We start from the raw sequence: 54859 nt of genomic DNA, 5'->3' as shown, positions 1-54859 counted from the left end.
CGGTCGACCAAGTAGGCCGAGTTGAGGATGTTGACGCCCGACGCGCGCGCGAGAGCGGGGTTCTGCGGCGGATGCGGCCTCGTCGCGACGGCGTGCCGGGAGAGGTCCTCGTGCAGCCGCTCGGCGAAGCGCTCGGCGCGTTGCCGGGTGTCGTCCAGGGCGTCGCGCTGCGCACGTCGGCTGCGCAGGTACGCGCGGCCCGACCTCGGTCCCGTCCCCGGCCCCGCGCTCGTGCCTGCCACAGAACGTGGCTCGGGCGGCGGGGGTGTCGGTGCCGCGTCCGCGTACACCTTCACACCCCATTCGACGCGTCCCGCGAGACGGCCGAGGGCCGAGTGGAAGCGGGCTCGCTCCTCCTGCATCATCGAGCGGACCCCACTATCGTCGCGGAACACGGTGGCGAGCCGTAGCGGGAGGGGGCTGGTGACCGTGGTGAGGGCGGCGACCACGGCCTCGTGGGCGCGAGCCGTGGCCGTGAGCCAGTCCAGGTCCTCCAGGTGCGCGCGCAGGGGCTCCTCCGCGAAGTCGGCCTCCGGGGCGGCGCCGACCACCGCGATCAGATCCTCGTGCCGCAGCAGCCGGGGCGGTCGGCCCTCGACGCCGACGAGTTCCGCCTGGAGCGGAGCGTCGAAGGGGTGGCAGACGGCGTAGACGTAACACAGGTCGGTACTCATGGCGGGGTGTCGCCTCCGCTCTCCACCGGGGACTCCCCGGGGGCTTCAAGGACCTGGATGCGTTCTCTCAACTCGGCGTTCTCACGGGCGAGTTCCTTGCCTCGGGCGCCGGACGACAGGGCCGGGTCGTCCTCCCACCAGTCGATGCCCATCTCCTTTGCTTTGTCGACGGAGGCGACGACGAGGCGCAGTTTGATGGTGAGCAGCTCGATGTCGAGGAGGTTGATCCGGATGTCGCCGGCGATGACGATGCCCTTGTCCAGGACGCGTTCCAGGATGTCGGCGAGGTTGGCTCCACCGTCACCGCCGCGGTAGGACTCGGGCAGCCTGCTCGCCGTGGTCATCGGCGGGTCCGGGTGGTTTCGGCTGTGTCGTCGGGCTCGTCGTAGTCGTCCAGTTCTTCGTCCAGTTCTTCATCGCGTCCTTCGTGGGCTTCTTCGTCCGGCTCCTCGTCGGCGGCTTCGTACTCGTCCTCGTCTCGCTCTTCGACGGCAGCTTCGTAGTCGTCCTCGTCCCGCTCTTCACCGGCAGCTTCGTAGTCGTCCGGTGGGTCCGCGAGCTCGTCGTCGTAGCCGTCGTCGTCCTGGTCCTCGACGGCGTCCTCATGGCTGCGGACCACCTCGCCGTCCCGGATCTCGCCGCGCCATCCGTTGCTCACCTCGCCCCGCAGGGTGACGAACCGTGCGAAGTTCTTGAGGTCGAGGCGGGTCCGGCGGCCCTGGGCCCGCCAGATGTTGCCCGTCCTCTCGAACAGGCCCTTGGGGTGGTACTCGACGAGCAGGAGGACCCGGGTCAGCCGGTCGTCGAGACGGTGGAACGAGACGACACCCTTCGTGGTGCCCTTGGCCCCCTCAGACGTCCACGCGATCCGGTCGTCCGGCACCTGATCGGTCGTATGCGCCTTCCAACTCCGCGTGGACCAGAACACCTTGAGCTGCCAGTTGGAGGTGACGTCGTCGGCACGGCTCGCCCCCTTGACGCCCTTCGCGAACGTGCTGAAGTCCTGGTAGCGGGTCCACTGGTCGTACGCCGTGCGCAGATCCACGCCGATGTCGACGTACTCGATGATCACGGTGGGCTGCCGGCTCGCGCCGCCTCCGCGCCCGCCCCGTCCGCCACCGCCGAGGTTCTTGAGGGGCTCGAGGACGTTTTCCTTGAAAGTGTGCTTGACGTTGTCCTTGAGGCGTGCGGCGCCGATCTCCACGGCTCCGCGCACGGGTCCCTTCCCCTCGGCGAGCTTGCGGCCGCCGTCCAGTGCGAGCTGGGCGAAGCCGGGGCTTCGGCCCTCGGCGATGTCGTCCAGCTTGAGTGTCGTCTCGCCCAGCTTGCGGCCCACTCCGATCAGCAGCCGCTGGGCCTGGGCGGTGAGGTATTCCTGTGCCTCCGCCTTGAGGTGGTCCGCCGCCTCGCTCCCGGCGAGTCCGCTCAGGGGCGTGGCCCCGGTCGCGGACCGGGCGGTCCGTGTCGGGTCAGTCATCGTCCCGGCCTCCCTTCGACCGTGTGCGCGGTACGCGCCGGCTCGCGGTGCGCGGGGCCGCGGTGGACTTCGACGCGCTTTTCGGGGCCGCCTTCTTCCCGGCGGGCTTCTTCGCGGAGGGCTTCTTGGCCGCCGACTGTTTTGTCGCGGACCGCTTCCCCGCTGACCGCCCGGGCCCCGACCGCTGCGCGGGCGCCCGGTCCCGGTCACCCCGGTCATCACCGTCGTCCCGGTCACGGTCGGCGTCGCCCGAGTCGTCGTCACCGGCCGCGTGGCCGCCGACCGGCGCCGTCACCCCGTCGATCCGGTCCCGTACCCCTTCCGTACGGTCGTGCAACGCGCCCGCCAGCCCCTCCATCCGGCGCTCGACGAGCGCCCCGGTGGCCGCCTTGCCGACCCCGGCGAGGTCCTCGCGCAACTGGTCGCCGATCTCCTTGAACTGCGGTGAGTCCAGGATGCCCAGCGCGTCCTTGAGTCGCAGCCGTTTGCCGGCCACCAGCGTGCCGACGGCGAACGCCAGCTTCATCTTCTTCGTACGCCCGAGGACGTACCCGGCCCCTACCGCGAGGCCGATCGCTGCTCGGTTCATCGGGTCCTTCTCTCATATTCGGTGGCTTCGGCCGGCCTCCAGCCGGTCCAGGAGTTCGTCCTCCAGGCGGTCGAACGTCGCGTCGTCGATCTCGCCCGCTTCGAGCCGTTCCTCGAGGCGGGCAAGGGCCGCCCGGACAGCCGCGGGGTCGTAGTACTGCCGTTCGGCCTCGGCGACCACCTGCTCCATGACCCAGCGCGAGCCGCGGACCGGTGCGAGAGGCAGCAGCAGGATCTCGCCGAGGAGTCCCACGCGGTCACGCCCGCGGTTCGGCCGCGGGCCTCGAAGGCCCCGGCTCGACGAAGCTGTACGGGGGCAGCGGGCCGTTGGCCCTCACCTCGATATGGGAGTGCGTCTCGCGCAGCTTCTCCACGACGGCGAGGAAATGCTCGACCGCGTCGCGCCGTACGAGGAACGAGAGGTTGGCGAGCCAGCCGGTGCCGTCGGGGCCGAGACTCACCGCGTCGGCCGCCGGCTCCAGGAGCCGGCGCACCTCGACGGCATCCACGGCCTCCCTGGCCTGCACGGCCGCGACGACGGACTCCCCGAGCCGCAGTTTCTCCTCGTGGCTGCCGCCGCCCGCCCGCCGGTTGGCCTCGGCAAGGGAGCGGAGCTCTGCATCGTCAGCCATCACCCGGTGCAGCACGCCCTCTTCGTCGTGCTGGGCCTTGACGTTGTACTCGACCCGGCCGTCGAGGGCGCGCAGCCGCTCGTGGTAGTGGTCGGCGCGCTCGCCGAGCACCGCCGCCACGGACGGGTCGTCGGGGGCCAGGCTGCCGAAGCGCATCGGCAGGACGGCCCCGGCGGCGCCGGCCTCGGCCAGGACGCTCTGGTGCGCGAGCAGGTCGTGCCGCTTGGGGCGCAGGTCGTCGGGGGCGTCACTGACGATCGCCGCGAGGTCGCCCTCCCGCACGATCCGGACGTGGCGCGCCGGTTCGCCGATGCCGCCCATGCCGTCCGGCAGCGCGGGGTGTTCGCGGCTGGCGATGCCGTAGATGTACGTGGTCACTCCTGCCCCTCCTGCTCCTTCTTGCGGCTGGACGTGGCGCGGCGCGTGCGCGGCCTCTGCTCGCTGCGGCCCTCGTCGCGTGCCTGGCTGAACGCGTCGGAGATGGTCTCCGCCGCGCCGGACAGAGCGCCCTTCGACTTGCCGCGCGCGCCGGACTCTGTCATTTCGCCGACGAGGTCAGGCAGGCCCGGGTCGCGCTTGGAGCCCGCCTCGAGGTCGAGGCGGTTGCAGGCCTCGGCGAAGCGCAGATAGGTGTCGACGCTGGCGACGACGACCCTGACGTCGATCTTCAGGATCTCGATGCCGACTAGGGAGACCCGGACGAAGGCGTCGATGACGAGTCCTCGGTCGAGGACGAGTTCTATGACGTCGTACAGGCCGCTCGTGCCGCCACCGCCACCGCTCTGCTGTGCGGGGACAACGGTCATGGAGAACGGACCTCCTTGTTGCGGGGCCCGGCGGAAGTCTGGCCCGGGCCAGAAATGGTCATGTCGTGGAATGTGGTGCGGGCATGGCGGTGCCGTCCGCCCTACGAAGGGCTGCCCTGTCGCTCTGCTAGCGGCCGCCGCCCGGCCTGGGATCGGCCCGCCCGCGTTCGTAGCGGCGCACACGTCGGTAGCCGACAAGAGTCCCCTGCGGATCGAGACGCACGTGGTAGGTCGCCAGCAGGCTCATGGTGTCGGGGACGCGGGCCACTTCGACCACCTCGATCTCCAACTCCCAGCCGTCATCCGAGCGTTCGAAGGACGTCACGGACTCGGTCGCCATTCCGGTGAGCGACGAGAGCTGTGCGCTCGCCTCACGCAGGATCTCCGCGGGACCGGTCACGTCCTCCACCTCGCTCAGGTCGTCGGGTGCGTACACGTCGTGGTGACCTCCCCCGCCGAGTAACCCTCCCCGTCCGTCTCAAACTTCAACTGCCCAGAGATGAAGGGCGCTTGGTGTCTGGCCGGGGCCGGGCCGCGCCGCGCAGGACGAGGGCCGCCGCGGCCAGGAGTACGGCCGTGACGAGCGCGGCGCCCCAGCCGGGCAGCCCGAGGGCGAGGACGAGTCCGATCGCGAGCGCGAGGGCCGCGCCGCAGTAGAGGGCTGCGGCGCCCGACGCGGCGTAGAACATGGCGCGGCGCCGCTGCTTCGCGGAGGCTGCGCGCAGTTCGGAGCGCAACTCCTCGCGCAGGGTGGCCCGGACGGCCCGCTCCACTTGTTCCGTCAGATGGTTGTCCAGCGTGTGTGTGCTGTGCGTGCGGTCCATGCGGCCGCGAGTACCCGAGCCGCCGATCGCCTAACAGTGCGGCTCCGGCCCGGCATTGGACACCCCGTCCGGCCGCCGTCACCATCGGCGTGGGTCAGACAAATCCAGTTCATGCCCGCACCCATGTGAGCGGCGGCCGTCGTGCCGGCGCCCAGAGGACCGCAGCTCTGTAGAACGAAGCTGGTCGTTGCGGTGCCTCGTATCCCGGGTGAACCTCGGCATGGGCAGAGCCGTCCACCATGCCATTCCGGCGGCGATTTGGTGCGCACGCATGGTCGGGTCCGGTCAGCGGGCTGCGCCTTTCTGTTCGGCCAGTGCCTGGCGCAGGAGTTGCATCCGATGGCGATGACCAGCCATTCGACGACCTGGTCCTCGGCTGGTAGGAGGTGAGGCCGACGACGCTGGCTCGTGGACACCGCACCCTGCCGGCTCCTCACGAGCGAGGCGAGGGCCGACACGCAGCCTGGGGTCACCATGGGACGTGCACGATGCCTCACCCCTACGGCACCTGGTGCAATCGCGCCGACGGCGGTGTTAGGCGCGCACAGGCTCGGGAAACCGTGAGGTGGACAGCCGGAGACGCTGGCTGCGTAGCGAGAGGCGGCATGCCATGGGGCATGGCGGTGATGTGATCGCGGAACTGACCACCGACCATCGAGAGGTCGATGACCTCTTCAAGCAGTTTTCGGACACTCCTCCCGGGAGCGAGGACCGCAAGCGCTTGGTGGATGCGTTGACGATCGAGCTGGTTCGGCACTCCGTCGCCGAGGAGGAATACCTCTATCCGGCCGTGCGCGAACATCTGAAGGAGGGCGACGCCCTGGCGGACAAAGAGCTCGCCGACCACGCCCGCGTCGAGCAGCTCCTCGACGACCTCCAGCAGCGCGCACCTGACGATCTCGACTTCGACCGGCTGGTGGTGAAGCTACACACCGAAGTCACCGCCCACGTGGAAGACGAGGAAAACAACCTCTTTCCCCAGCTACGCAACGGTGTTCATTCCTACGTCCTTGAAGAGCTGGGCAACAAGGTGCGGCAGGCGAAGAAAACTGCGCCCACCCGCCCGCACCCCAGCGCCCCGAGCACCCCACCGGCTAACAAACTGCTCGCCCCAGGGCTGGGAATGGTCGACCGTGTGCGCGACTACCTTTCCGGCCGCGGGCAGTAGGTGCCGCCTTCGTTGCGTGATACACGACGAAACGCACAAGTGCGCGCCTGTAGCGCGCGGCATAAGCCCCCTTCCGGCGAATCATTGCTATCGCCGGCGACGTCCTCTGTCGGCGCACTGCCGATATGCGGCACCGACGATGGGCTCCAAGGCTTCCTGACCGACTGGGACACCACCGCCGAGGCTCTGCGCAAGGCCGCAATCCGCAGCAGACCGGGGCTGGCCGAGCCGGGCCGGCCCCATGGCGCCAAAGTCAGCGTCGGCGAAATCTTCGCCACGACGGCCCTTCACAAGGTCGCCGGCCTGCCCGTCATCGATAGCCACCGCCGGGTCGGAACGCGGCGTTGGCCGACGACACGCACGCGCTGCACGACGCGCAGGAGGTCCCGCGACTCACTCGAAGCCCTCGCAGCGACTGACGCCACCCGATGACGCCTGACTGGTGGCGCCGACCGATCAGACGTGCACTGGCAGAGCGCCGGCGGCTCCGCCGCGAAAGAGGCCGTGGACCCGGAGCCGTTCGGCTGTGCGCCCGTGGTCTGTCGCCCGTCGACACTCCATCCGGTCTACTTCCGGCGTGGGGACGGCGACGTGGGTGACCCTGTTCCCCAGGAGACGGCACCACCAGCAGTCCGGGGCGTCGCTAGGGCGTCTCTCGCAGGAACAGCGCTCCACAGCTGTGGCAGAACGGCCTGGCCCTCTCAGTACCCCAGGCGTCCGGCGGAAGTTCCGTCTGCTCCATGTCGAGCTCACGGCCGCACATCGCGACCGATTGGTCGGAACGGACCATGTGCCATTCCTTGAGGGTCCCGCCATCGGGCTCAGTCATCTCGGCGATGATGCGGTATTCCATCTACGCTGCTCCTCTACGGTGGCATGGGGTTGTACTCTCGCCCAACGGACCCGGCTACGCGAAGTCACGCACCAGTAGTGCCGTGGCATGCCCCCGAGGTTCTCGGTGGCCAACTGAAGCTAACTTCGCTCCCGCATCGGGACCCTGACCTCGGACGGCTGATGCTTGACGGCCAGTCAGCTTTTCGCGTGTGACCCTCGTGCAGGCACCGACCGAGCTCGCCGACCGGCAGGGCCGGGCTTCGAGGCCGCGGTGTCGTCAGTCAGGGGGAGCGACGCGCTGACCGTGGATATGTGCGCCATGGCGGGTACACGGCTTCGGAGCAGCAGCCGCTGCCTGGGAAGGGCTATCGGCCCAGCTGCTTCTTGCTGAGCAGACAAGCCGCGGGGCCTACGACATGACAGGGATACCGAGGCCGAGAGCGGGAGAACCTCCGCTGACCGGATGGTGCACAGTTTCTGCTGCAGAGGGCAGAGAGGCCTCAGGTGAGCAACAGCTCATGTGCGTGACGTGGCGAGCGTGGCGCAGTCGGCGCTGGGCCAACCGCAGATACTTTGCGCTACATGACGGCGGAACCGGGGACTCGGACCGATGGAATCGACTGACGCCCGCGAGGCTATTGACGAGGACTTGTGCCGTGCCGGCACTCACGAGGAGCTGGCCCGCTGGAAGGACAGCGGTCGCATCGACGACCGAGCGGCGGAGGAAGTCGCGCGTGCGGCTTGGGACGCAGTCAAAAGCGTCACGCCACCCCCGCCCTCGCCCTAGTCGGGTCCAGCGGAGAAGTCAGTCCAGTCGCCGGAACGAGCGGAGCGGTACCGGCGTGCGGTAGCCGTGGCGTGCGGCCTACGCGAGCTCGGAAATCACCTGGACGCGACGCCCTGCCGGGACCGGACATGGCAGCTGGGTAGATCACACCAACAGGCCGCCGGTGAAGATGCAGAGAACAGCGTTGCGTTTGAAGCCGAAGCGATCACGGGGCACCAACGCCTCAATCAGCAGCAACACCGGGAGCTTCGGCGGCGGCAACAGCACGGCTCCGGGCCGCGCACCCGACCTCACCATCGAGAGTTGGCGGTCGGTCGGCCTCTTCTGACGGCGGGTTGCACGGGGTGAACCTGGAACCCGAGGAGTTTTGGACGCTAGGGCTTCGGCAAATCGTGAACCATGGTGCGATTCGGCTACACGATGATGACGGAGCAAGCGGGTCCGAGGACTCTGGTGGACAATGTCGTCGCGGCGGAGCGGGCAGGGTTCGACTTCTCCGTGACGTCGGATCACTACTTCCCCTGGCTCGCCTCGCAGGGGCACGCACCTTACGCCTGGAGTGTCCTCGGTGCTGCGGCTCAGGCCACCACACGCATTCCGCTCATGACGTTCGTGACCTGCCCGACGATTCGCTATCACCCGGCTGTGGTGGCCCAGAAGGCGGCCACGATGCAGTTGCTCTCCGAGGGCCGATTCCGTCTCGGTCTCGGGTCGGGGGAGAACCTCAACGAGCATGTGGTGGGCGGGGGCTGGCCGTCGGCCGGTGTCCGTCTCGACATGCTGGAAGAGGCGGTCGAGATCATCCGCGCTCTCTTCGCCGGCGGTGAGCTGAACCATCAGGGCACTCATTTCGACGTGGAGAACGCGAAGCTGTGGGACCTGCCGGGCCAAGCCCCTCCGATCGGGATCGCGGTCTCCGGGGAACGCTCCTGTTCACTCGCCGGACGGCTGGCCGACCTGGTCATCGCCACCGAGCCGAAGGCCGAACTGCTGGACGCCTTTGACGGGCACGGAGGGGCAGGCAAGCCGAAGATCGGTCAGCTCCCGGTCTGCTACGACACCGACCGGCACGCCGCGGTGCTCCGTGCTCACGACCAGTTCCGCTGGGCTTTGGGCGGCTGGCCGGTCAATGCCGAGTTGCCGGGCCCGTCCGGCTTCGAAGCCGCGACAACCTACGTCACGCCTGACGACGTCGCAGAAACGGTCCCCTGCGGGGACGATGTCGGCGCCTTCGCCGACGCTGTCCGGCCATACATCGAGGCGGGATTCACCGAGATCGCACTCGTCCAGGTGGGAGGCGACCGGCAGCGCCCCTTCATCGACTGGGCGGACAAGCACCTGCTGCCCGCACTGCGAGAGCTTTGAACGGGCCTACCCGTGCCCTCGGCCGTTCGTCCGCCCCGACTGAACCGGTGCACGGTGTTTCACGCCCGTGAACCTCTCTTACCCGTCCCGGAAGGCAACGCTCATGCCACGCGCTGTTCTGTTCGACGTAGACGGCACCCTCACCGACACCAACCACCTTCACGTCATCGCGTGGTGGGAGGCGTTCCGGCAAGCGGGGCACCATGTGGCCATGCGGGACATCCACCGGGCGATCGGCCTCAGCGCAAGCGATCTCATCGCCCGTCTGCTGGGTGACAGCCGTGACAGGGACGAGGACGAGGCCCTCGCGGCCGCCCATGACACGCTGTACGGCACATGGTTCGACCGGCTCCCCGCTCTCGACGGTGCCCAGGACCTGCTGCGCACTCTCGCAGACCGGGGCTGGCTTGTCGTGCTGGCCACCTCTGCCGGGGGAGCCGAACTCAAGGCTCTGCGGCGGGCCGTCGACGCGGATGACGTCATCGCCGGCGTGGCCTCGGCCGATGACGTTGCGGCCGGTAAACCCGCACCGGATCCGGTTCACCAAGCGCTGAAACTCGTTGGAGCGGCCGTCACGGAGGCCGTCTTCGTCGGGGACACGGTATGGGACATGAAGGCAGCCACCGAGGCGGGCGCAAGGGCCGTAGGGCTACTGTCGGGCGGCATCCCTCGCGCGGGTCTCGAAGAAGCCGGAGCAGTCGCTGTCTACCAGGACCCTGCAGACCTTCTCTCGCATCTGGATTGCAGTCTGATCGCGGAGTACGAGCACCGCGCCTGACGCACCGTCTCGATGGAGACGCTGCTACGCGTATGCGGGCGACCGCGGCTTGCAGGGCCGCGATCATGATCTGGCGGCATAGCGGCTCACGCAGAATGCCTACGAGGGACGCTCTGGTGCCGTCTCTTTCGGCAAGCACTGCGACCTGATCCTGTCCAGCCGAGGCCTGTGGATGTCAGTGCTGCGGGCCATACTCGTGCTGCAGCGCCGCCCGGGCGCCGCAGCACGAGGGGAGCGACATGGCTGAGGTGCTGGTCTTCCACCATGGACACGGGCTGACCGCCGGCGTTCGCGAGTTCGCCGAGCAGTTGCGACGGGCCGGACACATCGTCCACACACCAGACCTATACGAGGGGCAGGTCTTCGACAGCCTCGAGGAGGGCGCCGACTACGCCGAGAACGCCGGGTTCGACACGATCACCGCGCGCGGAACCGCCGCCGCCGACGGGCTGCCTTCAGAGCTCTTCTATGTTGGCTTCTCGCTCGGCGTCCTGCCAGCACAGAAGCTGGCTCAGACCCGACCCGGGGCAAAAGGCGCACTGCTGCTCGAGGCATGCGTCCCGATCTCGGAGTTCGGCGGCGCCTGGCCCCAGGCCGTCCCGGTCCAGATCCACGGCATGGACACAGATCCCCTCTTCGCCGGGGAGGGCGATGTGGACGCCGCCCGCGCGCTCGTCGAGACGGCGACGGATGCCGAGCTGTTCCTCTACCCGGGCGACAGCCACCTGTTCACCGACAGCAGCCTGCCGTCCTACGACGAACAGGCCGCAAAGCAGGTCAACCATCGGGTGCTCGGCTTCCTCGACCGCATCAAGTAGGGGCATCAACAACCTGCTTCTGTCCGGCTGACGACCGCGCGGCCTGTCCACCGTCCCGGTGGTCGGGCCGTCCCGCGAGACGACCCTGACGTGCTACAGCAACGATCCCAACTCGCCTTCGTGAACATATAGTCTATGGATCGCCGCAGTTCAGAGCCGGTATTCGAGCTCCTGCGGTCGGTAAACTCAACGAAGCGGCCGACAGCGCCGACCCCCTCAGGCTGATGTGCCTGTTCGGCATCACCGAGTGCGCGACTGCGTATGGTGCGCGGTCACCCTCGGCGCCGATTCAGTCATCGACCTCGGCGAACGCAGGTCAGCCCAGCGCGTCAATGGCCTTCACGATCAGTGCTCGCGCGTCCGCGTCATAGACGGCCGCTCGCGGCCGGGGCGGACCGGGGAGACCCAGATCGGCCAGCCGTCGGGCCGCTTCGGTGAGGCGACGGGGTTAGTAGCTCGGCGCAGCCTATTTGGCATTGCAAGCCCCACGTCACGTGGCTCCCATCGACTCCTTTCGACATGACAGTACTCAAGGAGAAGCGCAAGCTGGGAGTGGTAACGGTGCGATGCCTGACGATCGATTGGCTGCGAGCGCGGAACCGCCGCTACCGCCTCACGCCCAGCTCGGCTGCGTGGCGCGTCGCGGATGCGGGCCTGTGGCTGCCGACGCCGCAGGCAACGGTGCTTGATGACGGCATCTAGTCGAGCACGCCGAGCTCGGTGTCTGGCCGGCAGTGCGGGCAGGAGTCGATGCCCTCGGTCACGGCCCGCAAGGCTTGATCACGGTCGACGCCTCGGCTGCGCTTGCCCGCCATGTGGCAGCCCCCGACGTGGACGTACACGGGGTCGCGGCGGCCGAGCCCCATCTCGATGAGCCAGTCCGGGCCCGGGGGCTGGGCCTGTGCGCCGCGCTGCCGTTCCGTCTCCGAGAAGGCAGGAAGCCGAGACGTGCCTCGCTTCCGTTCGCCGCAGCTCTGAGCAGCCGAAGATCTGCCGTAACCTCTGCGGCGTCCCACCGGAAGGAACTCATGGAACGTCAGTACATGGGCATTGTTGATGCCGCCGCGTATCTCGACATGACCGAGCGATGGATGTATCGAAGAGTCTCGTCGGCATGGAGTCCCGCGGTACTACTTCGGCGGCAAGCTGAAGTTCAAGGTTGACGATTTGGATCGGTGGGCTCGTCAGCAGAAGGTCACCTGATAGGGGGCCGGGCGATCGCCCGGCCCCCTTCGCCTGTGTCAGTGGCGATCAGAGGCCGGATTCCAGCAGGCGGGCGGCGCGGCCGATGGAGGCGGGCATCAGGTGCCGGTAGATGCGGAACGTCATGTTGATGTCCTTGTGCCCCATCCACTCGGCGACGTCAGTGATGGGTATGCCGCGGGACAGGCAGTTGGACGCGAAGAAGTGACGTAGCGAGTAGGGGTTGAGTTTGCGGGTGATGCCCGCTCGCTTCTTCGCGGCGTTCCACTGGTAGTCGAGCGTGGTGTGGGCCCAGTACGGACTGCGCTGCGTGCGCAGCAAGTAGCCCTCCTCGTCCGTGCCGTGCTGTTTCTCGTACCTCAGCAGAGATTCGCGAACGGTGGCCGGCAGCGGGGTCTCCCTGAACTCGCCCGGCCTGCGGTGCTTGAGTCGGGCCCGGACGCGCTTCACGCCGTCGATCTGCTCGGTGACCCGGTAGACGTCGTCCGCCACCATGCGGTTGATGTTGGCGGCGAAGGCCTCACCGTTGCGAAGTCCGCAGCCTCGCATCAGGTCGATGAAGAGTGCGAGGCCGTCCGAGCCTGCCTCCTTGAGAGCGTGAATCTCGTCCGGCGTGGGGATGGTGATCTGCCGCGGGATGTACTCGGGTGGGATGACGCCGGCGAATGGGTCGTCGATGATTCCGCCGCGCCGGTGTGCGTCGAGGAGGATCTTCTTGAGGGTGTCGAAGGCGTTCTGCTGCGTTGCCTGACCGACCCTGCTCTCGTCCATCGACATGATGAAGTCGTCGATCACGGTCGGGGCGAAGGAGTTGATGCGCCGCGATTCGAGGACCGGAAGAATCTGACTGCCCAGCAATTGGCTGATGGTTCGGACGGTGCCCGGCGCGTAGTGGCGCTGGCGTCCCAGCCAGAGTGAGGCGTATTCGCCGAAGTGCTTATTCCCGAGCTCCCTCTTCAGCTCGGCTTGCCTGGCAGGTGTGGTCCGCTTGTCGGTGTACAACTTTGCGAGTTGTTCGAGCGCGTCGTCTTGTGTTGCGTATCCCGCCTCCTCGCGCTGACGCCCCGTGGCGTCGCGATAGCGGATGGCGTACGGGTGGGGGCATCGACTCGGCCGGGTGCAGGGGCAGGTCTTGAAGTAGCTGCCCATCCCACGGATGAGTTTGGTCGCCAACGTGCACGTCTCCTGACTCATGCTGGGAGTTTGCTGACCAAGTGCTCCTCAGCATGGTCCTGACCTGCGGCCGCTCCAAACTAGGGCACGTTGATGAGCATCTTCATGGGTCCTCCAAAGGGGCGTAGCATCTGAGCCTCTGACCAGTGAGATCCCTGGTCGGAGCGGGTTTGGAAGGTTCTCGATCTCGGCGGTCCGTGGCGGCTGGGAGCGGTGTTCGGCGGTCTGCTGCTGACTTGTTCCTGACTTTACTGACGGAGTATCAAATGAGTGTGCGGTTGCGGACCGGCGCTCCCGACCACTCACTCACTCACGGCAGTATCGGCTCTCGCGGAGCCCTGGTCACGTGTACGGCGTGGGTGGCTGGTCGGAGGTGGTCGTCGCGGAGCATCGCGAAGAGGACGTCGGCTCGGTGACGCGCGCGGCAGAGGATCGCCTGGGGTGGTGTCTTCTCCGGGCGATCTTCAAGTCCAAGTACCCGAAAAGATCTTCCAGCACCGGCATGGGGCTGGGCGCTGCCGGACGTGGATGGCCAGGACCGGCCGTCCATGCAGGCCGAACGGGCCGGCTGCCCGCGCTGTGCGCCTACACCTCGATGTGCGCGCCCATGATGACCGTGCGGTCGCGGGGCAGACTGAAGTACTCGGCGGCGTCGGACGTGATGTAGGAGGTGGCGATGAACAGCCGTTTGCGCCACGCTGCCATCGTCGGCGCCTTCCCACGCCGGAGCTCGATCTTCGACAGGAAGTAGGACGCCTGGTCGAGCTGCAACGGCCCTTCGGTCTCGGCCGCGTCGAGCGTGGCCAGCAGACCGGGCACGTCCGGTGTCTCCATGTAGCCGAACCGGCCGGTGACGTGGACGATCCCGTCGTCGGCGTAGCCGAGATCGTCCACGACGACCCGCTGGTCGGCCGGAACACGGGGCACCGGCTCGGTCTGCAGGGCGAGGATCACGACCTGCTCGTGCCGCACATGGTTGTGCACGACGTTGGCCCGCATCGCCAGCGGCGTGGTCTCCTTGCCGCGGTTCAGGAAGACGGCCGTGCCGGGGACCTGGAGCGTGGCAGCCTTGCCGCTGCGGAGGTCGTCGACGAACTCGGGCAACGGCCCCTCGGCGCGGGCTCGTTCCGCGGTGACCAGCTCGCGGCCCCGCTGCCAGGTCGTCATGACGGTGAACGCCGTGAGGCCGATCAGCAGCGGCAGCCACGCGCCGTGGACGAGCTTGGTCATGTTGGCCGCCACGAACAGCAGGTCCACGAAGAGGAGCACGCCCGCGCCGATACCGAGCAGCCACCGGGGCGTGCCCCACTTGGCGCGGGCGACATAGAAGAAGAGCAGCGTGGTGATGGTGATGGTGCCGGTGACCGCCATGCCGAACGCGTAGGCCAGCGCCGCGGAGCTGCGGAAGGCGAAGACCAGGGTGAGGACCGAGACCATCAGGAGCCAGTTGATCCAGGGGACGTAGATCTGACCGATGGTGGATTCGGAGGTGTGCGCGATGCGCAGCCTCGGCAGGTAGCCCAGCTGGGCCGCCTGGGAGGCGACCGAGTACGCGCCGGTGATCACCGCCTGGGAGGCGATCACGGTCGCCGCCGTCGCCAGGAGGACCATCGGCCAGCGTCCCCAGCCGGGCACGAGCAGGAAGAATGGGCTGCTGATGTTGTCCGGATCGTCGAGGATCAGCGCGCCCTGGCCCATGTAGCTCAGGACGCAGGCGGGCAGTACGAGGAGCAGCCAGCCTCGGGTGATCGCCCGGCGGCCGAAGTGACCCATGTCGGCGTAGAGCGCCTCGGCGCCGGTGACCGAGAGCACGATCGCGGCCAGGGCGAAGAAGGCCGTGCCCCAGTGGCCGAACAGGAAGCCCAGCGCGTACGTCGGTGACAGGGCCTTGAGGATGTCCGGGTGGTCGGTGATGCCGGCGACGCCGCACGCACCGATGGTCACGAACCAGGCGATCATGACGGGCCCGAACACCCGGCCCACGGCGGCGGTTCCCCTGCGCTGCACCAGGAAGAGGATGACGATGATCACCGCGGTGATGGGTACGACCGCGTCCCGCAGGGACGGCTCGACGACCTTGAGTCCTTCGACCGCGGACAGCACCGAGATCGCCGGGGTGATCATGCTGTCGCCGAAGAAGAGGGACGCGCCGAAGATGCCGAGCGCGGCCAGGACGACGGCGGCCCGGCGCCCGCGCTGTGAACTCAACCGTCGCAACAGGGTGATGAGCGCCATGATGCCGCCCTCGCCGTCGTTGTCGGCGCGCATCGCGAGCAGCACGTAGGTGACCGTGACAATGATCATCACCGACCAGAACACCAGCGACACCACCCCGTACACATTGTCCGTGCTGACCGGGACGGGGTGCGGGTCGTCGGGGTTGAACACCGTTTGGATCGTGTAGATCGGGCTGGTCCCGATGTCGCCGAAGACCACGCCGAGCGCACCGATGACCACCGCGAGGCGCACCGTGTCGCGCGCGCTCGCCCGACGCGCGTCCAGTGTCCGCGACGGGGACCCGTCGTCCGACGCGGGTTCCTGTCGGCGATCGGCCATGGTGCTCCTCCTCGTGCGGGCCGCTGGGCCGCGGACCGGGGCGTCGGGGCGGACGATACCGATCCGAGGGCGCAATCGTCGGTAGGGGCGCCACTTCGCCCCAGTGACCGTCGCCGGTGCGTATCCGGGGGCGGGCGGGGAGCACGTCGGGGACATGGCCACGTCGTATCCGAGGCGTGGCAGGCCGAAGTCCTGGCCAGAACCGCTCCGGGCCCGGGCAGTGTCCGGCGGATCTCGAGCATGCAGCGCACAGTCGGCAGCGGAGCCGGACGGAGATTGCCTGACCTCGGCATGGTCAGGTGCCTCCGGGGCCAGCGACAATGTGGGCGTCCTTGGGGCCAGGCGCACTCGCGTTCCGGGCCCTTTGCGGTCGGAGCGGAGTGACGCCATGGCGTGGGTAGTGGGAACGAGCGCGTTCATGGGGCTGCTGGTGGTGGCATTGGGAATCGTCACGCTCCGGACAGGGTGGATCCTGCCCATGGCGCGCCGCCACGTCACCAGGCCCCGACTCCACGGTCTCGGTGCCCTGCTCGCGGGCGCTTCCGTCGTTCTGCAGGGCCTCTTCTACTTTCGACTCCTGCCGAGCGTTTCCTGGGAGGCCCGCTTCTTCAGTGGGAACGCCCTCCTGTTTGCTGGGCTGGTCCTGATTGCCCTCAGCCAGTTGCTGCCGCTCCGCCGAGACCCGAATCACGCCGATCCCTCAGGTGCCTGAAGGGGTCGGGACCGCAGCCGGAACCGCAGGCGGATCGCAGCCACGGCTGCCCATCTGATGCCGGACCACCCGGCAGGCCGCAGGACCGAACTGCGCACCCAGGGCAACGGGCACGACCTGGCCGCTTCATGCAGACCACCGGTGTGGTCCCACCCCTTCGCTTCAGGTTCGCCCAGTCGCAGCCACCCGTGTCGATCAGACCGGCGCGGCCCTCGGCGCGGCAGGGCCCGCGCACGAGCTCTGACATTCTCCCGAGGTCACCCTCAAGCGTCGGGCGGTGCCGTCTCCTTGGTGAAGTGCCCGGTGTCCAGGCGCAGTCGCCACACATTGCGGAGGTGCGCTGCCGCGAGGTCGGCCTCCAGTGGGGACGGCGGGACGGCGAGGACCGGGCAGCAGGCGTGGGCGAGGCAGTAGCGGCTCACCGACGGGTGCAGTGCGCGGTGGAGGTGGCCGCGGTGCCCGGCACCGACGACCAGGAGGTCGTCCTCACGGCCGGCGGTCTCCGCCAGTGCCCGGCCGGGGGTGCCGCGGGTCAGGACAGCGCGCAGGGGGACGCCGGGGCCAGCGGGGAACACCTCGCGGATCGTCGTGACCAGCGTGGTGCGGGCGAGGTTCTCCCAGTCACCGTCCGCGAGCGGCGCGGCCGAGGCCCGGCGGGCGTGGAGTGCGCCGCCGGGTGACTGCCACGCCAACACCGCCCAGAGCTCGGCCTGCCGATGGTGGGCTTCGGCCGCGGCGCGGCGCAGGGCCGTGCGGCTTCCCAAAGACCCGCTGACCCCGACCACGACACGGGCGACACGCGTGTCCGGGGCCGTGTCGGAACCGGACATTGCTTCACCGTCCGTCAACTGCCGCCGCAGGAGAGGCCCCGTCGGCGGTGCTCATCAACACCGGCACCATCACACTCCCGAGCCGGGGCCCGTGAACAGCCCCTTCGTCGCTTCTTGGCACAGCTCTGACGGCGCCGTCCCACTGTTGAAGCAGTGCCCATCACCAACGCGTCAGCATTGCCGCTCTCCGCGTCAGCGATCCGTCAGGACGGTTCCGGGGGCCCGGGTGGGTGGGCATAGCGTCCTCGGCGAGCCCCGGTCGCCCGTCCCATGACGGAGCCCGGTGACCTTCGAACTGAAGCGAACGTCCCGAACTCAGGCGAACCGCCTCGGGATATCGCCTACGACCCCGGATCCTCCAGGAGACATCCCATGGCAGAACCTCTTTACGGCGAAGACCCGGAACCTGCTGAACGGTTCCCGGCCGGACCCCTGTACGTGCCCGTCCGGCCGGGCCCGCTCGGGCACACCGCCCGGCTGTTCCGCACGCCGCTCGGTGGCCGTACGGCGGTCGGCTTCACCTCCGAGCGCGCCCTGACCGCCACCCTCGGCACCGACCAGCCGTGGATCCGGCTCGCCGAGCCCGCCCTGCGGGCCATGACCGCGCCGCTCGGCGCCGCCACCGTCACGGTGGACCCGCAGCTCACCGCCCCGGTACCCACCTCCGGCAAGAGGGCGGTGCGTCGCAGCGCCCGGGGCCAGCAGGAGGTCGGCGCGCTCCGGGGCACCGGGACCACCGCGCCCGTCTCGGCGCTGTCGCACCGGATCGGCTGAGGAAGGCGCCACCATGACCACCGTTCACGAACCCGCCGTCCACGCCACGGCCTCTCCCGAAGAGCTGTCGGTGTGGCCGGCCTCCACCGCCGAGCCCCGCCCCGGTGACCTGACCGTCGGCGGCGTGGCCCTCGCCGAGATCGCGGGCCGCTTCGACACCCCGGTGTACGTCCTCGACGAGGGCGAGGTCCGCCGGCGCTGTCAGAATTACCGGGATGCCTTCCCGGAGGCCGAGATCCACTACGCGGCCAAGGCGTTCCTGTGCCGGGCCATGGCCCACTGGGTGGAGGAGGAGGGGCTGGGCCTCGACGTCTGCTCCGCCGGCGAACTGGAACTCGCGGTCGCCGCAGGTTTCCCGCCCGACAAGATCGTCCTGCACGGCAACGTCAAGACGCCGCACGAGCTGAAGAAGGCCCTGTGGTACGGCGTCGGCCGCATCGTCATCGACAGCCCTTCCGAGATCGCCCGGATCGCCGCCGCGGTCGGCCCGGACGGACACCAGAAGGTGATGGTCCGAGTGGTTCCCGGCATCAGCGCGGGCGGCCACGAGAAGATCCGCACCGGCACCGAGGACCAGAAGTTCGGCCTGTCCATCTCCGACGGCTACGCGCAGCACGCCATCGCCCGCATCCTCGACCAGCCGCAGCTCGAACTGACAGGCCTGCACTGCCACTTGGGCTCACAGATCACCGAGGTCAAGCCCTACCTGTCGGCGGTGCGCCGCATGGTGGGCCTGATGGCGCGCCTGCGCGAACAGCATGGCGTGGTCCTGAAGGAGTTGGACCTCGGCGGTGGACACGGCGTCGCCTACCGCCCCGGCGAGCAGACCATGGACCTCACCCGCCTGTCACGGAGGGTACGCGCCGAGCTGACCGAGGCGTGCGCGGCGGCCGGACTCACCGTGCCGCGCCTGATCGTCGAGCCGGGCCGGGCGATCGCCGGACCCGCCGGAATCGCGCTGTACCGCGTCGTGTCCGTCAAGCACACCGCAGGGCACACGTTCGTCGCCGTCGACGGCGGTATGAGTGACAATCCCAGGCCGGCCCTGTACGGGGTGCGCTACGCGCCCCGCGTGGTCGGCCGGCGCGGCAGTACGACGCTCGCGCCGGTGACGGTCGTCGGACGGCACTGCGAGGCCGGCGACGTGGTGGCCGCCGACGTGCAACTCCCCGACGACGTGGTCGCCGGCGACCTGATCGCCGTACCCGTCGCCGGCGCCTACCACCTGTCGATGGCCTCCGGCTACAACCTGGTCGGCCGCCCGCCGGTGGCCGCCGTACGTGACGGCCGCGCCCGGCTCCTCGTGCGCCGCGAGTCGCTGGAGGACATCCGCAGCCGCGACGTGGGTCTGTAGCCCGCGCGCGCCCCGAACCACCTCCGGGCGATACGCGCACCTTTGCCCGGCCGCCTCGCCCGGAGGTGTCCAACCCCCTTGTCCGACAACTCATCTGAAACCCTGTGAGGTCCCCCGCGGGCGGCCGAGAACGGGGGGCGCACACACTGTGGTGGGGCGGCTGCGCCTGGGACGTGAAGGCTGCACAGTTCCTGACGCACCTGGTCGGGGGCGAGTCCGGTGAGTGCGGCACGTTCCGGCACGCTCGGAGCGCGGCCGGTGCGGGCGAATCCGTGGTAGACGGCCAGGCGGACCCTTTCCGTCCCGTCAAGGTCCGTCGGTGCTGCTGAGGCGTTCCCGGTCATTCCTGTGGTTCCTTCGCTGGTCGAGGCGATGGGTCCAGGGTGCGCCTCGAGGAGGCCGGGGGCTTGAACGCTCGTGCGGGACAATCGAGACATGACGTCTCACGGGGAACGCGCCGCCTACTGGCGGGTTCCCGGGCTTGCGCTGGAGGCCATGGGCGCCCGCTTCGAGCAGTACGCGTATCCGATGCACGCCCACGACACGTACTCGTTCGGAGTCACCGACGACGGCGCGCAGTCGTTCCTGTGCAGGGGCGAGCGGCACGTCAGTGCGGCCGGGCTGGTCATCCAGATCTCCGAGGGGAGGCCGGCGGTGCTTTCGTACTGGCGGGCGGGTCTGAGCGACGTGCCGGACGAGGTGTGGGATCACCCCCGCCTCAAGGTTCTCCATGGCGTTCAATCCGGACGATCCCCACGACGGGCAGTCGGCCGTCCACGACGGCTACCGCTATCGGATGCTCCACCTCGGGGAAGATCTTGTCCGGGAGGTCCTCGCCGACGCGGCACCCGGCACTGCCGGGCTGCCCCTCTTCGACACCCCGGTGGTGGACGACCCGGCCCTGGCCCGAGCCGTGGCCCGCCTCCACACCGCGGTCGTCGCGCACGTACCGCACCTTGTCGTCGAGGAGTGCCTCACTGCCGCGGTGCCGGCGCTGTCCCGCGGTGCCGCGACGAGGCCGGCGCTGCTGCCGGACCCGAGGGAACGAGTCGACCTGGCGGCGATGGCGCGGGCCCGCGCTCTGCTGCGGCAGCGGTTCGCCGAGAACATCTCCGCCGACGAGCTGGCACGGGTGGCCGGATGCAGTCGCTTCACGTTGTACCGGGGCTTCCGCGCGGCGTACGGCTTCGCGCCCAGCGACTACCAGCGCGATCTGCGGTTGCGGCGCGCCCGTGCGCTCCTGGCCGAGGGCACAACGCCGTCGACGGCTGCCGCCGAGGCCGGATTCGCGGACCAGGCCCACCTCACCCGGTGGTTCACCCGCACCTACGGAGTCACCCCGGCCGCCTACCGCACGGCGCTACACAAAGATGATCACCGGTCACAGAGCGCGGCGCGGAGGTTCGCGACAGGGCGGACGCCGCCTGACACGGCGCCGGATGCCCGCCGATGACATGGCGCGATGCGGTCTCGGTGCCGCCGGCTCCCGGATTGTGGCGGCCTTCGACGAGAGGCAGGGTGGTGTCGAGACTGTTTGGGCGCGGCAGAAGGCACACGGCCTGTGACGGATGCGGGCCGTGGCTCGTCCTCATCGCGACGCGAGTCGTGTGAGCCGGGAACCGGCGCATTCGGTCACCGCCGAACGAGTGGATCGGTGCACCGGTCCGGAGAGCGGTGCCCGAGGCAAGATCATTCATTCCGGGCAGGTTTACGGAGGTGTGGAACATGTCAGCGAAGAACCCAGAGCAAGAGAGCGCCCACGAGGTCTCCTTGCCGCCCGAAGTCAAGTTGCTGCAGGAAGTCACTCCGCCCTTCTTTCCCGAGGGTGGTTCGGGAATGACCATCCTCGTCGAGTGGCCTCCCGGTCATCCCGGGCTCCCTCCGCATCGCCACTCGGGTCCGGCGTTCGGCTACGTGATGGAGGGCGCGGTCCGGTTCGAGCTCGAGGGGGAGCCGGAGCGGGTGGTCGAGCCCGGTGGGACATTCTGGGAGCCGGGCGGTGACGTGATCCACTACCAGGACGGCAACGCCCTGACGGACGCACCGACCAAGTTCGTGGTGACCATGGTGTGCGCGCCGGGTCAGCCGATGCTCAAGCTGGTCGACGAGGAGGAACTGAAGGAACGGGCGCACCTGCGCGCCCCGCGTCCCTCCGAAGGCTGACCCGCGAACCGACGGTAGAACTCCCGGGAGCAAAGTCCCCGCACCCTGACGCGGCTCTGATGCCCGCCGTGTCCGACCTTGACGCCCGGTCCGGGTGCGGGCCGCAGGGAGGGGAGTGGCCAGGACCCCATCCGTATCTCGTTCGACGCCTCATGCCGATGGCCCGCACCTCACTGGTGCGGGCCATCGGTGTATTCACGCGGATGGAGGGCTGGTTCTGCGTAGGGATGTGCCAACCGTAAGAGTTCCGTCAAAGGCGTACGTGTCTCCGTAAGGGAGGCGTCAACGGCGCTCGAATTCGGCCAGAGAGGCGGTTTCCTCTAACCGTCCGTTCAATCCGAACCTCATCTAGGAGCTCGCGATGGCCGACCTGGCCTTCGTTGTCACCACGATCGCGGTGTTCGCGCTGGTGGCGCTCGTCGCCAAGGGGGTGACGAAGCTGTGACCGCCGAAAACATCGTCGGCCTGATCGTGGCCGTCGCCCTGCTGGGCTATCTCGTCCTCGCCCTGATCTTCCCGGAGAGGTTCTGAGAAGCGATATGAGTCCCGTCCTCGCCGGCGTGCTCCAGCTGCTCGCCCTGATAGCGGCACTGGCACTTGCCTACCGTCCTCTCGGCGATTACATGGCCAGGGTCTACTCCTCCGACAAGCACCTGCGTGTCGAGAAGTGGATCTACAAGGGCATCGGCGCCAATCCGAACACCGAGATGCGCTGGATGGCGTACCTCCGCGGTGTGCTGGCCTTCTCGGCCGCGAGCGTGCTGTTCCTCTATCTGCTCCAGCGCCTTCAGGGCAGCCTGCCGGGTTCGCTCGGTTTCAGGTCCATCGACCCGGACCAGGCGTTCAACACCGCCGCGTCGTTCGTCGCCAACACCAACTGGCAGTCGTACTACGGCGAGCAGGCCATGGGCCACGTCGTGCAGACCGCCGGCCTGGCCGTGCAGAACTTCGTCTCCGCGGCCGTCGGTATCGCGGTGGCCGTCGCCCTCGTCCGGGGCTTCGCGCGCTCCCGCACGGGTGAGCTGGGCAACTTCTGGTCCGACCTGGTGCGCGGCACGATCCGCATCCTGATCCCGATCTCCGTGATCGGCGCGATCGTCCTGGTGGCGTGCGGCGCGATCCAGAACTTCGCAGGGATCCACGAGGTCGGCCAGTTCATGGGCGGCTCGCAGCAGTGGAACGGTGGCGCCGTCGCCTCGCAGGAGGTCATCAAGGAGCTGGGCACCAACGGTGGCGGTTACTTCAACGCCAACAGTGCCCACCCCTTCGAGAACCCCAACGGCTTCACGAACCTCTTCGAGGTCTTCCTGATCCTGGTCATCCCGTTCGCGCTGACCCGGACCTTCGGGCGCATGGTCGGCTCCCTGAAGCAGGGCTACGCGATCCTCGCGACCATGGCCACGATCTGGATCGGGTTCACGGCCCTGATGATGTGGACCGAGTTCCACCACGGCGGCCCGGCGTTCGACATCGCGGGCGGTGCGATGGAGGGCAAGGAGAACCGCTTCGGGGTCGGTGGTTCGTCGATCTTCGCGGTGGCGACCACGTTGACGTCGACCGGAGCGGTGGACTCCTTCCACTCCTCGTTCACCGGGTTCGGCGGCGGCATCACGATGCTCGGTATGCAACTGGGTGAGATCGCGCCCGGTGGTACCGGTTCCGGGCTCTACGGCATGCTGATCATGGCGATCATCGCGGTGTTCATCGCCGGTCTGATGGTCGGCCGTACGCCCGAGTACCTGGGCAAGAAGATCGGCACCCGCGAGATCAAGTTCGCGGCCTGCTACATCCTCATCACCCCCGCACTCGTCCTGGTGTTCACGGCGATCTCGATGGCGCTTCCCACGCCGCCGCACTCGATGCTCAACCCCGGTGCGCACGGCTTCTCCGAGATCCTGTACGCGTACACGTCGGGTGCCAACAACAACGGCTCGGCGTTCGCCGGTCTGAGCGCGGACACGCAGTGGTTCAACACCACGATCGGTCTCGCGATGCTGCTGGGCCGGTTCCTGCCGATGGTGTTCGTCCTCGCCCTGGCGGGCTCGCTCGCCGAACAGAGGCCCGTCCCCGCCACGGCCGGCACCCTGCGCACCGAGAAGCCCCTGTTCACCGGGCTGCTCGTCGGCACGATCCTCATCATCACCGGTCTGACGTACTTCCCCGCCCTGGCCCTCGGCCCGCTCGCGGAAGGCCTGGCGTCATGACCGCTCGTACAGCGAAGACCCGTACAGAAAACGACGAGGACGCGATGTCCACAGCCACTCCGACCCGGGCGCCGCACAGCGACGTGCCGTCAGGTCACAAGGAAGAAGGACGTGTCGGCGCGGGTCTCTTCGACCCGAAGCAACTGCTGAAGTCGCTGCCGGACGCCTGCCGCAAGCTCGACCCGCGTGTCATGGTCAAGTCGCCCGTGATGTTCGTGGTGCTCGTCGGCTCGGTCCTGACGACCGTGTTCTCGTTCAAGGACCCGTCCGACTGGTTCGGCTGGGCGATCAGCGCCTGGCTCTGGCTCACCGTGATCTTCGCGAACCTGGCGGAGGCCGTGGCCGAGGGCCGCGGCAAGGCGCAGGCGGACACGCTGCGCAAGGCCAAGACCGACACCGTCGCGCGCCGGTTGTCCAAGGACGGCACCGGCGAGGAGCAGGTGCCGGGCACCGAACTGCGCATCGGCGACCTGGTGGTGTGCGAGGCGGGCGACATCATCCCCGGCGACGGTGACGTCGTCGAGGGCGTCGCGAGCGTCGACGAGTCGGCCATCACCGGTGAGTCGGCCCCCGTCATCCGGGAGTCGGGCGGTGACCGCTCCGCGGTCACGGGCGGTACGAAGGTCCTCTCCGACCGCATCGTCATCAAGATCACGACGAAGCCCGGCGAGACGTTCATCGACCGCATGATCGCCCTGGTCGAGGGCGCCGCGCGGCAGAAGACGCCCAACGAGATCGCGCTGAACATTCTTCTCGCGTCCCTCACCATCGTCTTCCTGCTCGCGTGCGCCACACTGCCGCCGTTCGCGGACTACGCGGGCAAGCACCTCACGATGGTCGTGCTGGTGGCCCTCCTGGTCTGCCTGATCCCGACGACGATCGGCGCTCTGCTCTCGGCGATCGGCATCGCGGGCATGGACCGCCTGGTCCAGCGCAACGTCCTCGCCATGTCCGGCCGGGCGGTCGAGGCCGCGGGCGACGTCTCCACCCTGCTGCTCGACAAGACGGGCACCATCACGCTCGGCAACCGTCAGGCCTCCGAGTTCGTGCCGGTGAGCGGAACCAGGGAGGCCGAGGTCGCGGACGCGGCGCAGCTGTCCTCTCTGGCCGACGAGACCCCCGAGGGCCGCTCCATCGTGGTCCTGGCGAAGGAGAAGTACGGGCTGCGCGAACGCCACCAGGGCGAGCTGGCCGGCGCCGAATGGATCGCCTTCACCGCCCAGACCCGCATGTCGGGAGTGGACGTCGACGGCCGCAAGATCCGTAAGGGCGCGGCCGGTTCGGTCATCGCCTGGGTCCAGGAGCAGGGGGGCCAGGTCTCCGACGACGCGGACACCCTGGCCAACCGGATCTCCGAAGCGGGCGGTACGCCGCTGCTGGTCGCCGTCGAGGACGGCAAGGGCGCCCGCGTACTGGGTGTCATCCACCTCAAGGACGTCGTCAAGGACGGCATGCGCGAGCGGTTCGACGAGCTGCGCCGCATGGGCATCAAGACCGTGATGATCACGGGCGACAACCCGCTGACGGCGAAGGCCATCGCGGACGAGGCGGGTGTGGACGACTTCCTCGCGGAGGCCACCCCCGAGGACAAGATGGCTCTCATCAAGCGGGAGCAGGCGGGCGGCAAGCTGGTCGCGATGACCGGCGACGGCACGAACGACGCCCCCGCGCTCGCACAGGCCGATGTCGGCGTGGCGATGAACACGGGCACGTCGGCCGCCAAGGAGGCCGGCAACATGGTCGACCTCGACTCCAACCCGACCAAGCTCATCGAGATCGTCGAGATCGGCAAGCAACTCCTCATCACTCGGGGCGCGTTGACGACGTTCTCCATCGCCAACGACGTCGCGAAGTACTTCGCGATCATCCCGGCGCTGTTCGCGGCGGTCTACCCGGGCCTGAACAAGCTCAACGTCATGCAGCTGTCCTCGCCCGACTCCGCGATCCTGTCCGCGGTCATCTTCAACGCGCTCATCATCATCGCCCTCGTACCCCTCGCCCTGAAGGGCGTCCAGTACCGGCCGGTGAGCGCCGACAAGCTGCTCCGTCGCAACCTCGGGATCTACGGGCTCGGCGGGCTGGTCGCCCCGTTCATCGGCATCAAGATCATCGACCTCCTCATCTCTCTCATCCCCGGGATCGGCTGATCACCATGAACAACTCGGTTAAGAACACCGGCCGGTTGCTGTGGGCCGGCCTGCGGGCCCTGCTCGTCCTGACCGTCGTGTGCGGCGTGATCTACCCCCTCGCCGTCACCGGGATCGCCCAGGCCCTCTTCCACCACAAGGCCAACGGCTCCGAGATCACGTCCGAGGGCAAGGTCGTCGGCTCGTCCCTCATCGGGCAGCGCTACGACCTGCCGCTGAAGAAGGGCCAGGAAACCGCGGAACCCGACCTCAAGTGGTTCCAGCCGCGCCCCTCCAACGGACTGGGCACCAACAGCGTCAACACCCAGTACAAGCTGATCCTGTCCGGCGCCACCAATCTGGCCGGCGACAACAAGGTCCTCATCGACCAGGTGGAGGCCGCGCAGAAGGCCGTCATCAAGGACAACTCCACGGCGACCTACAAGGTCGAGAAGTCGGACGTGCCGGCCGACGCCGTCACCTCCTCCGGCTCCGGCCTCGACCCGGACATCTCCCCGGACTACGCCGACCTCCAGGTCCACCGCATCGCGGAGAAGAACCACCTCTCCGTCGCCCAGGTGCAGAAGCTGGTGGACGAGCACACCGAAGGCCGTGTCGCCGGCTTCATGGGAGAGCCGCGGGTGAACGTCCTCGAACTCAACATCGCGCTCAAGGGACTCGTGGCGAAGAGCTGATGGCCTGATCCGCACCGAGCGGGAGTTGGCGGACGGGGCGAGGCCCCGATCCGTCAACTCCCGTAACCATGAGACCGGTTCCGCAGGCTCCGGCCTTCCGTACAACAGGAGAGGCGCACACCGATGACCCGGGTGCTGGTGGTGGAGGACGATCCTCAGCTCGTCCGGGCCCTCGTGATCAACCTGCAGGCCCGCCGATACGGAGTGGACCCGGCGCCCGACGGAGCCACCGCACTCCGCCTCGCCGCCGCGCGCCGGCCCGACGCGGTCGTACTCGACCTGGGCCTGCCCGACATGGACGGCACGGACGTCATCAAAGCCCTGCGCAGCTGGACCCGCGTACCGATCCTGGTGCTCTCCGCCCGCCGGGCATCCGACGAGAAGGTCGCCGCGCTCGACGCGGGTGCTGACGACTACATCACCAAACCGTTCAGCATGGACGAACTGCTGGCCCGCCTGCGGGCGGCCGTCCGCCGCACCGAGGCCGCTCCGCTCGCCCCGGACATCGTTCTCGTCACGACCGACGAGTTCACCATCGACCTGCTGGCCAAGAAGGTCAGCCGAGGCGGACACGACGTACGCCTCACTCCGACCGAATGGCACCTGCTGGAAATCCTGGTCACCAACCCCGGGCGACTCATCACGCAGAAATACCTGCTCCAGGAGGTCTGGGGCGCGTCCCAGAGCAGCAAGACCAACTATCTGCGCGTCTATATGGCCCAATTGCGACGCAAACTCGAGACGGACCCCGCCCACCCGCGCCACCTCATCACCGAGCCCGGCATGGGATACCGCTTCGAGAGCTGAACCGGGCTTTCCTGAACCGGCCCCATCACTCCCACACCCTCCGCCCGCAGAGACGAAGAGACGAGAAGATGGCACGCGGCAAGCTTCGGATTTACCTCGGTGCGGCGCCGGGCGTCGGAAAGACGTACGCGATGCTCTCCGAGGCGCACCGTCGCGTCGAGCGGGGGACCGACTGCGTGGTCGGCTTCGTGGAGCACCACGACCGGCCGCGCACCGAGGTGATGCTGCACGGCCTGGAACAGGTCGTGCGCAAGGAGCTGGAGTACCGCGGCAGCGTCTTCACCGAGATGGATGTCGACGCGGTGCTCGCCAGACGTCCCAAGGTGGCCCTGGTCGACGAGCTCGCGCACACCAACATCCCGGGCTCGCGCAACGACAAGCGCTGGCAGGACGTCGAGGAACTGCTGGCGGCCGGCATCGACGTCATCTCGACGGTCAACATCCAGCACCTGGAGTCGCTCGGCGACGTCGTCGAGTCCATCACCGGTATCCGGCAGCGTGAGACCGTCCCGGACGAGGTCGTGCGACGGGCCGACCAGATCGAGCTGGTCGACATGTCGCCGCCCGCCCTGCGCCGAAGGATGGCGCACGGAAACATCTACAAGCCCGACAAGGTCGACGCGGCGCTGTCGAACTACTTCCGCCCCGGGAACCTGACCGCGCTGCGCGAGCTGGCCCTGCTGTGGGTGGCGGACCGGGTCGACGCCTACCTGACCGAGTACCGCAGCGCGCACCAGGTCTCGAAGATCTGGGGCTCGCGCGAGCGGATCGTCGTGGGTCTGACCGGCGGGCCCGAGGGCCGTACGCTGATCCGCCGTGCAGCGCGGCTCGCGGAGAAGGGCGCGGGCGGTGAGGTGCTGGCCGTCTACATCGCCCGCAGCGACGGGCTGACCTCCGCGTCACCGAAGGAACTGGTCGTCCAGCGGACCCTGGTGGAGGACCTGGGCGGAACCTTCCACCACGTCATCGGGGACGACATCCCGACCGCGCTCCTGGACTTCGCACGCGGCGTCAACGCCACCCAGATCGTCCTCGGGGTGTCCCGCCGCAAGGGCTGGCAGTACGTCTTCGGACCGGGCGTCGGCGCCACCGTCGCCCGGGACTCGGGCCCCGACCTGGACGTCCACCTGATCACGCACGACGAGGCGGGCAAGGGGCGTGGTCTGCCGATCGCCCGGAGCGCGCGCCTCGGACGGTCCCGGGTCATCTGGGGATGGCTGGCGGGTGTGGCCGGCCCCGCCCTCCTCACGTTGCTGCTCACCGGCGTCGCCCCCGAAGTCGGCCTGGCCAACGACATGCTGCTGTACCTCACGCTGACGGTGGCCGCGGCCCTGCTGGGCGGGCTCTACCCGGCACTCGCGTCCGCGCTCGTGGGTTCCCTGCTGCTGAACTGGTTCTTCACCCCGCCCGTGCACACCCTGACCATCGCCGACCCCAAGAACATCGTCGCCATCGCGATCTTCGTCGGCGTCGCCGTGTCGGTGGCGTCCGTCGTGGACCTCGCCGCCCGGCGTACTCATCAGGCGGCCCGGCTGCGCGCCGAGTCGGAGATCCTCTCCTTCCTCGCGGGCAGCGTGCTGCGCGGAGAGACCAGCCTGGAGGCCCTGCTCGAACGGGTCCGGGAGACCTTCGGGATGGAGTCGGTGGCGCTGCTCGAGCGGGCCGGCGAAGTGGATCCGTGGACCTGTGCGGGCAGCGTGGGTACGGGAGCGGTGGTCGAACGTCCGGAGGACGCGGATGTCGACATGCCGGTCGGTGACCGCATGGCGCTGGCGCTGTCCGGTCGAGTGCTGCCGGCCGAGGACCGGCGGGTCCTGGCCGCTTTCGCCGCCCAGGCCGCGGTGGTCCTGGACCGCCGCCGGTTGCAGTCCCAGGCCGACCAGTCCCGCACGCTGGCCGAGGGCAATCGCGTCCGCACCGCGCTGCTGGCCGCCGTCAGCCACGACCTCCGCACGCCCCTGGCCGGAATCAAGGCGGCGGTCTCCTCACTGAGGTCCGACGACGTGGCGTGGTCCGAGGAGGACCAGGCGGAACTGCTCGCGGGCATCGAGGAGGGCGCCGACCGCCTCGACAACCTGGTGGGGAACCTGCTGGACATGTCCCGGCTGCAGACCGGCACGGTCAGCCCGCTGATCCGCGAGATCGACCTCGACGAGGTGGTGCCGATGGCGCTCGGCGGGATCCCGGAGAACAGCGTGGAGCTGGAGATCCCGGAGAGCCTGCCGATGGTGAATGTCGATCCGGGCCTGCTCGAGCAGTCAGTTGCCAACCTGGTGGAGAACGCGGTGAAGTACAGCCTCACCGGCGAGCGGGTCCTGGTGTCCGCGAGCGCCATCGCCGACCGGGTGGAGGTGCGGGTCGTGGACTGCGGCCCCGGCGTCCCCGACGAGGCCAAGGACCGTATCTTCGAGCCCTTCCAGCGCTACGGCGACGCCCCGGGCGGCGCGGGAGTGGGCCTCGGCCTCGCGGTCGCCCGCGGCTTCGCCGAGGCGATGGGCGCCACGCTGAGCGCGGAGGACACCCCTGGCGGTGGCCTCACCATGGTCCTCACCCTGCCGACAGCGCCCGGCCTCCAGCCGGCCCGCCCCGACCTTCCGGCGACCGCCACCTCATAGCCGCTCAGGAACCTGCCGTTCGAGGCGTGCGGCGCCGAGAGCGACCTCCAGCCACGAGGATTCCCCGCTGCAGCGTGAGGCCCTGCGCGTCCGCGGCCCCCCTCGCCGTCTGAGTGCGTGCCCCTGGCCTCGAGCGGCTTCGTCCCGCTGCGCCCTGCACCGCGAGGTCCCCCCCATGGCGTTCGGCCTGGCCTGATCGCCAGGGAGACGACGTCGGTGTCGGGGAGTGCCGTGCGGTACGCGCGCGGCAACGAGTTCGGACCTCCTGCTCGTCGAGTACGCAGACGGGGGTGCCGAAGCGCTCGGCCGCCTCGGTCAGGGAGACCCCGCCGACGGAGACGTCCCCGCCGGCCTCTTCGGGCGACTTGCGACGCTTCACCGAGCCGCCCGACCACCACTCGGAGCGGCCGCTACACAGAAGTGGTGCCAGAACCACTTCGAGTGAACGAAGCCATGCGCTTGATGGCGATCATGGCTGCGTCGTCATCCAGGCGCCCGCCGACGTGCTGCAGCAGGTCGCGCCGGAAGCGGATGAGGAAGGCGTCGGGGTCGTTGTCGGTCCAGCCTGTGATGCGGTCGGTGAGTGGGTAGAAGGTGCCGGTGGAGTCGCGGGCCTCGGTGACGCCGTCGGTGTACAGCAGCAGAAGGTCTCCCGGCTCGAACGGGAAGCTGTCGACGTGGTACTGCGGATGCGCGAGTGCACCCAGGCCCAGCGGAGGCGCGGGATGAAGGGCGTCCATCGTCGTCGGCCGCCCGTCGCGCAGGACGACCGGCGGCGGATGACCGCAGGCAACCATCTGGACCCGGCCGTCGCGGTCGGGGATGTCCAGGATGGTGGCCGTGATGAACGTTTCCCCGAAGCAGCCCGTCTCGCCCGGCTCCATCAGGTCCCAGCACACGCTTCGGTCGAGATAGCTCACCAGCTCGCCCAGGCCCGCCTGACGGTGGGCAGCAACACGGAACGCACCGAGCAGCAAGGCGGCGTCATTGGCCGCGGTCAGCCCCTTGCCTCGCACATCACCGACGATCAGCCGGGTGCCGGAGGTGGTGCGCGCCACCGCGTACAGATCCCCGCCGATCTGGGCCTCGGCCTCTGCCGCGAGGTAGAGGGAAGCCACACGCAGCGGCCCGATCTCCGCGGGCAGCGGCGGCAGGACCACACGCTGGGCCGCCTCGGACACGTACCGCACTTGCGCCAGCACTTTTGCGCGACGCTCCCGGAAGACACAGAAGATCACCAAACTCGCGCCGACCAGTACCAGGGCGATGATCTGTGCCTGGTGGTTGGACGAGAGCATCTGGTCAGGATCGCGGACCAGCCCGATGATCGTCTGCGCGATCACCGCCAGTGCGGAGACCAGGCCCACCGACCAGGGCCCCCCGAACAACGGCGTGATCGCCGGGGCCGCGACGAGCAGCGGGCCCAGGTGAATGTCGGGCGGAGCAAGAAGGTCGACCGCGGACACTGCGACGATCCACGCGATCGGGATGGCGAGCAACGCCCGCCCCGTTCGCACCGGCCGTCGAAGTCCGTCGCGACGCTGCGGCATGACTCCTGTGTACACCGCCTCCGCACGGCTCGCACCGGCGGAAACGGGCAGCGCGGTCGCCCACCACAGGCCCTGACGACCAGGAACTCCTGCCACGCCGCTCAAACGTCATGGACACGATTCCGATGACCGTCACACTTCGGCGTCAAGGATCGACGTTCAGCGGCACAGGGCCAAGGCGTTTCAGCCCCCGTGGGAGCCTCGCCGTGACCGCGATGTGGGCGCGTATCGCGGCGAGCACCGTGCGGGAGATCGCCGCGGCCATCGGCCCGGCAGCCCCGCGTCGCCGCTGTACCGGCTGCGCCGCCGCGAGGGACCGGGATCGTTCGGCACGCTAGGGGCGCCGGCTCGCGGGACTGCCGGCTGAGCCGACGTCCGACGACACCCGCCCCTTGACACGTTCACTCCGTGGGGCGTGACCAGACGCGCATCAAGCCAAGATCGTGAATGACGCGCAGGTCAGAAGTCGCAGATCTGATGAGCGTCGCCTTGCCTTGCAAGACCTGGGTGAGGGGTTGAACCTGGAGATGAGGCGTGCCTACCGACCAAATGGACCGAGCGCAGACGGCTGCGGGGCTCGGCGACCGCGGCCCGTGCAGGGAGCGGATTCCAATGAGGCTTGTCGTCGATCTCAACCGGTGCCAGGGGTTCGCGCAGTGCGTCTTCCTCGCCCCGGACGTCTTCGCCCTGCACGGGGAAGAGGCGCTGCTGTTCTCCCCTCGCTTCGACGAGGCACAGCGTGACCGCGTGGAGAAGGCTGCCGCCGCCTGCCCGGTCCAGGCCATCCTCGTCGACTACTCCGATGAGCCGACGAAGCGGGTGGAGCCCCATGTCGGCTGACACGGACGTCGAGGTCCTGCGGCGCGAGGGCCGCATTGTCGTGGTCGGTGCCTCGCTGGCGGGTCTGCGCGCGGCGGAGACCTTGCGCGAGCAGGGCTTCACCGGATCGCTGACCATGATCGGCGACGAGCCGTACGAGCCCTATGACCGGCCGCCGCTGTCCAAGCAGGCACTGCTCGGGCGGGCTCGGCCCGAGGACACCGCGCTTCCGAGGCGGCGGGACATCGACGCCGAGTGGCGTCTGGGCGTCGCCGCCGAGCGCCTGGACCGGGACACCAAGCAGGTACGCCTGACGAACGGCGACACCGTCCCCTACGACCGCCTGCTGATCACCACCGGGACCAGAGCGCGCCCCTGGTTCCACCCGGAAGAGGCCGCGCTGGACGGGGTGTTCGTGCTGCGTACCCGCGACGACTCCGCCCGCCTGGTCCGGAAGCTGACCGGAGGTGTGTCCCGGGTGCTGGTGATCGGCGCCGGTTTCACGGGTTCCGAGGTCGCCTCCGCCTGCCGGGAGCTCGGCCTCGAGGTCACGGTCGCCGAACGCGGCCCGGCGCCGCTGGTGGGCGCGCTCGGCGGAGTCATCGGCGCGGTCGCGGACCGACTGCAGCGCAAGCACGGAGTCGACCTGCGCTGTGGGGTCAGCGTCACCGCCCTCGAAGGCGACGATGTGGGACGGCTCAGGCGCGCCCATCTGTCAGACGGTGCGGTGATCGACGTGGAGGTGGCGGTCGTCTCGCTCGGGGCCATGCGGAACACGGAATGGCTCGCCGGCTCGGGAGTCGCCGCGGGTCCCCGGGGCATCGCGTGCGACGCCGGGTGCCGGGTGTTCGACGTCAACGGCATCGTCACCGACGACATCTACGCCGCCGGTGATGTCGCGCGCAGCCCCCACCCGCTGTTCGACTACCAGTTCCTGGCGCTGGAGCACTGGGGTAACGCGGTCGAACAGGCCGAGATCGCCGCCCACAACATGATCTGTGCCGGTCCGGATCGCCGTCCGCATCTGTGGCTGCCGATGTTCTGGTCCACCCAGTTCGGTGTCAACATCAAGTCGGTGGGTGTTCCCACGCTGGGCGACCAGATGGTCGTCGCCCAGGGGGCGCTCGCCGAGGAGCGGTTCGTCGCGGTGTACGGGTACCGCGGCCGCGTCATCGCCGCGGCCGCCTTCGACGGAGCCAAGTGGCTGGGGTTCTACGAGCAGCAGATCGCGTCCGGCGCCCCCTTCCCGCCCGAGTACCGCGCGGTCGACCGCCGTACCGAGACGCTGCATCCGATCGACCCGGGCTTCCCCGACCCCCATCTGCCCACCCATGGGGCCACGGTCACGCTGACGGGTCACTCGCCGAGCGAGCGCCGTGTCGCGTTCGTCCCGTCGCATGCCTGATCACCGGCCCTGTACCGCGCAGCCCTCAGGAGTCACCATGACGTCCGCCAGCATCGTCGCTCAGATCACCGACTACGCCAATCGGGCCGATCCGTACCCGCTCTACGCGGAGCTGCGCAAGACTCCGGTCAGGCGCGAGGACGACGGCACCTACCTGGTCAGCACCTACTACGAGGTTCGGAGCCTGGCCAACGACCCGCGGCTGAGCAACGACACGAGCAACCGCTCAGCCGGCCATGGCCGCCCCGGGCAACCGGCGGACGACAGTGGCCTGCCGCCCAGCTTCATCTTCACCGACCCGCCCGTGCACGACCGGCTGCGCGACACGATCAACCGGCCGTTCGGTCCCCCGCACAGCCCCAGATTCCTCGACGGCCTGCGCGGAGAGCTGGCCAAGGTCGTCACCGAGCTGCTCGACGCCTTCGAGGGCAAGGACCAGATCGACATCGTCGAGGACTTCGCCTACCCCCTTCCCGTCACCGCCATCTGCAAGGTCCTGGGCGTGCCGCGCGAGGACGAACCGCTCTTCCACGCCTGGGCCGATGCCCTGGCGTCGTCCGTCGATCCCCACTCCGGCGACGACGGCGGCCCGGACAAGGCACAGCGGGCACGCCAGGAGCTGGGCGCCTACCTGTCCGACCTGATCGAGACCAAACGCCGCCACCCCGGCCCCGGGATCCTCAGCGCGCTCGCCCCCGACATGACACCGGCAGACCTGGAGGCCACCGCGGTGCTGCTCCTGGTCGCCGGCCACGAGACCACCGTCAACGCGATCACCAATACGACCCTCACCCTGCTGCGCCACCCCGACATCCTCGAGCGGTTCCAGAAGGACCCGGAACTGGCAGTCCCCCTCGTCGAGGAAGTGCTCCGGTACGAGCCCCCGGTCCAGTTCGTCCCGTGGACCACCGCCCTGGCCGACATCGACATCGCCGGCACCACGATCCCCAAGGGCTCGCCGGTCTGGCTCATGCTGGCCGCGGCCAACCGCGACCCCCGGCGCTTCGAGGACCCCGACCGGTTCGATCCCGACCGCAAGGACAACGAGCACCTGGGCTTCTACACCGGCATCCACTACTGCTTCGGCGCCCCGCTCGCCCGCATAGAACTCCACGTGGCCGTACCCGAACTCTTCCGCCGGGTCGCGTTCTCCCGGCTGATCGAGGACCCGCCGCCGTACCGTGCCAACGCCGTGCTGCGCGGCCCGCGCCATCTTCCTGTGGCCATCGAGGGCCTGACGGACTGAAAGAACACCACTGACGTGGGGCCGGCGGAGGAGAATGCCAGTGGCGGCATCGGGTCCCTGCCGATCGTGTCGCGTTCTGGCGGGCGTTGCCACCGCGCCTGCGACGATCAGTACTTCGTCCGTGCATCGACGCGCCGTCCAGCCTCGACGTCCACCACCGCGTACGGTCCCGCGCCGTACGCAGCCCTTCGTGTGGTCCGTCCACGACCGTCACCACGCGCAGCCGCCCCCGATGCCGTACCGCTGGGCCGCTGCCCTCGTCGCCTGGATGAGGGGCGACCTCCAGACGTCAGGATCATGCCGGACCCGGTGCTCCGGGGCTGACGGCGGTCTCGAAGACGCCCTTCCGGCTGACCTGTGGCCCCTGTCCGCGAGAACTTCACACAGCCGTGGAAAGTGATGCAGATGGCATCCGAGAAGAGTTACGAACCCGCCCTGACGGGGCTGCTGATCGTCGACCCGTACAACGACTTCCTGTCGGAGGGCGGCAAGCTCTACGACCGCGCTCGCTCGACCCTCGACGCGCTCAACGTCGTCGATCACATGCGCCAGGTCCTCGCCGCCGCCCGGGCGGCCGACGTGCAGGTCTTCATCGCCCCGCACCATCGGTGGCGTGAAAGCGACCCGTACAACCGCTGGAAGACGATGCCCCCGGTCCAGGTCTCCGCCGCGCAGGCGCACGTGTTCGCCGACGGAACCTGGGGCGGAACCTTCCACCCCGATTTCGAGCCGCGCCCTGGCGACATCGTCGCGCAGGAGCACTGGCTCTCCAGTGGATTCGCCAACACGGACCTCGACCTGCAGCTCAAGAAGACGGGCGTCCGCAAGATCGTCGTGATCGGCATGCGTGCCAACACCTGCATCGAATCCACCGTCCGCTTCGGCGCCGAACTCGGCCACGAGGTCACGGTGGTGAAGGACGCCATCGGCAGCTTCGGGGCCGCAGAAATGGACGCGTCGCTGCAGTTCAACATGCCTCAGTACGCGAGCGCCATCATCTCGACCGACGAGATCGTCAAGATGCTCTCCGCTTGACGATCACGAAGTCGAAAACGACTGACCGCATCGCTGAACATGGTGTCGGGCCCGCGCAGCCTCACATCCGGGATCTCAGCACGTCGACCTCACAGCCCGGCGCGAACGGGTCGAAGCCGTGCTCGATCAGCCAGCGAACCACCAGCAGGCTTCGCAACGACCACCACGCGTGGATCACGTCGAGGTCGATGTCGGTGCCATATCCGGCGACGACATCGTCGAGGTGCTCCTCGTGTCCGAGCGTGAAGGTGGCGAGGTCGTACAGGGCATCACCCTGGCCCGCCTCGGACCAGTCGATGATGCCCGTGACCTCGTCGCCGTCGACGAAGACGTGCGCGATCTGCAGGTCGCCGTGTGTGAACGCCGGAGTCCACGGCCGGAGCGCGGCCTCGGCGACCTGGCGGTTGTGGATGACCAGGTCGGCGGGCAGGAGGCCGTTCGTCACGAGCAACGCGCACTCCTCGTCGAGTTCCGCCGCCAGCGCGACGATGCCCCGGCCGGCCCGGCCCGGCCGGGGCGGCAGCGGCGCGTCGTGCAGCGTCCGGATGGCTGCGCCCGCCGCGGCCCACGCCGCCGCCGACCCGGTCGACGCCCCGCCGAGGCGCCCAAGCGTCGTCCCAGGGAGTGCGGTGATCGCGAGCACGGGCGGCTTGTGCCACAGGATTTCCGGGGTCGGGACCGGCGCGAGGGACATCGCCTCGACCTCGGCATCGAGGCGCGCCTGATCGGCGTCCACCTTCAGGAACACGTCACCGACGCGCAGGGTCGCGCGCTCGGAATGGGCGACGACGACTTCGACCTCATCCATGGGCGACCAGTATCCCGGGGATGATCGCCGACGTCGCCGGGTTTATCGCGTGAGATTACGCGGCTGACTGCTGCGTCCCGACACCCGGCGGCTCCGTGCACGACACCGACCCCTGACCAGGTCAGGTCCAAGAGACTTCGTCTGGAGTCCTGAGAGGGCATCTGATCGACGTTCAGGGCGCGTTGACCGATTCGCCACTCGACTCGTGGTCGCCATTCAGCCCAGACCATGGTCACGATTGGATGCGTGGCGGCCAGCTCGTCCAGCAGCCGTCTCCCACCCGTCGAGTCGTGCACCGAGGCACCGTGACCATGACGGCGAGGACCAGGCCGAGGGTGTCAGGAGCCGCCTTGGGTGTTGCCAATGCCGCCGACCTGGGTGCCGCCCTGGGTGTCGCCAGTGCCGCTGGCACCATCGGCGGCTCCTGCTCCGGATCGTCGACCCGGTCGACGGCATCTACGGGCGCCAGATGAACCGGCAGCTCACCGTCCACGAGTCACGGCGCACTCGGCCTGGTCCTCAGTGCCGTCATGTTCTGGGCAACGCGCTACCTGCCGCTGCCGCGTCGACCACCTAAGTGCGCTGCTGTCGATGAGCGGGAGCATGACCTCCTGGACGGGGACGTGGCCCGGGTCTCCCCGCTGCAGCCCGCCAACGTCGACTGCCTGGGCCGTTACAGCTTCGCCGCCGGCCCGCCCGCCAAGTGAGGGTCTGCGCCCACTGCGTGACCCGGCGACCGTTCACCTCGACGAGGACGACGAGGACGACGAGGACGACGAGGACGACGAGGACGACGACGGCGACGAGGGCACCGGCGAATGACCCAGCGTCAGGGCGTGGATCGGGCCGCGATCAATGAGCATCGCAGCCGGCGGGGCGGCGGGTGCCCCGCTGGGGGTACGGGGCCCGGCGATCTGTCGCTGCACCGTGCGCCTGGGAGTGACCGGAAGCGTTGCCGGAGGCAGGCAGCGGCAGGGCCCGAGGGCCCCGGCTGTGTGCCCGCCGGGACGGTGTGTCAGACCACGGCGAGCCGGTCCACCAGCAGCTCCACCCTCTGTGCGGCCTCCTCCGGCAGAAGGCGTCCCGCCCGTGTCAGGGTCGCGAGGCCGTGCAGGGACGCCCAGAACACCTCGGTGAACAGTCCCGGGTGGACGCCGTCCCCGGCGACATCGCCCAGGCTCTCCATCAGGGCGGCGAAGGCGTCCTTGAGAGGTTCCGGGGTGTCCTCCTGGGCGTACGGGAGACCGCCGTCGAGCTGGAACAGGGCGTCGTAGACCGCCGGATGGCGTTCGGCGAAGTCGAGGTAGGCGCACGCGAGGGAGTACACCCGGGCGCGCGGGCCGTCCGCTGCGGCGGTCGCGGCCCGCACCGCCGCGGCCAGTTCGGCGGCACCCTCGAGGGCGACAGCGCCGATGATCTCGCGCTTGCCGCGGAAATGGCTGTAGAGCACGGGCTGGCTGTATTCGATGCGCTCGGCGAGCCGGCGGGTGGTGACCGCGTCCCAGCCCTGCTGCTCGGCGAGTTCGCGGGCCGTGGCCACGATGAGGCGCTCGCGGACCGCCCGTTCGCGCTGCTTGCGTTCCTGTACCGACATGATTCGATCCTAGCACTGCTAGACAACAGAGCGGCGGCAGTACTAGCGTTGCCTCATCAGCTAGCGACGCTAGATTCCAGGAAGGGTCATCATGTTCAACGCACTCGAGGTGTTCACCACCGTGGCTGTCGGCGTGATGGTGGGGGTGGAGTTCTCCGTCGCCTTCGTCATGAACCGGATCTTCAACGCACTCCCCGAGGACAGCGGCCAACTCGGCCGCGCCCACGGGGGCCGGATGCTCGGCGCCGTGATGCCGGTCTGGTACATCGGCTCGCTCGTCCTCGTCGCGGTCTGGGCCCTCACCGGATGGCACCGCCCCGGCGCCGGCCTCGTCGTCACCGCCGGCGCGCTGCTGATCCTCAGCGTGGTCATGTCGCTCCTGCTGCTCGTCCCGATCAACAACCGGGGCAAGACGTGGACCCCCGAGAATCGGCCGGACGACTGGAAGGAGCAGATGAACCGCTGGGACCGCTGGCACTACGTCCGTGTCGCCGTCATCGTCGCCGCCTTCACCCTGCTGGTCGCCGCCCTCGCCTGAGCCCGCGGGCCGTCACCGCGCCGGCGGCGCACGATCCCCGCTCCCGCACAGCGGCGGGCCTGAGAAAACCCGGCATCCGGGAATGTGGGCTGCCGCCGACAGCCCATACCTGCGACCCCGGCAAGCTGCGCCCTTCGATCAGCCGCGTCCGCGCGGCCCGATCAGGCTCCACGCGCATCAGCAAGCTCCACGAAGCTCACCAAGCTGACGAAGACTCACAAGGAGAAGAACGATGTCGCTCAAGAAGATCAACACCGTTCTGGCCGCCGCTTTCATCCTCTTCATCCTCTGGTTCGGGACGGAGTTCATCCTGAGCCCGGAGGCGACGGCGCCGGGCTTCGGCCTGCCGGGCCGGCCGTCCGGCGACGGCGACGGCTTCCTGATCGTCAAGGGAATCCGCGACGTCGTCCTGGCTCTGGTCCTGGCGGTCCTGCTGGTGACGGGCCACCGCCGGGCGCTGGGCTGGGCGCTGCTGGTGGAGTCCCTCGCCGCGTACGGCGACATGACCACCGTGCTGGCCCACCACGGCTCCGTGGCGACCGCGCTCGGTGTCCACTGTCTGACCGCGACACTGATGGCGGTCAACGGCCTGTTGATACTGCGCGAGACCCGCAAGATCGCGGCCGCTCCGGCAACGCCCGCCCCGCAGCCTGCCTGACGCCACCTCGGCGCGTGTCGGAGTTCACCTGTCAGCGCCTGCGACGAATCTCCCTGAGTCATGGTCGCCACCCAGGACAAGGCCGTCCCTCTCGTCGTGGAACGCTTCTTCTGCCGGCGGCCGATTCCCACGCCCTCGAGGCGCAGGGCGCATCCCACGCTCCCGTGATCAGCCACCCGGCGGTCACCCCGCGCCTGATCGAATCCGCCGCCGAGTCCACAGACCTACCGTGGCGCTCGCTGGTCCATGAATGAGGTCCGACGGAGCGGAACCGTGCTCCAGGACGTCATCAGGTGGTGGTCCGTCAAGGTGAGGCTGGCGTCGAGGCGGTGGGGAGTCTCCAGGAACTGGACGGTGGCGCGCAGGGTCGTGCCGTCCGTGTCCCAGGCCGCGCTGGCGGCGAGGGGCGGGGTGTCGTCGGTGCCTTCGGTCACCGCCCAGCCACCCAGGCCCAGGGGTACTGCGAGCCGGGCGCCCGACGGGTCGTCCAGTGTCAGGGTCCAGGTGCCGTCCGGGCTCGTCACGAGGGATGCGCCGGTCGCGGGTTCCTCCCGTACGGCAGGCGTGAACCGTGCGGCCGTCCATGCCGGTGCGCCACTGCTGGGTGCGACGGAGCCGATCACGGTAGGCAGATTCAACCCGGCAAGCTTATGGGCGAGTTCGGAGTCAGCCTCAAGGGAGCCCTTGGTGTCAAGGGCGGGAAGCAGATGCTCCCAGGCGGCGTCCAGGACGTCCTGCATCCGCTCGGTGGCAGCGGTGATCGCCACCACCGCGTCCTTCTCCGGCAGTACCAGGCAGAACTGCCCGTACGCACCGTCGCCGCGGTAACCGTGGCGGGCCATCCAGAACTGGAACCCGTAACCCAGCTGCCAGTCGGGGCTCTCGTCGGGCGCCGGAGAACGGTGTGAAGTCTCCACCTGGCGCCGTGTCGCCTCGCGCACCCATCGCTCGGGCAACAGCCGCTCGCCCTGCCACACGCCCCCGTTCAGGTACAGCTGGCCGAGGCGGGCGATCGCGTCGGTGGTGGTGTGCAGTCCGCTGAACCCCATCACCCGGCCCGGAGTCTGCTCGGTCCACAGGGCCTCACCGATGCCGAGCGGTTCGTAGAGTCGCTCGCGCAGATAGTCGTCGAGGTGGCGGCCGGTCACCTTCGAGACGATCGCGGCCAGGGTGTAGGTGTTGGGCTGGTTGTAGGTGAAGACGGTTCCGGGGTCTTGCTCGGGAGGGTTGAGGAGGAACCCGCGTACCGGCTCGACCCGGTCGGTCCGGTGGGCGGCGACGATCTGCTCCTCCAGGTGGCCGCTGGCCATGGCGGCGATGTGGCGCACCAGTATGCGGCGGGATCGCGGGTCGGTGATGTCGTCGGCGAACTCGGGGAAGTAGGAGATGACCGGTGCGTCCAGGTCGAGGAGCCCGTCGCCGTAGGCCAGTCCGGCCGCCGTCGCCGCGAAGCTCTTGCTCAGCGAGTAGAGCAGATGGACGCGGTCCGGCCCGTACGGGAACCACCAGCCCTCGGCGACGGTGTGCCCGCCACGCAGCACCATGAGGCTGTGTGGCTCGATGCAGGGGTGTGAGTCGAGGGCGTCGAGGAAACGGGAGACACCGCGAGCGTCGACGTCCATCTCGGAGGGGGCGGCGGCCGGAAGGGAGCGCGCGGGGATCGGAGGGTGCGTCATGCGGCCATCCTCCGTCAGCCGATGACGTTCCGCGAGCGTTCAGGCGGGCGAGTGGCAGCAGACAGGACGGTGCGCCGGCAGCGGGCAACGGCGTTGACCGGCAAGGGAGTTCGCCCTCACGGTCAGGCCGGCGTGACTGTCACAGAACGGGTGGCGCCCCCACGGCAGGGAACCGCATGCCTGGTGGTCGTCACGCGTCCGCCCAGAGGAGGTGAGCGATCCGGATGGTCTGGTCCGGGTCCGTGCCCCAGCAGACCTTGACGGGGCGGTTTCGGGAGGTCCGGAGACATGAAGCGGCGTGGTGCATACGCCAAACGGACTCCCCTCGGCATCCGACCTGACCCGTCGGCCGGCCCCAACTGCTCAGTGGAGTCTGGTCCGTCGCACGGCCCCTCCCACGGATAGCATCACGTGTCCTTGCCCTCCACTCATGTCTCTGGAGTCCCCCCCATGAAGCGCACCTCTGGCCTCCCGATCTCCCGCCGCGGCCTCATACGCACCGGCGCCGGCGCCGCGCTCGCCGCGGTCGGGCTCGGCGTCGGCGCGCAGACCGCCTCCGCCGCGGTGGCCACCACCAAGCGGTTCGATCTCACGCAGCCGTCGTACGACCTGTTCCGGTCCAAGGACTTGCACGGTCCGCGGGTCCAGCAGAGCTTCGCCTTCGACTGGGTGAACAAGTTCCTGTTCGTGGCAACGAAGCGGGATGGGAGCGCCGAGTCCGCCGGTGACCTGTGCATCAACAAGATGGACTTCGACGGGAACTACATCTCGTACATGCACCTCAACGGCTTCGGCCACGGAGTCGCCTTCGCCGCGGTGCCGAGTGGCTCCGGCACCGATCTGTGGATCGAGTGCGCCGCGAACGGCAACGGGTACGGCACCGCGCTCACCCCCGTCCGCTACACCGCCGACACCACCTTGGCCTCGCCGGCTGCTTCGGCCGCCTACCGGCCGATCTCCGGCGCCACTGAGTACACCTGCTCCGCCGACCCCGTGTACCAGCGCATGATCGTGCGCTACAACACCAGCGCCGGCAAGCGCATCGCTGTGTACCCCCTCTCCGCCTTCGAGTCGGGCAGCTTCGGGTCGCCGTTGGTCGACTTCCAGCAGCCGACGATCTCCGGCACCGCGCAGGGCTACACCCTCTACGGCTCGTACATGTACTTCCTGACGGGTGACCCGTACCCCGGCGATGGCACCCCCGTCGGCGACGGCAACACCTACGTCACCAGCGTCGACATCAACACCGGCACCGTGAAGCAGGGCCCCGTCCTCACCAAGGCCGGCTCCACCCTCAAGTGGCGCGAGCCCGAGGGCCTGGCGATCTACCGCACCGACGCCGGTGAGGCCCGCCTCTTCATCGGCTTCGCCACCGGCGACGAGGGCGACCGGCGTTCCAGCATCTTCTACAAGAACGCGCTGATCTGAGTCGTCTCCGCTCGGCGGCCGATCGTCGGCCGCCGAGCCCCCGCCAGAGGTCACCGTGGCCGGCAGTCGTCCGACTGTCTCCGTCGCCGGATCCGGCGGCAATGGGCCCGACAAGTCTCGACAGCTGAGTCGCAGGTAGCAGCGTTGGTCGATGACGTGACGCGGGCGGGCTCCACTCCGTGGCGATCGGCAGGTCCCCTCGTCGTCTCGCCAGCCGATGCTCACCGCACCGTCGGCGATGTCGAGGATGTCGAGCTTCACGAAGTGGTCATGGCCGTCCGGCGTGGTCATGGACGGCAACCGTGGGGTGTGGAGCAGGCGCCCGGTGCGCGTGTCGAGGAGGAGCAGGCGTCCCACGCCAGGCCGCGGGCTTTCCGCACGTTCGCACGGCTCGGAACAGGCTGCCCGGTCCTCCCCGCAGGCCGAGGCCGGACGAGGTCGCGAGCGTACGTTCGTACATTCTGGAGTGTACGATCGTACGCATGACGACGACGGACTACTTCGCCGACGACCCGCGGACGAACCTGGAGCGCATGGTCGCGGGTGACCTCTACATCGCCGACGATCCCGAGATCGCCCGCCGTCAGCAGCGGGCGATGCGGCTGGCCGCCCGCTACCAGGACGCCTTCATCGAGGACGCCGGCAAGGCCCGGCCGATCCTGGACGACCTGCTCGCGTCCGTGGGGGAGGGCGTCGAGGTGCGGCCGCCGCTGTACGTCGACTACGGCAGCAACATCACCATCGGCGCCCGCACCTTCGTCAACTACCACCTCACCGCGCTCGACGTCGCCCGGATCACCATCGGCGAGGACTGTCAGATCGGACCCAACGTCCAACTCCTCACCCCCACCCACCCGGTGGAGCCGCAGCCCCGCCGCGACAAGCTGGAAGCCGCGCTGCCCATCACCATCGGCGACAACGTCTGGCTCGGCGGCGGGGTCATCGTGTGCCCCGGCGTGAGCATCGGCGACAACTCCGTCATCGGCGCCGGAGCCGTGGTCACCAAGGACGTCCCGGCGAACGTCGTGGCCGTCGGCAACCCCGCCCGCCCCGTCCGCACCCTCTGACCGGCGTCCCCATGGCCACCGGACGCACGGACCCGCAGCGCCGCGAGCGCATCCTCGCCGCCACCCTCGACCACATCGCCGAAGAGGGCGTCGCCGGCGTCTCCCACCGCAGGATCGCCGTACGCGCCGACGTGCCGCTCGGCTCGATGACCTACCACTTCGCCGGCATCGATGACTTGTTGCGCGAGGCCTTCACCCGGTTCGCCGACGAGATCGTGGACGTGTTCGAGCGGCACCTGGCCGACGTCGGCACCCCCGAGCGGGCCCGCGAAGCCGTCACCGACCTCATCCACGCGCTGTCCGCGGGCTCGCGTCGCGATCTCGTCCTCACCCACGAGCTCTACGCCCTCGCCGCCCGCCGCGACGAGTACCGCGAACTCACCCACGCCTGGACGGCTCGCAGCCGCGACCTCCTGGAGCGGCACTTCGACGCGGACACCGCCCGCCAACTGGACGCGCTGATCGAGGGGTTGGTCCTGCACCGCTCCCTCGACGGCGCCCCGCAGAGCCGCGCACTCACCCGGGAGGCCGTGCGGCGCCTGACCTCCGGCTGACTTCCGCCGCATTCTTGGGCGACTCCCGCTGCCTCGCGGGCCCCGAGCCGCCCGTGGGGTGCGGACCTGACCCCGCACCCCACGGGCTCCCCTCCGCCGGCCTGCGCACTAGTGTCTGATCGCCACCGCCAGGACACGGTGGCGCTCGACGAGGAGGGTGGCCGCGATGACGCAGCAGTTCGGTGACTACCAGCACGAGATCTACTTCAACGCGCTCGGGGGCGTCGTCCCCGAGCTGCCCATGGCCTTCGCGGAGTTGGAACAGCGGGCGAGTGAGGCGCTCGCGCCGTCCGTGTGGTCGTACGTCGCGGGTGGCGCGGGCGACGAGTTCACCCAGCGCGAGAACGTCACCGCGTTCGAACAGTGGGGCCTCGTGCCGCGCATGTTCGTCGGGGCGAGCAAGCGGGACCTGAGCGTCGACCTCTTCGGACTGAAGCTCGACAGCCCGCTGTTCATGTGCCCCATCGGCGTCATCGGGCTCTGCGGGCAGGACGGGCGCGGCGACCTCGCGACGGCACGGGCCGCCGCGCGCACGGGGGTTCCGATGGTGGCCTCCACCCTCTCCGCGGACCCCATGGAGGACGTGGCCAAGGAGTTCGGCGACACGCCCGGCTTCTTCCAGCTCTACACGCCGACCGACCGCGACCTCGCCGAGAGCCTCGTCAGCCGCGCGGAGGCGGCGGGCTTCAAGGGGATCGTCGTCACCATGGACACGTGGGTCACCGGCTGGCGGCCCCGCGACCTGTCCACCGGCAACTTCCCGCAGCTGCGCGGCCACTGCCTCAGCAACTACACCTCCGACCCGGTCTTCCGTTCCCGGCTCCCGCAGGGCCGCGCCGACGACACACAGGCCGTCGTCATGCAGTTCGCGAGCGTCTTCGGCAATCCCCTGACGTGGGACGACCTCCCCTGGCTGCGCTCGCTCACCAACCTTCCGCTGATCGTCAAGGGCCTGTGCCACCCCGAGGACGTACGACGCGCCAAGGACGGCGGCGTCGACGGCATCTACTGCTCGAACCACGGCGGACGGCAGGCCAACGGAGGGCTCGCCGCCATCGACGCCCTGCCCGACGTGGTGGAGGCAGCCGACGGTCTGCCCGTCCTGTTCGACTCGGGTGTGCGTTCCGGAGCCGATGTGGTCAAGGCGCTCGCCCTCGGCGCCACGGCGGTCGGCATCGGCCGTCCCTATGCGTACGGCCTCGCCCTCGGCGGCGTCGACGGGATCGTCCACGTGCTGCGGTCCCTGCTCGCGGAGACCGACCTGATCATGGCCGTGGACGGTTACCCGACGCTCGCCGACCTCACTCCGCAGGCGCTGCGTCGTCGGCGTTGACCTCGGGCGCGTGGGGCGCGGCCCGGTTCAGCTCGACGCCGAACTGGGCCCCGGCCAGCAGCGCCAGGTTCGACACCCACAGCCAGACGAGGAACACGATGCCCCCCGCCAGGGAGCCGTAGAGCCTGCTGTAGGTGCCGAACTGCGAGGCGTAGAACGTGAAGCCGGCCGATGCGACGAGCCAGATCAGCGCGGCGAGCAGACCGCCCGGCAGGCCGTGCCGCCACCCTCGGGCGGCGGGCGGTCCCGAGCGGAACAGGACCAGGACGAGCAGCGCCACCAGGCACAGCAGGGCGGGCCACTTGAGGAGGTTCCAGGCCGCGGCGACCGTGTCGCCGAGACCGAGCCAGTGCCCGAGAGACTGGGCGAGGGATCCGCTGAGCACGAGGACGAGCGCGCTGGCCACCAGGAGCGCGAGCAGCGTGCAGGCGGTCAGCAGAATGCGGTGGGCCTTGCGCCACACGGGCCTGGTGTCGCGGACGCCGTGCAGTGTGTGCAGGGCCCGGCGGAACACCGCCGAGTAGCTCGACGCCGACCACAGGGCGCTGACGGCGCCCGCGATCGTCACGGTGAGCGCGGCGGACCGCTCGTGTGCCATGTGGCGCAGCACCCCGTGCAGGGCGGTGCCCGACTCGGCGGGCGCCCAGGCCGTGACATGCGCGATCAGTGCGTCCGTCGTCGCAGGGCTGACCAGCCCGATGAGCGAGACGGTCACGAGCATGGCGGGCAGCAGGGCGAGGATCGCGTAGTACGTCAACGCCGCGGCCCAGTCCGACACGTCGTCGTTCCACATCGACACGGGCGTGCGACGCAGCGCCGCCCACAGCCGGGGCCAGGACATCGACGTGTCGCCCGGCACGGGGCTGTGGCCGGGGTCGTCGTCGCCTTCGTCGGCGCAGGCGGACGTGGCGGAGGAGGGGGCGGTTCGGGTGACCTGGGCCGTCGGCCGGGTTCCCAAGGCGTGCTCGTCTCGGTCGGAGGGCGCCCGACGGCCTCGGCGGGAGTGCCGGAGCGCGCGGGACATGGTCCGCGATCATCTCATCGCCGACCCTTTACACCTTGCCCGGGAGTCGCGGATCAGGCCTGTACGGGGACGTTCCGCGCGGTCCAGTCGGCGAGGACGCGTGCGCAGTCGGCGACCGTCTCGCGCCATGTCCTGGCCGCGCCGTCGCCCGCCTCGTCGCTGACGTGCTTGACGATGCGCAGCGGAACACCGGCCTGCTGGGCGGCGGACGCGAGAGCGTAGCCCTCCATGTCGACGAGCGGGGCGTGCGCGGCCAGGCGGGCGCGGGCCGCCTCGTCGGAGATGAAGGAGTCGCCGGTCGCGAGGACGGGCCCGCCGTGGTCGGGCAGGTCGATCGGCGCACCGTAGATCTCGCCCGTCAGGGAGGCGAGCACGGCGTTGTCCAGGTCGTGCTGGATCACGGAGCCGATGACGTGGGTGCCCGTCCAGCCGGGGCGCAGCGCACCCGCCGTGCCCAGGTTCACGATGCCCGAGGGGTGCGGGCCGCGGGCCAGGACGGTGGCCAGCGCGGTCGCCGCGTTGACCTTGCCCATGCCGGTGAGCAGGACGGGGAGATCCGTGTCGAGGAACTGCGCCTCTTCCTTCACGGCCAGCACGAGCAGGGGACGGCCGGCGGTGATCTCGCCTGTGAGTTCCATGCCGCAACGGTAGCCGTGGGGCGGTCGCCCACCCGCAGCCGGGGCAGGGAACGTCGGTCAGCTGCTGCGCACCGCGCCGCGCGCCACGGGGGTCAGGAGCATGCCGATGGTGAGTCCGACGGCGAGATAGACGGCGGCCGTGCCCACCTTCGTCACGAGGGGCACCGACGTGGTGAAGGGCAGCAGCACCATGACGAGCGTCGCCAGCGTGACGATCCAGGAGAAGAACCGCCCGGGCTGCGGTGTGCCCAGGCACAGGAGATGCAGAAGCAGCGTCGCGACGAGGGCCGCCACGGCGGAGCCGCCCGCGAGCAGGCCGGTGGACGCGTCGCCCATCGCGCCGTCGCGCTCCGGAGCGAACACGGCGACGCCGAGGACACCGCGGACGAGGAGGACACCGGCCACGGCGGTCAGGGCGGCGACGATGGCGGTCATCAGGCCGCCGGACCAGATCTTGCGGGCGTCGACGCGCGACTGCGGGGGCGCAGGCGGTGGGCTGTCGACGTACGTCCCGTACGCGGGGTAGGAGGGGTGCGCCGGATCGGGCCCGTAGAGCTGGTGCGGATCCTGCCCGTAGCCGGGGTCCTGGCCATAGGGCGTCTGTGGTGTCTCCATTGAGGAATGTCCCCCTCCGTCCGGATGCCTGGCTCAAGCCAACACAGGGGCGGCGGCGTGGCGCGAGCGGGCGTGGGCCGAATGGACGGGGTACAGGGGCGTGGGGTCAGTCGCGGCCGGTGGGCGTGGCGCCTGCGCGGGGCGTGAGGCCGAGCAGCCGCAGATACATCGCTGTCAGGTCGGCGACCGCCCGGTCCCGGCAGGCCGGGTCGGCGGCGACGGCCCGGGCGAAGCCGGCGACCATACCGGCCGCTGCGGTGGCCACGGACTCCGGTGAACCGGCGGGCTCGGCCAGGCCCTGGCGCGCCAGGCGGGCGATGTAGCGCGCGGTGCGTCCGCGGGGGCGGTCGCTGATCTCGTCGCGGAGTACGCGCATCGCCGGATCCGTGAGCGACTGGTGGTCGAGCACGGTCATGAACGCGAGGTTGTCCACGTAGGCGTCCAGGAACGCCGCGTTGGTCCGCTCCGCGAGCAGGTAGGGGTCTTCGGCCTCGGGGTCCGCCGCTTCCTGCGCCGCGAGGAACCGGTCGCGCAGGTCGGCGGCGAGCACGGCGAAGACGTCCTGCTTGGAGGCGAAGTAGACGTAGAACGTGGCGCGGCCCACATCGGCCTCCGCCGTGATGTCGGCGATCGTCGTGCGCGCGTAGCCCCGCTGCTCGAAGACCGCGCGGGCCGCGGTGAGCAGCCGGGCGCGGGTGGCGCTGTCCTGGCGGTCCAGCTTGTCGCGCACGGTCCAGGAGTTTCTCGCGATCGGCATGGCCCCAGCTTATTGACGTTGACGACGGCGTCAACGCAGACTGGGCCCGCCATGGACGTTGACACCAGCGTCAACGCACCGGCGCGTCGGCAGGTCCGGCATGCCCGGAGCCGCCCTGCGCAGCCCGAAGCCGTCACGTACAGAAGGCCCCCGTCACGGGCCCGTGAAGGAGACGTCCGATGTCAGGTGTGCTGATCGCCAACCGGGGCGAGATCGCGGTCCGGATCCACCGCGCGGTGTCGGCGCTCGGTCTGCGGACCGTCGCCGTGCACTCCGCGGACGACCGCTCGGCGGCCCATGTGCGGCTCGCCGACGAGGCCCACCTGCTCACGGGCGAGGGCGTGGCCGCCTATCTCGACGCGCGCCAGATCGTCGGGATCGCCGGGCGCGCGGACTGCGATCTGGTCCATCCCGGCTACGGGTTCCTCAGCGAGAACGCCGACTTCGCGCGGGCGTGCGCCGAGGCGGGACTGACCTTCGTGGGGCCCACCCCGGAGCTCCTCGCCCTCTTCGGCGACAAGGCGAGCTCACGGGCGCTCGCCGCCCGGCACGGCGTCCCCGTCCTCGCGGCGACCGGCGCCCCCACCTCGCTCGCCCAGGCCACGGAGTTCCTAGCCGGCGTGCGCGACGGCGTCATGGTGAAGGCGGTCGCCGGGGGAGGCGGCCGCGGCATGCGCGCCGTGCACGACGCGGCGGACCTCGCCTGGGCCCATGAGCGCTGCCGCTCCGAGGCCGCGCGCGCCTTCGGCAACGGCGACGTCTACGTCGAGCAGCTGCTGCCCCGCGCCAAGCACATCGAGATCCAGGTCGTCGGGGACGGCACCGGCCAGGTGACCCACCTGTGGGACCGGGAGTGCTCGGTGCAGCGCCGCAACCAGAAGCTGATCGAGGTCGCGCCCAGCCCGTGGCTCTCCGCGGACACCCGCGACCGGCTCATCGAGGCCGCGGTCACGATGGCTTCGGCGACCCGGTATCTCGGCCTCGGGACCTTCGAGTTCCTCGTCGACGCGGACGACCCCGACGCGTACTACTTCATCGAGACCAACCCGCGCCTCCAGGTCGAGCACACCATCACCGAGGAACTCACCGGCGTGGACCTGGTCGCCACCCAACTGCGCCTCGCCCAGGGCAGGTCCCTCGCCGAACTCGGCCTCCTCCAGGAGGACGTCCCGCAGCCGCGCGGCTTCGCGATCCAGACCCGCGTCAACCTCGAAGAGCTGTCCGCGGACGGCACGGCCCGCGCCTCGCAGGGCACGCTGACCGCCTTCGAGGCACCCGGCGGACCCGGCGTGCGCGTGGACACCCACGGCCGCTCGGGCCTGGAGATCAAGGGCTCGTACGACTCCCTCGTCGCCAAGGTGATCACTCGTACGGTCCGGGGCGACTTCGCCGACGCGGCCGCGAAGGCGGCCGGAGCGCTCGGCGAGTTCACGGTCTGCGGAGTCCCGTCGAATCTGCCGCTCCTTCGTGCCGTCCTGCGCCACGAGGCCTTCCGGGACGGCACGGTGACGACCGCCTTCGTCAACGAACACCTCGACAAGCTCGTACCGGGAGCCACCCCTTCCCCGGACAGGCACGGCTCGGCCCTCACCGCGCTCTCCGCGGGCAGCGTCGTCGACGTCTGCGTGGAGCCGGGCGCCGAGGTCGCGGCAGGCGCGCCACTCGTCGTACTCGAGGCGATGAAGATGGAACACGTCCTCACGGCGCCGCGTGCGGGAGTGGTGCGTGAGGTCCGCGCGCGCGTCGGGGACGTGGTCCCCGCCGGTGCCGAACTCGTCGTCTTCGCACCGTCGCAGGGCGAGGAGAGCGTCGACGAGGCGGCGGCCGAGGTCGATCTCGATGTCATCAGGCCCGACCTCGCCGAGGTCGTCGAGCGCCATCGCGTCACGCTCGACGAGGCGAGGCCACAGGCCGTCGAGCGCCGCAGGCGCACCGGCCACCGCACCGCACGCGAGAATCTCGCCGACCTCTGCGACCCGGGCACCTTCACCGAGTACGGCGCCCTGGCGATCGCCGCGCAGCGTCGCCGCCGGACCCTCGACGACCTGATCGCCGCCACACCGGCCGACGGCATCGTCACCGGCGTCGCCCGGATCAACGGCGCCCGGTTCGGCGACCGGCGCAGCCAGTGCGCCGTCCTCGCGTACGACTACACGGTCCTCGCCGGCACGCAGGGGCTGCTCAACCACAAGAAGACCGACCGCATGCTCGAACTCGCCGAGCGGCAGCAGATCCCGGTCGTGCTCTTCGCCGAGGGCGGCGGCGGACGCCCCGGCGACACCGACATGATGGCCGTCGCCGGACTCGACGTCCCCACGTTCGCCACCCTCGCCCGCCTCAGCGGCCAGGTGCCGACGGTCGGCATCGTCGCCGGTCGCTGCTTCGCGGGCAACGCCGCGCTCCTCGGCTGCTGCGACGTCGTCATCGCGACCGCCGACGCCACCGTCGGCATGAGCGGCCCCGCGATGATCGAGGCGGGCGGACTCGGGCAGTTCCTGCCCGAGGAGGTCGGACCGATGCCGGTCCAGGTCCCGAACGGCGTCGTCGACATCCTGGTCGACGACGAGGCCGAGGCCGTGACGGTCGCCAAGAGGTACCTTTCCTACTTCCAGGGGGAGTTGAGCGACTGGGACTGCGCGGACCAGCGCCTCCTGCGGCACGTCGTGCCCGCGAACCGGCTGCGCGCGTACGACGTCCGGGAGGCGGTCACCCTCCTCGCCGACACCGGCTCGGTCCTGGAGCTGCGCCGCGAGTTCGGCGTCGGCGTCATCACCGCACTCGTACGGGTCGAGGGGCGGCCGATGGGCCTGGTCGCCAACAACCCCCAGCATCTGGGCGGCGCCATCGACAGCGACGCCGCCGACAAGATGGCCCGCTTCCTGCAGCTCTGCGACGCCCATGGCCTGCCCGTGATCACCCTGTGCGACACCCCGGGGTTCATGGTCGGCCCGGACGCCGAGAAGACCGCGACCGTAAGGCACTTCAGCCGGCTCTTCGTCGCCGGTGCCCACCTCGGCGTGCCGGTCTTCTCCGCCGTCCTGCGCAAGGGGTACGGCCTCGGCGCGATGGCGATGACCGGCGGCGGCTTCCGCGCCCCCACGGCGATGGTCTCCTGGCCCACCGGCGAGATCGGCCCGATGGGCCTCGAAGGCGCCGTCCGGCTCGGCTACCGCCGCGAACTCGAAGCCATCTCCGACCCGCGGGAGCGCCAGGCCACGTACGAGGCGCTGCTCGCGCAGCAGTACGAGCAGGGCAAGGCGCTCAATGCCGGGACGACCTTCGAGGTCGACGACGTGATCGACCCGGCCGACACCCGCCGCTGGATCAGCACGACGTTCGCCCAGCACCCCACGCATCCGCACCCGCACCCGCCCGAGGGGCACGCCCGTCGTCGCTTCGTGGACACGTGGTGACGCCCGTGCGGTGAAGGTCCGAGCAGGTCAGGTCGGGACAACAACCGAGGAGCCGCATGAAGATCGAGGAGTACCTGGAGGATCTGCGCGCCCGTCAGGCCCGGGTCCGCCCGCACGGCACACCGTCCGACGTCGTGTATCCGCTCGGCGAGATCTCCGTGCCGGACCATGTCGCGCACTGGGCGCGGCTGCGCCCCGACCGGGCCGCGGTCGTCTTCGAGGGCCGCACCGTCACCTACCGCGAACTGGACGAGCTGAGCCGCCGCGTGGCGGGACGCCTCGCCTCCGAGGGGGTCGGCGCGGGCGACCGGGTCGCCGTCCACCTGCCCAACTGCCCCCAGTTCCTGATCGCCTTCCTGGCCGTGCTGCGCCTCGGCGCGGTGCACGTGCCGGTCAACCCGATGTTCCAGGGCGTCGAACTCGCCTACGAACTTCAGGACTGCGGCGCCGAGACCGTCATCACCCTCGACACCTCGCTCCCGCTGCTCGCCTCCGTACGTCAACAGACCGCGGTGCGCAGGGTGTTCGTCACCGCGCTCACCGAGATGGCCTCGGCCGCGACCGCGCCGGAGGCCGCGACGATCGAGGGGCTCGCGGTCCACACGTGGGCGCAGGCCGTGGCGCACGAGCCGGTCGACGGCGCCCCGGCCGACCTCGACGCCCTGGCCGCGCTGAACTACACGGGCGGCACGTCCGGCCTCCCCAAGGGCTGTATGCACACCCAGCGGCACATGATCTACACCATCGCCACCAGCGCCGCGGCCACCCGTCAGACGGCCGACGGCGAGGTGGTGGTCCTGTGCTACATCCCCGTCTTCTGGATCGCGGGCGAGGATCTGGGCATCCTCAACCCCCTGATGCTGGGCGGCACTTCGGTCCTCATGCCCCGCTGGGACCCGGCCCGCGTCCTGCGGGCGATCGACGCGCACAAGGTCACCACGATGGTCGGCACCGTGGAGAACTACCTCGAACTTCTCGACCGGCCCGAATTCGCCTCGTGCGACCTGAGTTCCCTCGTCGACCCGCTCTGCACCTCGTTCATCCGCAAGCTCGACGTCGCTGTCCGGCGGCGCTGGGCGGCCGCCGCGGGCGCCCACTCCGTCCTGCGCGAGGCCGCGTACGGCATGACCGAGACGCACACGATCGACGTGACGCCCTACGGGTTCCAGGACGATGACCTGGATCTGCACGCCGAACCCGTCTTCTGCGGACTGCCCATGCCCGGCACGGACATCGCCGTGGTCTCGCCCGTCACCGGTGAACCGCTGCCGCTCGGCGAGGCAGGCGAGATCGTCGTCCGCAGCCCTTCGGTGACCAACGGCTACTGGAACAAGCCCGACGCCACGGCGCGGCAACTGCGCGACGGCTGGCTGCACACCGGGGACAACGGACGGATCAACGACAACGGCTGCCTGCACTACCTCGGCCGCGACAAGGACCTCATCAAGGTGAAGGGCATGAGCGTCTTCCCCGCGGAGGTCGAGATGCTGCTGTGCCGTCACCCGGACGTGCACACGGCCGCCGTCGTCCCGGCCGACGACCCGTCGAAGGGCCAGATCCCGGTGGCTTTTGTGACCCTGCGTCACAAGGGTGCGGTGGAGGCCGCGGTGCTACGTGACTGGGCGCGCGAGAGCATGGCGACCTACAAGGTTCCCCTCGTCGAGATCGTCGACGAGATGCCGATGACGACGACGATGAAGATCCGGAAGGTGGACCTGACGGCCCGCGCGCAGCAGCTCGCCGACGAACGGTGACGGCCGTGTCGGCGCGCTTCAGGGTTTCGGCATGAGGGTGTGCAGCAGGTCGACGCACTGCCGGAGGTCCGGCTCGGGGGAGGCGTGGTCGCCGGCGGCGGCCAGTGACCACTGCTCCAGCGCGGTGCGGGTCACGGCGAGCGCGATGCCGGTGAGCAGGCGGGGCCGGGGGTCGGCCGGAGGGGCGGCCATCCGTTCGGTCACCGCCTCCCTGACCTGTTCCTCGAAGGCGTCGAACCGCGCGTGGAGGGCCGCCCGCAGTTCGGGATGCCGGTCGGCGATCCGGAAAGTGGCCTGGACGAGTTCGCGGTCGGGCACGACGTCGTCGGTGATGTGTGCGGACAGGACGTCGAGCAGTTCGGTGAGCGTCGCCCGGGGAGCCGGGTCGCCGTGCGCGAGGCGCCGGTGGAGGGCGTCCGGCAGCGGGGGCGGGCCGATGGTGAGCGCCGACTCCTTGCTCGGGAAGTAGTTGAAGAACGTGCGCTGTGAGATCCCGGCGGCGGTACTGATCATGTCGACCGTCACCCCGGCCACGCCGTGCCCCTCGACCAGCCGTACCGCGGCGGCGTGGATCGCGTGCTCGGTCTCGCGGCGGCGCCTCGCGCGTAGGCCCTCGCCTGCTGCGGAGGTACGGACCGGACTGGACATGGCGACAGTCTCGCAGGTCGCGCGAGGCGCCCGCACAGGGCCCCGCAGACCGTCGGACGCCCCGGGTCAGAAGTAGCCCTTCTCGCCGTCGAGGAGCTCACGGATCGCGTCGAGGTGACCGGCGTGCCGGGCCGTCTCCTCGATCATGTGCAGGAGGATCCACCGCAGATTCGCCGACCCGGCACGGAAGTCGGGGTGGCGGCCCGCCTGGTCGAGGGAGTGCGCGGCGGTGATCTCGTTCGACCGGGCGTACTGGCGCGCGTACTCGCCGAGCAGCTGGTCGAGGGGGACGTCGTCGACGAGCATGTCGGCGTCCTCGGGGCCGTCGTCGAACTG

54 protein-coding genes and 1 pseudogene (2 of these 55 running past the window's edge) are annotated in these 54859 nt (G+C 69.6%); 30 read left to right on the top strand and 25 right to left on the bottom strand.

Annotated features, from left to right (window positions below; genetic code table 11):
* The 9 genes from ACFC96_RS12105 to ACFC96_RS12065 all read right to left on the bottom strand — a co-directional run.
* On the bottom strand, nt 1–674 hold the 5' portion of the coding sequence (locus ACFC96_RS12105) for a GvpL/GvpF family gas vesicle protein (protein ID WP_376611827.1). It extends 124 nt beyond the left edge of the window; only the first 674 of its 798 coding nucleotides appear in the window; its start codon is at nt 672–674; its stop codon lies off the left edge, out of view.
* Nucleotides 671–1018, bottom strand: coding sequence for a gas vesicle protein (locus ACFC96_RS12100; protein ID WP_340460969.1), 348 nt, complete (start codon nt 1016–1018; stop codon nt 671–673). The genes ACFC96_RS12105 and ACFC96_RS12100 overlap by 4 nt, the downstream gene beginning before the upstream one ends.
* A complete protein-coding gene (locus ACFC96_RS12095) occupies nt 1015–2151 on the bottom strand; it encodes an SRPBCC family protein (protein WP_376611825.1) in 1137 nt (378 codons plus the stop codon). The genes ACFC96_RS12100 and ACFC96_RS12095 overlap by 4 nt, the downstream gene beginning before the upstream one ends.
* Entirely contained in the window at nt 2144–2740 is a 597-nt protein-coding gene (locus ACFC96_RS12090) for a DNA primase (RefSeq protein ID WP_376611824.1), read from the bottom strand. The genes ACFC96_RS12095 and ACFC96_RS12090 overlap by 8 nt, the downstream gene beginning before the upstream one ends.
* A 12-nt stretch (nt 2741–2752) precedes the next feature.
* Nucleotides 2753–2992: a gas vesicle protein GvpG gene (locus ACFC96_RS12085; RefSeq protein ID WP_376611822.1), complete on the bottom strand. Its 240-nt coding sequence runs from the start codon at nt 2990–2992 to the stop codon at nt 2753–2755.
* Between the two features lie 4 nt (nt 2993–2996).
* Entirely contained in the window at nt 2997–3749 is a 753-nt protein-coding gene (locus ACFC96_RS12080) for a GvpL/GvpF family gas vesicle protein (protein WP_376611820.1), read from the bottom strand.
* Entirely contained in the window at nt 3746–4177 is a 432-nt protein-coding gene (locus ACFC96_RS12075) for a gas vesicle structural protein GvpA (RefSeq protein ID WP_340461162.1), read from the bottom strand. The genes ACFC96_RS12080 and ACFC96_RS12075 overlap by 4 nt, the downstream gene beginning before the upstream one ends.
* 127 nt (nt 4178–4304) lie before the next feature.
* Complete coding sequence (gene gvpO, locus ACFC96_RS12070) at nt 4305–4613, bottom strand: gas vesicle protein GvpO (protein WP_340461163.1); 309 nt, start codon at nt 4611–4613, stop codon at nt 4305–4307.
* A 49-nt stretch (nt 4614–4662) separates the two neighbouring features.
* A complete protein-coding gene (locus tag ACFC96_RS12065) occupies nt 4663–5001 on the bottom strand; it encodes a phage holin family protein (protein WP_340461164.1) in 339 nt (112 codons plus the stop codon).
* 610 nt (nt 5002–5611) lie between these two features.
* On the opposite strand from ACFC96_RS12065, the gene ACFC96_RS12060 reads away from it, so the two are divergent.
* Nucleotides 5612–6169, top strand: a complete 558-nt coding sequence (locus ACFC96_RS12060; RefSeq protein ID WP_376611818.1) for a hemerythrin domain-containing protein — start codon at nt 5612–5614, stop codon at nt 6167–6169.
* Nucleotides 6170–6812: 643 nt separating this feature from the next.
* On the opposite strand, the gene ACFC96_RS12055 is transcribed toward ACFC96_RS12060, so the two are convergent.
* Together ACFC96_RS12055 and ACFC96_RS12050 are read right to left on the bottom strand one after the other, a co-directional pair.
* Nucleotides 6813–7022: a hypothetical protein gene (locus ACFC96_RS12055; RefSeq protein WP_340460714.1), complete on the bottom strand. Its 210-nt coding sequence runs from the start codon at nt 7020–7022 to the stop codon at nt 6813–6815.
* Nucleotides 7023–7934: 912 nt separating this feature from the next.
* The gene (locus tag ACFC96_RS12050) at nt 7935–8057 is read right to left on the bottom strand and encodes a hypothetical protein (RefSeq protein WP_376611816.1); all 123 of its coding nucleotides are present in this window, start codon (nt 8055–8057) and stop codon (nt 7935–7937) included.
* A 132-nt stretch (nt 8058–8189) separates the two neighbouring features.
* Here ACFC96_RS12050 and ACFC96_RS12045 point away from each other — a divergent pair, with 132 nt between their 5' ends.
* The 4 genes from ACFC96_RS12045 to ACFC96_RS12030 all read left to right on the top strand — a co-directional run bounded on the left by ACFC96_RS12045 (nt 8190) and on the right by ACFC96_RS12030 (nt 11453).
* Nucleotides 8190–9155, top strand: coding sequence for an LLM class F420-dependent oxidoreductase (locus ACFC96_RS12045; RefSeq protein WP_376611815.1), 966 nt, complete (start codon nt 8190–8192; stop codon nt 9153–9155).
* Nucleotides 9156–9258: 103 nt separating this feature from the next.
* Nucleotides 9259–9933 (top strand): HAD family hydrolase, encoded by a 675-nt coding sequence (locus ACFC96_RS12040; RefSeq protein ID WP_376611813.1) that lies wholly within the window; start codon nt 9259–9261, stop codon nt 9931–9933.
* Nucleotides 9934–10172: 239 nt separating this feature from the next.
* The gene (locus tag ACFC96_RS12035; RefSeq protein ID WP_376611811.1) at nt 10173–10751 is read left to right on the top strand and encodes a dienelactone hydrolase family protein; all 579 of its coding nucleotides are present in this window, start codon (nt 10173–10175) and stop codon (nt 10749–10751) included.
* 519 nt (nt 10752–11270) lie between these two features.
* On the top strand, nt 11271–11453 hold the full coding sequence (locus ACFC96_RS12030; protein ID WP_376611810.1) for a hypothetical protein: 183 nt from the start codon (nt 11271–11273) through the stop codon (nt 11451–11453).
* Here the strand turns inward: ACFC96_RS12030 and ACFC96_RS12025 are convergent.
* The 3 genes from ACFC96_RS12025 to ACFC96_RS12015 all read right to left on the bottom strand — a co-directional run bounded on the left by ACFC96_RS12025 (nt 11450) and on the right by ACFC96_RS12015 (nt 15683).
* Nucleotides 11450–11617 (bottom strand): DUF6233 domain-containing protein, encoded by a 168-nt coding sequence (locus ACFC96_RS12025; RefSeq protein ID WP_376611808.1) that lies wholly within the window; start codon nt 11615–11617, stop codon nt 11450–11452. The genes ACFC96_RS12030 and ACFC96_RS12025 overlap by 4 nt on opposite strands.
* A 385-nt stretch (nt 11618–12002) precedes the next feature.
* The gene (locus ACFC96_RS12020) at nt 12003–13148 is read right to left on the bottom strand and encodes a tyrosine-type recombinase/integrase (RefSeq protein ID WP_376611806.1); all 1146 of its coding nucleotides are present in this window, start codon (nt 13146–13148) and stop codon (nt 12003–12005) included.
* A 564-nt stretch (nt 13149–13712) separates the two neighbouring features.
* Nucleotides 13713–15683 (bottom strand): potassium transporter Kup, encoded by a 1971-nt coding sequence (locus tag ACFC96_RS12015; RefSeq protein WP_376611804.1) that lies wholly within the window; start codon nt 15681–15683, stop codon nt 13713–13715.
* A gap of 418 nt (nt 15684–16101) precedes the next feature.
* Between ACFC96_RS12015 and ACFC96_RS12010 the strand changes: the two genes are divergently transcribed.
* Nucleotides 16102–16395, top strand: a complete 294-nt coding sequence (locus ACFC96_RS12010) for a hypothetical protein (RefSeq protein WP_376225354.1) — start codon at nt 16102–16104, stop codon at nt 16393–16395.
* Nucleotides 16396–16658: 263 nt separating this feature from the next.
* On the opposite strand, the gene ACFC96_RS12005 is transcribed toward ACFC96_RS12010, so the two are convergent.
* Nucleotides 16659–17225, bottom strand: coding sequence for a universal stress protein (locus ACFC96_RS12005; protein ID WP_376253159.1), 567 nt, complete (start codon nt 17223–17225; stop codon nt 16659–16661).
* A 372-nt stretch (nt 17226–17597) separates the two neighbouring features.
* Between ACFC96_RS12005 and ACFC96_RS12000 the strand changes: the two genes are divergently transcribed.
* The 11 genes and pseudogenes from ACFC96_RS12000 to ACFC96_RS11950 all read left to right on the top strand — a co-directional run bounded on the left by ACFC96_RS12000 (nt 17598) and on the right by ACFC96_RS11950 (nt 29963).
* Complete coding sequence (locus tag ACFC96_RS12000; protein ID WP_376611802.1) at nt 17598–17999, top strand: SAV_915 family protein; 402 nt, start codon at nt 17598–17600, stop codon at nt 17997–17999.
* Nucleotides 18000–18012: 13 nt separating this feature from the next.
* The gene (gene lysA / locus ACFC96_RS11995) at nt 18013–19353 is read left to right on the top strand and encodes a diaminopimelate decarboxylase (RefSeq protein WP_376611800.1); all 1341 of its coding nucleotides are present in this window, start codon (nt 18013–18015) and stop codon (nt 19351–19353) included.
* A 435-nt stretch (nt 19354–19788) separates the two neighbouring features.
* Nucleotides 19789–19971 (top strand): annotated as a pseudogene (locus ACFC96_RS11990) (AraC family ligand binding domain-containing protein); the annotation flags it as partial.
* A gap of 112 nt (nt 19972–20083) precedes the next feature.
* The gene (locus ACFC96_RS11985; RefSeq protein WP_376611798.1) at nt 20084–20806 is read left to right on the top strand and encodes an AraC family transcriptional regulator; all 723 of its coding nucleotides are present in this window, start codon (nt 20084–20086) and stop codon (nt 20804–20806) included.
* Between the two features lie 272 nt (nt 20807–21078).
* On the top strand, nt 21079–21516 hold the full coding sequence (locus tag ACFC96_RS11980) for a cupin domain-containing protein (protein WP_340459728.1): 438 nt from the start codon (nt 21079–21081) through the stop codon (nt 21514–21516).
* Between the two features lie 441 nt (nt 21517–21957).
* Nucleotides 21958–22047, top strand: a complete 90-nt coding sequence (gene kdpF, locus ACFC96_RS11975) for a K(+)-transporting ATPase subunit F (protein WP_037659531.1) — start codon at nt 21958–21960, stop codon at nt 22045–22047.
* Between the two features lie 8 nt (nt 22048–22055).
* The gene (gene kdpA, locus ACFC96_RS11970) at nt 22056–23720 is read left to right on the top strand and encodes a potassium-transporting ATPase subunit KdpA (protein ID WP_376611796.1); all 1665 of its coding nucleotides are present in this window, start codon (nt 22056–22058) and stop codon (nt 23718–23720) included.
* The gene (kdpB, locus tag ACFC96_RS11965; RefSeq protein ID WP_376611794.1) at nt 23717–25867 is read left to right on the top strand and encodes a potassium-transporting ATPase subunit KdpB; all 2151 of its coding nucleotides are present in this window, start codon (nt 23717–23719) and stop codon (nt 25865–25867) included. Before kdpA ends, kdpB begins: the two co-directional genes overlap by 4 nt.
* A gap of 5 nt (nt 25868–25872) precedes the next feature.
* The gene (locus ACFC96_RS11960; protein ID WP_376611792.1) at nt 25873–26541 is read left to right on the top strand and encodes a potassium-transporting ATPase subunit C; all 669 of its coding nucleotides are present in this window, start codon (nt 25873–25875) and stop codon (nt 26539–26541) included.
* A 123-nt stretch (nt 26542–26664) separates the two neighbouring features.
* The gene (locus tag ACFC96_RS11955) at nt 26665–27348 is read left to right on the top strand and encodes a response regulator (RefSeq protein WP_376226463.1); all 684 of its coding nucleotides are present in this window, start codon (nt 26665–26667) and stop codon (nt 27346–27348) included.
* A gap of 68 nt (nt 27349–27416) precedes the next feature.
* Nucleotides 27417–29963, top strand: coding sequence for a DUF4118 domain-containing protein (locus tag ACFC96_RS11950; protein ID WP_376611790.1), 2547 nt, complete (start codon nt 27417–27419; stop codon nt 29961–29963).
* A 410-nt stretch (nt 29964–30373) separates the two neighbouring features.
* Here ACFC96_RS11950 and ACFC96_RS11945 read toward each other — a convergent pair whose 3' ends face one another.
* The gene (locus ACFC96_RS11945) at nt 30374–31513 is read right to left on the bottom strand and encodes a PP2C family protein-serine/threonine phosphatase (protein WP_340459706.1); all 1140 of its coding nucleotides are present in this window, start codon (nt 31511–31513) and stop codon (nt 30374–30376) included.
* A 612-nt stretch (nt 31514–32125) separates the two neighbouring features.
* Here ACFC96_RS11945 and ACFC96_RS11940 point away from each other — a divergent pair.
* The 4 genes from ACFC96_RS11940 to ACFC96_RS11925 all read left to right on the top strand — a co-directional run bounded on the left by ACFC96_RS11940 (nt 32126) and on the right by ACFC96_RS11925 (nt 36018).
* On the top strand, nt 32126–32353 hold the full coding sequence (locus tag ACFC96_RS11940) for a ferredoxin (RefSeq protein WP_168527920.1): 228 nt from the start codon (nt 32126–32128) through the stop codon (nt 32351–32353).
* Nucleotides 32343–33737: an NAD(P)/FAD-dependent oxidoreductase gene (locus ACFC96_RS11935; RefSeq protein WP_376253180.1), complete on the top strand. Its 1395-nt coding sequence runs from the start codon at nt 32343–32345 to the stop codon at nt 33735–33737. The genes ACFC96_RS11940 and ACFC96_RS11935 overlap by 11 nt, the downstream gene beginning before the upstream one ends.
* A 37-nt stretch (nt 33738–33774) precedes the next feature.
* Nucleotides 33775–34983: a cytochrome P450 gene (locus ACFC96_RS11930; RefSeq protein ID WP_376611788.1), complete on the top strand. Its 1209-nt coding sequence runs from the start codon at nt 33775–33777 to the stop codon at nt 34981–34983.
* A 405-nt stretch (nt 34984–35388) separates the two neighbouring features.
* Entirely contained in the window at nt 35389–36018 is a 630-nt protein-coding gene (locus ACFC96_RS11925) for an isochorismatase family cysteine hydrolase (protein ID WP_376611787.1), read from the top strand.
* Between the two features lie 61 nt (nt 36019–36079).
* Here the strand turns inward: ACFC96_RS11925 and ACFC96_RS11920 are convergent, their stop codons facing one another.
* Nucleotides 36080–36826: a phosphotransferase family protein gene (locus ACFC96_RS11920; protein WP_376611785.1), complete on the bottom strand. Its 747-nt coding sequence runs from the start codon at nt 36824–36826 to the stop codon at nt 36080–36082.
* A gap of 603 nt (nt 36827–37429) precedes the next feature.
* Between ACFC96_RS11920 and ACFC96_RS11915 the strand changes: the two genes are divergently transcribed.
* Complete coding sequence (locus tag ACFC96_RS11915; RefSeq protein ID WP_376611784.1) at nt 37430–37648, top strand: hypothetical protein; 219 nt, start codon at nt 37430–37432, stop codon at nt 37646–37648.
* 193 nt (nt 37649–37841) lie between these two features.
* On the opposite strand, the gene ACFC96_RS11910 is transcribed toward ACFC96_RS11915, so the two are convergent.
* Nucleotides 37842–38420 (bottom strand): TetR/AcrR family transcriptional regulator, encoded by a 579-nt coding sequence (locus tag ACFC96_RS11910; protein ID WP_376227391.1) that lies wholly within the window; start codon nt 38418–38420, stop codon nt 37842–37844.
* 91 nt (nt 38421–38511) lie between these two features.
* Between ACFC96_RS11910 and ACFC96_RS11905 the strand changes: the two genes are divergently transcribed.
* Both ACFC96_RS11905 and ACFC96_RS11900 read left to right on the top strand, forming a co-directional pair.
* Entirely contained in the window at nt 38512–38958 is a 447-nt protein-coding gene (locus ACFC96_RS11905; RefSeq protein WP_376611782.1) for an anthrone oxygenase family protein, read from the top strand.
* A 232-nt stretch (nt 38959–39190) separates the two neighbouring features.
* Complete coding sequence (locus ACFC96_RS11900; protein WP_376611780.1) at nt 39191–39616, top strand: DUF4267 domain-containing protein; 426 nt, start codon at nt 39191–39193, stop codon at nt 39614–39616.
* A 224-nt stretch (nt 39617–39840) separates the two neighbouring features.
* Here ACFC96_RS11900 and ACFC96_RS11895 read toward each other — a convergent pair whose 3' ends face one another.
* On the bottom strand, nt 39841–41292 hold the full coding sequence (locus ACFC96_RS11895; protein WP_376226643.1) for a serine hydrolase domain-containing protein: 1452 nt from the start codon (nt 41290–41292) through the stop codon (nt 39841–39843).
* Between the two features lie 450 nt (nt 41293–41742).
* Between ACFC96_RS11895 and ACFC96_RS11890 the strand changes: the two genes are divergently transcribed.
* From ACFC96_RS11890 to ACFC96_RS11875, 4 genes are all read left to right on the top strand, one after another.
* Nucleotides 41743–42720 carry a teichoic acid biosynthesis protein C gene (locus ACFC96_RS11890; protein WP_376226644.1) on the top strand — a complete coding sequence of 326 codons (978 nt, stop codon included), beginning with the start codon at nt 41743–41745 and terminating at the stop codon, nt 42718–42720.
* A gap of 482 nt (nt 42721–43202) precedes the next feature.
* Nucleotides 43203–43787, top strand: a complete 585-nt coding sequence (locus tag ACFC96_RS11885) for a sugar O-acetyltransferase (protein ID WP_376611778.1) — start codon at nt 43203–43205, stop codon at nt 43785–43787.
* Nucleotides 43788–43798: 11 nt separating this feature from the next.
* Nucleotides 43799–44341 (top strand): TetR/AcrR family transcriptional regulator, encoded by a 543-nt coding sequence (locus ACFC96_RS11880; RefSeq protein ID WP_376611777.1) that lies wholly within the window; start codon nt 43799–43801, stop codon nt 44339–44341.
* 166 nt (nt 44342–44507) lie between these two features.
* Nucleotides 44508–45674, top strand: a complete 1167-nt coding sequence (locus ACFC96_RS11875; RefSeq protein WP_376611775.1) for an alpha-hydroxy-acid oxidizing protein — start codon at nt 44508–44510, stop codon at nt 45672–45674.
* On the opposite strand, the gene ACFC96_RS11870 is transcribed toward ACFC96_RS11875, so the two are convergent.
* From ACFC96_RS11870 to ACFC96_RS11855, 4 genes are all read right to left on the bottom strand, one after another.
* The gene (locus tag ACFC96_RS11870) at nt 45643–46632 is read right to left on the bottom strand and encodes a YihY/virulence factor BrkB family protein (RefSeq protein ID WP_376611773.1); all 990 of its coding nucleotides are present in this window, start codon (nt 46630–46632) and stop codon (nt 45643–45645) included. The genes ACFC96_RS11875 and ACFC96_RS11870 overlap by 32 nt on opposite strands.
* A gap of 119 nt (nt 46633–46751) precedes the next feature.
* Complete coding sequence (locus tag ACFC96_RS11865) at nt 46752–47336, bottom strand: nucleosidase (protein WP_376253202.1); 585 nt, start codon at nt 47334–47336, stop codon at nt 46752–46754.
* A 57-nt stretch (nt 47337–47393) separates the two neighbouring features.
* The gene (locus tag ACFC96_RS11860; protein WP_376611772.1) at nt 47394–47951 is read right to left on the bottom strand and encodes a DUF6069 family protein; all 558 of its coding nucleotides are present in this window, start codon (nt 47949–47951) and stop codon (nt 47394–47396) included.
* Between the two features lie 106 nt (nt 47952–48057).
* Nucleotides 48058–48708 (bottom strand): TetR/AcrR family transcriptional regulator, encoded by a 651-nt coding sequence (locus ACFC96_RS11855; protein WP_376611770.1) that lies wholly within the window; start codon nt 48706–48708, stop codon nt 48058–48060.
* A 179-nt stretch (nt 48709–48887) separates the two neighbouring features.
* On the opposite strand from ACFC96_RS11855, the gene ACFC96_RS11850 reads away from it, so the two are divergent.
* Both ACFC96_RS11850 and ACFC96_RS11845 read left to right on the top strand, forming a co-directional pair.
* Nucleotides 48888–52121, top strand: a complete 3234-nt coding sequence (locus ACFC96_RS11850; protein WP_376611768.1) for a carboxyl transferase domain-containing protein — start codon at nt 48888–48890, stop codon at nt 52119–52121.
* 56 nt (nt 52122–52177) lie between these two features.
* Nucleotides 52178–53875 (top strand): AMP-binding protein, encoded by a 1698-nt coding sequence (locus ACFC96_RS11845; RefSeq protein ID WP_376611766.1) that lies wholly within the window; start codon nt 52178–52180, stop codon nt 53873–53875.
* 18 nt (nt 53876–53893) lie between these two features.
* Here the strand turns inward: ACFC96_RS11845 and ACFC96_RS11840 are convergent, their stop codons facing one another.
* Together ACFC96_RS11840 and ACFC96_RS11835 are read right to left on the bottom strand one after the other, a co-directional pair.
* Complete coding sequence (locus ACFC96_RS11840; RefSeq protein WP_376253215.1) at nt 53894–54523, bottom strand: TetR family transcriptional regulator; 630 nt, start codon at nt 54521–54523, stop codon at nt 53894–53896.
* A gap of 66 nt (nt 54524–54589) precedes the next feature.
* Nucleotides 54590–54859, bottom strand: the 3' portion of a protein-coding gene (locus ACFC96_RS11835) for a DinB family protein (protein ID WP_376253218.1). 243 nt of this gene lie beyond the right edge of the window; only the last 270 of its 513 coding nucleotides appear in the window; the start codon falls outside the window, past its right edge; it ends in the stop codon at nt 54590–54592.

Source organism: Streptomyces sp. NPDC055955 (assembly GCF_042270245.1).
Lineage (GTDB): Bacteria > Actinomycetota > Actinomycetes > Streptomycetales > Streptomycetaceae > Streptomyces.
Note: the sequence above shows the minus strand (reverse complement) of the source record. Positions and strands in the feature narration are given on the sequence as shown.

Coding starts and splice junctions, on each gene's coding strand:
- ACFC96_RS12100 (WP_340460969.1), bottom strand. CDS start 1,018: ATGACCACGGCGAGCAGGCTGCCCGAGTCCTACCGCGGCGGTGACGGT.
- ACFC96_RS12095 (WP_376611825.1), bottom strand. CDS start 2,151: ATGACTGACCCGACACGGACCGCCCGGTCCGCGACCGGGGCCACGCCC.
- ACFC96_RS12090 (WP_376611824.1), bottom strand. CDS start 2,740: ATGAACCGAGCAGCGATCGGCCTCGCGGTAGGGGCCGGGTACGTCCTC.
- ACFC96_RS12075 (WP_340461162.1), bottom strand. CDS start 4,177: ATGACCGTTGTCCCCGCACAGCAGAGCGGTGGCGGTGGCGGCACGAGC.
- ACFC96_RS12065 (WP_340461164.1), bottom strand. CDS start 5,001: ATGGACCGCACGCACAGCACACACACGCTGGACAACCATCTGACGGAA.
- ACFC96_RS12060 (WP_376611818.1), top strand. CDS start 5,612: ATGGGGCATGGCGGTGATGTGATCGCGGAACTGACCACCGACCATCGA.
- ACFC96_RS12055 (WP_340460714.1), bottom strand. CDS start 7,022: ATGGAATACCGCATCATCGCCGAGATGACTGAGCCCGATGGCGGGACC.
- ACFC96_RS12045 (WP_376611815.1), top strand. CDS start 8,190: ATGGTGCGATTCGGCTACACGATGATGACGGAGCAAGCGGGTCCGAGG.
- ACFC96_RS12040 (WP_376611813.1), top strand. CDS start 9,259: ATGCCACGCGCTGTTCTGTTCGACGTAGACGGCACCCTCACCGACACC.
- ACFC96_RS12035 (WP_376611811.1), top strand. CDS start 10,173: ATGGCTGAGGTGCTGGTCTTCCACCATGGACACGGGCTGACCGCCGGC.
- ACFC96_RS12030 (WP_376611810.1), top strand. CDS start 11,271: ATGACAGTACTCAAGGAGAAGCGCAAGCTGGGAGTGGTAACGGTGCGA.
- ACFC96_RS12025 (WP_376611808.1), bottom strand. CDS start 11,617: ATGGGGCTCGGCCGCCGCGACCCCGTGTACGTCCACGTCGGGGGCTGC.
- ACFC96_RS12020 (WP_376611806.1), bottom strand. CDS start 13,148: ATGAGTCAGGAGACGTGCACGTTGGCGACCAAACTCATCCGTGGGATG.
- ACFC96_RS12015 (WP_376611804.1), bottom strand. CDS start 15,683: ATGGCCGATCGCCGACAGGAACCCGCGTCGGACGACGGGTCCCCGTCG.
- ACFC96_RS12010 (WP_376225354.1), top strand. CDS start 16,102: ATGGGGCTGCTGGTGGTGGCATTGGGAATCGTCACGCTCCGGACAGGG.
- ACFC96_RS12005 (WP_376253159.1), bottom strand. CDS start 17,225: ATGTCCGGTTCCGACACGGCCCCGGACACGCGTGTCGCCCGTGTCGTG.
- ACFC96_RS12000 (WP_376611802.1), top strand. CDS start 17,598: ATGGCAGAACCTCTTTACGGCGAAGACCCGGAACCTGCTGAACGGTTC.
- lysA (WP_376611800.1), top strand. CDS start 18,013: ATGACCACCGTTCACGAACCCGCCGTCCACGCCACGGCCTCTCCCGAA.
- ACFC96_RS11985 (WP_376611798.1), top strand. CDS start 20,084: ATGGCGTTCAATCCGGACGATCCCCACGACGGGCAGTCGGCCGTCCAC.
- ACFC96_RS11980 (WP_340459728.1), top strand. CDS start 21,079: ATGTCAGCGAAGAACCCAGAGCAAGAGAGCGCCCACGAGGTCTCCTTG.
- kdpA (WP_376611796.1), top strand. CDS start 22,056: ATGAGTCCCGTCCTCGCCGGCGTGCTCCAGCTGCTCGCCCTGATAGCG.
- kdpB (WP_376611794.1), top strand. CDS start 23,717: ATGACCGCTCGTACAGCGAAGACCCGTACAGAAAACGACGAGGACGCG.
- ACFC96_RS11960 (WP_376611792.1), top strand. CDS start 25,873: ATGAACAACTCGGTTAAGAACACCGGCCGGTTGCTGTGGGCCGGCCTG.
- ACFC96_RS11955 (WP_376226463.1), top strand. CDS start 26,665: ATGACCCGGGTGCTGGTGGTGGAGGACGATCCTCAGCTCGTCCGGGCC.
- ACFC96_RS11950 (WP_376611790.1), top strand. CDS start 27,417: ATGGCACGCGGCAAGCTTCGGATTTACCTCGGTGCGGCGCCGGGCGTC.
- ACFC96_RS11945 (WP_340459706.1), bottom strand. CDS start 31,513: ATGCCGCAGCGTCGCGACGGACTTCGACGGCCGGTGCGAACGGGGCGG.
- ACFC96_RS11940 (WP_168527920.1), top strand. CDS start 32,126: ATGAGGCTTGTCGTCGATCTCAACCGGTGCCAGGGGTTCGCGCAGTGC.
- ACFC96_RS11935 (WP_376253180.1), top strand. CDS start 32,343: ATGTCGGCTGACACGGACGTCGAGGTCCTGCGGCGCGAGGGCCGCATT.
- ACFC96_RS11930 (WP_376611788.1), top strand. CDS start 33,775: ATGACGTCCGCCAGCATCGTCGCTCAGATCACCGACTACGCCAATCGG.
- ACFC96_RS11925 (WP_376611787.1), top strand. CDS start 35,389: ATGGCATCCGAGAAGAGTTACGAACCCGCCCTGACGGGGCTGCTGATC.
- ACFC96_RS11920 (WP_376611785.1), bottom strand. CDS start 36,826: ATGGATGAGGTCGAAGTCGTCGTCGCCCATTCCGAGCGCGCGACCCTG.
- ACFC96_RS11915 (WP_376611784.1), top strand. CDS start 37,430: ATGACCTCCTGGACGGGGACGTGGCCCGGGTCTCCCCGCTGCAGCCCG.
- ACFC96_RS11910 (WP_376227391.1), bottom strand. CDS start 38,420: ATGTCGGTACAGGAACGCAAGCAGCGCGAACGGGCGGTCCGCGAGCGC.
- ACFC96_RS11905 (WP_376611782.1), top strand. CDS start 38,512: ATGTTCAACGCACTCGAGGTGTTCACCACCGTGGCTGTCGGCGTGATG.
- ACFC96_RS11900 (WP_376611780.1), top strand. CDS start 39,191: ATGTCGCTCAAGAAGATCAACACCGTTCTGGCCGCCGCTTTCATCCTC.
- ACFC96_RS11895 (WP_376226643.1), bottom strand. CDS start 41,292: ATGACGCACCCTCCGATCCCCGCGCGCTCCCTTCCGGCCGCCGCCCCC.
- ACFC96_RS11890 (WP_376226644.1), top strand. CDS start 41,743: ATGAAGCGCACCTCTGGCCTCCCGATCTCCCGCCGCGGCCTCATACGC.
- ACFC96_RS11885 (WP_376611778.1), top strand. CDS start 43,203: ATGACGACGACGGACTACTTCGCCGACGACCCGCGGACGAACCTGGAG.
- ACFC96_RS11880 (WP_376611777.1), top strand. CDS start 43,799: ATGGCCACCGGACGCACGGACCCGCAGCGCCGCGAGCGCATCCTCGCC.
- ACFC96_RS11875 (WP_376611775.1), top strand. CDS start 44,508: ATGACGCAGCAGTTCGGTGACTACCAGCACGAGATCTACTTCAACGCG.
- ACFC96_RS11865 (WP_376253202.1), bottom strand. CDS start 47,336: ATGGAACTCACAGGCGAGATCACCGCCGGCCGTCCCCTGCTCGTGCTG.
- ACFC96_RS11860 (WP_376611772.1), bottom strand. CDS start 47,951: ATGGAGACACCACAGACGCCCTATGGCCAGGACCCCGGCTACGGGCAG.
- ACFC96_RS11855 (WP_376611770.1), bottom strand. CDS start 48,708: ATGCCGATCGCGAGAAACTCCTGGACCGTGCGCGACAAGCTGGACCGC.
- ACFC96_RS11850 (WP_376611768.1), top strand. CDS start 48,888: ATGTCAGGTGTGCTGATCGCCAACCGGGGCGAGATCGCGGTCCGGATC.
- ACFC96_RS11845 (WP_376611766.1), top strand. CDS start 52,178: ATGAAGATCGAGGAGTACCTGGAGGATCTGCGCGCCCGTCAGGCCCGG.
- ACFC96_RS11840 (WP_376253215.1), bottom strand. CDS start 54,523: ATGTCCAGTCCGGTCCGTACCTCCGCAGCAGGCGAGGGCCTACGCGCG.